This is a genomic window from Tepidibacter sp. Z1-5 (assembly GCF_037844525.1).
In the GTDB taxonomy this organism is placed as follows: Bacteria; Bacillota; Clostridia; order Peptostreptococcales; family Peptostreptococcaceae; genus Tepidibacter_A.
This window is the reverse complement of sequence record NZ_JBBMMD010000035.1, coordinates 1-57,671: the sequence shown is the minus strand read 5'-3', so window position 1 is coordinate 57,671 and position 57,671 is coordinate 1. Positions and strand designations below refer to the sequence as shown.

General features: G+C 30.4%; 46 protein-coding genes, 2 tRNA genes and 2 other annotated features (1 of these 50 running past the window's edge). Of the genes, 43 read left to right on the top strand and 5 right to left on the bottom strand.

Annotated elements, in window-relative coordinates; genetic code table 11:
* From WJW32_RS07580 to WJW32_RS07545, 8 genes are all read left to right on the top strand, one after another.
* Positions 1-594, top strand: partial view of a response regulator transcription factor gene (locus WJW32_RS07580; protein ID WP_340256970.1) — the 3' portion only. Its footprint begins 66 nt before the window's first position; the window shows 594 of its 660 coding nt (coding positions 67-660); its start codon lies beyond the left edge, outside the window; its stop codon occupies positions 592-594.
* A gap of 353 nt (positions 595-947) precedes the next feature.
* Positions 948-1,163 (top strand) — a binding site (T-box leader).
* A gap of 57 nt (positions 1,164-1,220) precedes the next feature.
* Positions 1,221-2,240 carry a phenylalanine--tRNA ligase subunit alpha gene (gene pheS / locus WJW32_RS07575; protein WP_340256968.1) on the top strand — a complete coding sequence of 340 codons (1,020 nt, stop codon included), beginning with the start codon at positions 1,221-1,223 and terminating at the stop codon, positions 2,238-2,240.
* 12 nt (positions 2,241-2,252) lie between these two features.
* Positions 2,253-4,634, top strand: a complete 2,382-nt coding sequence (gene pheT, locus WJW32_RS07570; protein WP_340256966.1) for a phenylalanine--tRNA ligase subunit beta — start codon at positions 2,253-2,255, stop codon at positions 4,632-4,634.
* A gap of 60 nt (positions 4,635-4,694) precedes the next feature.
* Positions 4,695-5,198 (top strand): cell division protein ZapA, encoded by a 504-nt coding sequence (locus tag WJW32_RS07565; RefSeq protein ID WP_340256964.1) that lies wholly within the window; start codon positions 4,695-4,697, stop codon positions 5,196-5,198.
* 91 nt (positions 5,199-5,289) lie between these two features.
* A complete protein-coding gene (locus WJW32_RS07560; RefSeq protein WP_340256962.1) occupies positions 5,290-7,695 on the top strand; it encodes a DUF3656 domain-containing U32 family peptidase in 2,406 nt (801 codons plus the stop codon).
* A gap of 34 nt (positions 7,696-7,729) precedes the next feature.
* Positions 7,730-8,299 (top strand): HD domain-containing protein, encoded by a 570-nt coding sequence (locus tag WJW32_RS07555; protein ID WP_340256960.1) that lies wholly within the window; start codon positions 7,730-7,732, stop codon positions 8,297-8,299.
* A 722-nt stretch (positions 8,300-9,021) separates the two neighbouring features.
* The gene (locus WJW32_RS07550; protein WP_340256958.1) at positions 9,022-9,480 is read left to right on the top strand and encodes an NUDIX hydrolase; all 459 of its coding nucleotides are present in this window, start codon (positions 9,022-9,024) and stop codon (positions 9,478-9,480) included.
* A 69-nt stretch (positions 9,481-9,549) separates the two neighbouring features.
* Positions 9,550-11,619: a YcdB/YcdC domain-containing protein gene (locus tag WJW32_RS07545; protein ID WP_340256956.1), complete on the top strand. Its 2,070-nt coding sequence runs from the start codon at positions 9,550-9,552 to the stop codon at positions 11,617-11,619.
* A gap of 679 nt (positions 11,620-12,298) precedes the next feature.
* Here WJW32_RS07545 and WJW32_RS07540 read toward each other — a convergent pair.
* The gene (locus tag WJW32_RS07540; RefSeq protein WP_340256955.1) at positions 12,299-13,756 is read right to left on the bottom strand and encodes an aminoacyl-histidine dipeptidase; all 1,458 of its coding nucleotides are present in this window, start codon (positions 13,754-13,756) and stop codon (positions 12,299-12,301) included.
* 293 nt (positions 13,757-14,049) lie between these two features.
* On the opposite strand from WJW32_RS07540, the gene WJW32_RS07535 reads away from it, so the two are divergent.
* From WJW32_RS07535 to WJW32_RS07510, 6 genes are all read left to right on the top strand, one after another.
* On the top strand, positions 14,050-14,214 hold the full coding sequence (locus WJW32_RS07535) for a hypothetical protein (RefSeq protein WP_340256953.1): 165 nt from the start codon (positions 14,050-14,052) through the stop codon (positions 14,212-14,214).
* A gap of 19 nt (positions 14,215-14,233) precedes the next feature.
* Positions 14,234-16,606 carry an endonuclease MutS2 gene (locus tag WJW32_RS07530; protein ID WP_340256951.1) on the top strand — a complete coding sequence of 791 codons (2,373 nt, stop codon included), beginning with the start codon at positions 14,234-14,236 and terminating at the stop codon, positions 16,604-16,606.
* Between the two features lie 11 nt (positions 16,607-16,617).
* Entirely contained in the window at positions 16,618-17,073 is a 456-nt protein-coding gene (locus WJW32_RS07525; RefSeq protein WP_340256949.1) for a DUF523 domain-containing protein, read from the top strand.
* Position 17,074: 1 nt separating this feature from the next.
* The gene (locus WJW32_RS07520; protein ID WP_340256948.1) at positions 17,075-18,100 is read left to right on the top strand and encodes an alpha-hydroxy-acid oxidizing protein; all 1,026 of its coding nucleotides are present in this window, start codon (positions 17,075-17,077) and stop codon (positions 18,098-18,100) included.
* Positions 18,101-18,154: 54 nt separating this feature from the next.
* Positions 18,155-18,372 (top strand) — a binding site (T-box leader).
* 83 nt (positions 18,373-18,455) lie between these two features.
* Positions 18,456-20,156: an arginine--tRNA ligase gene (gene argS, locus WJW32_RS07515; protein ID WP_340256946.1), complete on the top strand. Its 1,701-nt coding sequence runs from the start codon at positions 18,456-18,458 to the stop codon at positions 20,154-20,156.
* A 202-nt stretch (positions 20,157-20,358) separates the two neighbouring features.
* Entirely contained in the window at positions 20,359-21,294 is a 936-nt protein-coding gene (locus WJW32_RS07510; RefSeq protein ID WP_340256944.1) for a hypothetical protein, read from the top strand.
* Between the two features lie 269 nt (positions 21,295-21,563).
* Here the strand turns inward: WJW32_RS07510 and WJW32_RS07505 are convergent, their stop codons facing one another.
* Positions 21,564-21,758 (bottom strand): hypothetical protein, encoded by a 195-nt coding sequence (locus WJW32_RS07505; protein ID WP_340256943.1) that lies wholly within the window; start codon positions 21,756-21,758, stop codon positions 21,564-21,566.
* A 189-nt stretch (positions 21,759-21,947) separates the two neighbouring features.
* Positions 21,948-22,532: a zinc dependent phospholipase C family protein gene (locus WJW32_RS07500; protein ID WP_340256941.1), complete on the bottom strand. Its 585-nt coding sequence runs from the start codon at positions 22,530-22,532 to the stop codon at positions 21,948-21,950.
* 177 nt (positions 22,533-22,709) lie between these two features.
* Between WJW32_RS07500 and WJW32_RS07495 the strand changes: the two genes are divergently transcribed.
* Both WJW32_RS07495 and WJW32_RS07490 read left to right on the top strand, forming a co-directional pair.
* On the top strand, positions 22,710-24,467 hold the full coding sequence (locus WJW32_RS07495; protein WP_340256939.1) for a B12-binding domain-containing radical SAM protein: 1,758 nt from the start codon (positions 22,710-22,712) through the stop codon (positions 24,465-24,467).
* Between the two features lie 11 nt (positions 24,468-24,478).
* Complete coding sequence (locus WJW32_RS07490; RefSeq protein ID WP_340256937.1) at positions 24,479-25,612, top strand: tetratricopeptide repeat protein; 1,134 nt, start codon at positions 24,479-24,481, stop codon at positions 25,610-25,612.
* On the opposite strand, the gene WJW32_RS07485 is transcribed toward WJW32_RS07490, so the two are convergent.
* Entirely contained in the window at positions 25,613-26,857 is a 1,245-nt protein-coding gene (locus WJW32_RS07485) for an NAD(P)-dependent oxidoreductase (protein WP_340256935.1), read from the bottom strand. It lies immediately after the preceding gene.
* Positions 26,858-27,113: 256 nt separating this feature from the next.
* On the opposite strand from WJW32_RS07485, the gene WJW32_RS07480 reads away from it, so the two are divergent.
* The 25 genes from WJW32_RS07480 to WJW32_RS07360 all read left to right on the top strand — a co-directional run bounded on the left by WJW32_RS07480 (position 27,114) and on the right by WJW32_RS07360 (position 51,549).
* Entirely contained in the window at positions 27,114-28,010 is an 897-nt protein-coding gene (locus WJW32_RS07480; RefSeq protein ID WP_340256933.1) for a bifunctional enoyl-CoA hydratase/phosphate acetyltransferase, read from the top strand.
* Between the two features lie 650 nt (positions 28,011-28,660).
* Positions 28,661-30,571, top strand: coding sequence for an anaerobic carbon-monoxide dehydrogenase catalytic subunit (cooS, locus tag WJW32_RS07475; RefSeq protein WP_340256931.1), 1,911 nt, complete (start codon positions 28,661-28,663; stop codon positions 30,569-30,571).
* A 27-nt stretch (positions 30,572-30,598) separates the two neighbouring features.
* On the top strand, positions 30,599-31,372 hold the full coding sequence (locus WJW32_RS07470) for an ATP-binding protein (RefSeq protein ID WP_340256929.1): 774 nt from the start codon (positions 30,599-30,601) through the stop codon (positions 31,370-31,372).
* A gap of 1 nt (position 31,373) precedes the next feature.
* Positions 31,374-33,050 (top strand): formate--tetrahydrofolate ligase, encoded by a 1,677-nt coding sequence (locus WJW32_RS07465; RefSeq protein WP_340256927.1) that lies wholly within the window; start codon positions 31,374-31,376, stop codon positions 33,048-33,050.
* Positions 33,051-33,070: 20 nt separating this feature from the next.
* Complete coding sequence (locus tag WJW32_RS07460) at positions 33,071-33,703, top strand: cyclodeaminase/cyclohydrolase family protein (RefSeq protein WP_340256925.1); 633 nt, start codon at positions 33,071-33,073, stop codon at positions 33,701-33,703.
* A 33-nt stretch (positions 33,704-33,736) separates the two neighbouring features.
* Positions 33,737-34,591 (top strand): bifunctional 5,10-methylenetetrahydrofolate dehydrogenase/5,10-methenyltetrahydrofolate cyclohydrolase, encoded by an 855-nt coding sequence (locus WJW32_RS07455; protein ID WP_340257339.1) that lies wholly within the window; start codon positions 33,737-33,739, stop codon positions 34,589-34,591.
* Positions 34,592-34,611: 20 nt separating this feature from the next.
* Positions 34,612-35,280 carry a methylenetetrahydrofolate reductase C-terminal domain-containing protein gene (locus tag WJW32_RS07450; RefSeq protein ID WP_340256924.1) on the top strand — a complete coding sequence of 223 codons (669 nt, stop codon included), beginning with the start codon at positions 34,612-34,614 and terminating at the stop codon, positions 35,278-35,280.
* A 23-nt stretch (positions 35,281-35,303) separates the two neighbouring features.
* Positions 35,304-36,239: a methylenetetrahydrofolate reductase gene (locus WJW32_RS07445; RefSeq protein WP_340256922.1), complete on the top strand. Its 936-nt coding sequence runs from the start codon at positions 35,304-35,306 to the stop codon at positions 36,237-36,239.
* Between the two features lie 134 nt (positions 36,240-36,373).
* Positions 36,374-37,768 (top strand): dihydrolipoyl dehydrogenase, encoded by a 1,395-nt coding sequence (lpdA, locus tag WJW32_RS07440; RefSeq protein ID WP_340256920.1) that lies wholly within the window; start codon positions 36,374-36,376, stop codon positions 37,766-37,768.
* A 56-nt stretch (positions 37,769-37,824) separates the two neighbouring features.
* Complete coding sequence (locus WJW32_RS07435) at positions 37,825-38,592, top strand: ATP-binding protein (protein ID WP_340256919.1); 768 nt, start codon at positions 37,825-37,827, stop codon at positions 38,590-38,592.
* Between the two features lie 27 nt (positions 38,593-38,619).
* Entirely contained in the window at positions 38,620-39,564 is a 945-nt protein-coding gene (gene acsD / locus WJW32_RS07430; protein ID WP_340256917.1) for an acetyl-CoA decarbonylase/synthase complex subunit delta, read from the top strand.
* Between the two features lie 29 nt (positions 39,565-39,593).
* Positions 39,594-40,964 (top strand): acetyl-CoA decarbonylase/synthase complex subunit gamma, encoded by a 1,371-nt coding sequence (gene acsC, locus WJW32_RS07425; RefSeq protein ID WP_340256916.1) that lies wholly within the window; start codon positions 39,594-39,596, stop codon positions 40,962-40,964.
* A 55-nt stretch (positions 40,965-41,019) separates the two neighbouring features.
* Positions 41,020-41,805, top strand: a complete 786-nt coding sequence (gene acsE, locus WJW32_RS07420) for a carbon monoxide dehydrogenase/acetyl-CoA synthase methytransferase subunit (RefSeq protein ID WP_340256915.1) — start codon at positions 41,020-41,022, stop codon at positions 41,803-41,805.
* 35 nt (positions 41,806-41,840) lie between these two features.
* Entirely contained in the window at positions 41,841-43,970 is a 2,130-nt protein-coding gene (gene acsB, locus WJW32_RS07415) for an acetyl-CoA decarbonylase/synthase complex subunit alpha/beta (protein ID WP_340256913.1), read from the top strand.
* A gap of 13 nt (positions 43,971-43,983) precedes the next feature.
* Positions 43,984-44,358: a glycine cleavage system protein GcvH gene (gcvH, locus tag WJW32_RS07410; protein ID WP_340256912.1), complete on the top strand. Its 375-nt coding sequence runs from the start codon at positions 43,984-43,986 to the stop codon at positions 44,356-44,358.
* A gap of 59 nt (positions 44,359-44,417) precedes the next feature.
* Entirely contained in the window at positions 44,418-46,349 is a 1,932-nt protein-coding gene (gene acsV, locus WJW32_RS07405; RefSeq protein WP_340256911.1) for a corrinoid activation/regeneration protein AcsV, read from the top strand.
* Position 46,350: 1 nt separating this feature from the next.
* A complete protein-coding gene (locus WJW32_RS07400; RefSeq protein ID WP_340256909.1) occupies positions 46,351-47,217 on the top strand; it encodes a radical SAM protein in 867 nt (288 codons plus the stop codon).
* Positions 47,214-48,170, top strand: a complete 957-nt coding sequence (locus WJW32_RS07395) for a radical SAM protein (protein ID WP_340256907.1) — start codon at positions 47,214-47,216, stop codon at positions 48,168-48,170. Before WJW32_RS07400 ends, WJW32_RS07395 begins: the two co-directional genes overlap by 4 nt.
* Positions 48,171-48,983, top strand: coding sequence for a lipoate--protein ligase family protein (locus WJW32_RS07390; protein WP_340256906.1), 813 nt, complete (start codon positions 48,171-48,173; stop codon positions 48,981-48,983).
* Positions 48,984-49,125: 142 nt separating this feature from the next.
* Positions 49,126-49,314, top strand: coding sequence for a CooT family nickel-binding protein (locus WJW32_RS07385; protein ID WP_340256905.1), 189 nt, complete (start codon positions 49,126-49,128; stop codon positions 49,312-49,314).
* Between the two features lie 23 nt (positions 49,315-49,337).
* On the top strand, positions 49,338-49,754 hold the full coding sequence (locus WJW32_RS07380) for a DUF3842 family protein (RefSeq protein WP_340256903.1): 417 nt from the start codon (positions 49,338-49,340) through the stop codon (positions 49,752-49,754).
* Positions 49,755-49,765: 11 nt separating this feature from the next.
* Entirely contained in the window at positions 49,766-50,056 is a 291-nt protein-coding gene (locus WJW32_RS07375) for a hypothetical protein (protein ID WP_340256902.1), read from the top strand.
* A 72-nt stretch (positions 50,057-50,128) separates the two neighbouring features.
* Positions 50,129-50,202: transfer RNA gene (locus tag WJW32_RS07370), tRNA-Gly, on the top strand.
* 3 nt (positions 50,203-50,205) lie between these two features.
* Positions 50,206-50,296: transfer RNA gene (locus WJW32_RS07365), tRNA-Ser, on the top strand.
* Positions 50,297-50,478: 182 nt separating this feature from the next.
* Complete coding sequence (locus WJW32_RS07360) at positions 50,479-51,549, top strand: sensor domain-containing diguanylate cyclase (protein WP_340256900.1); 1,071 nt, start codon at positions 50,479-50,481, stop codon at positions 51,547-51,549.
* A 50-nt stretch (positions 51,550-51,599) separates the two neighbouring features.
* Here WJW32_RS07360 and WJW32_RS07355 read toward each other — a convergent pair whose 3' ends face one another.
* On the bottom strand, positions 51,600-52,505 hold the full coding sequence (locus tag WJW32_RS07355) for a ribonuclease H-like domain-containing protein (protein ID WP_340256898.1): 906 nt from the start codon (positions 52,503-52,505) through the stop codon (positions 51,600-51,602).
* Positions 52,506-52,626: 121 nt separating this feature from the next.
* On the opposite strand from WJW32_RS07355, the gene WJW32_RS07350 reads away from it, so the two are divergent.
* Both WJW32_RS07350 and WJW32_RS07345 read left to right on the top strand, forming a co-directional pair.
* The gene (locus WJW32_RS07350; protein ID WP_340256897.1) at positions 52,627-54,648 is read left to right on the top strand and encodes an ATP-dependent helicase; all 2,022 of its coding nucleotides are present in this window, start codon (positions 52,627-52,629) and stop codon (positions 54,646-54,648) included.
* Positions 54,649-55,373: 725 nt separating this feature from the next.
* Positions 55,374-57,671: S-layer homology domain-containing protein (locus WJW32_RS07345; RefSeq protein WP_340256896.1), on the top strand; the 2,298-nt coding region annotated here is incomplete at its 3' end.

The following is a 57,671-nucleotide window of genomic DNA, read 5'->3' as shown; positions in this document are numbered from 1 at the left end:
ATGGTAGGTTATGATACTAAGCAGGTTTATGATGGAAAACAGGCTTTAGAATATGTAGAAAAAGAAAACTTTGATTTAATAGTTCTAGATGTTATGCTTCCTGAGATAGATGGTTTTAGTGTAATGGAAAGAATTAGACATACTAATGTTCCTGTTATATTTCTAACTGCTAAAAATTCAATTTCTGATAGAGTAAAAGGATTAAAAATAGGGGCAGATGATTATATTGTAAAACCGTTTGAATGTATAGAACTTTTAGCTAGAATTGAATCTGTATTAAGACGTTATGGTAAAAAGAACAATTATGTATTGTTGAAGGATTTGGAGATATTTTTAGATGATAGAGTAGTAAAGAAGAGTGGTAAGGTTATTGACTTGGCTTGTAAAGAGTTTGAATTATTGAAGCTTTTGATTGTAAATAAAGGAATGTCTTTAACTAGAGAAATAATTTTAGAAAGGGTCTGGGGATTCGATTATTTAGGAGAAACAAGAACTGTTGATATGCATATTCAGAAGATAAGAAAGAAACTAGATTTATTTGATGAAATAAAAACTATATATAAAATTGGATATAGGTTAGAAAATATAGACTAAACGTCTTAAAGATAACTTTTAGATTTGTTTTTGTTTTAAAGTGAGATGAAATGCAATTTTATAAATAAAAAGAAAATCAAAAAATATGGCTATGAAAATGTTAGAGAATGCTTTTAGATATTTTGCTAAGGAACTTAGGTTTTGTCGTTGAATAATGCGTTAAGAAATTTGTGTGTCTGACCGTAGGGAGTTCGCAAATTTTAGTATTATTCATAAGACGAAGGCTTAGTTCCTTCAAAATAGCTATTGTATGAACGGTATTTTCATAGCCGTATTTTGCATTGAAAATACAAATTAAAAACTTATTGTAAATTATCTGAATATATGATATAATGCAACATAAAGTTTAATACATAAAAGCTGTGAAAGAGAGAGTATTTTGAAGCATCTTAGATCAGAGAGGAATATAAAGCTGAAATTATTCCCTAAGATATCAAGAGAAGTTCACTCTGGAGCTTTAAAACTGAAATAACAGTAGGTTTTAACGTTGGGCGCGTTAAGTCTTTCGAGTGGTCTATTTAATAGACTATTAGGGTGGTACCGCGGAATATAAGTCTTTCGTCCCTTTCTAGGGATTAGAGGCTTTTTTTTATATCTAAATATTATTGTAGGAAAGGGTGAATTAAGTGAAAGATCAATTAATTAACATAAAAGACAGTGCCCTAGCACAGATCAATGAATGTGTTAAAATGGACGAAATTGAAAGCTTAAGAGTTAAGTACTTAGGTAAAAAGGGCGAGATAACTGACATATTAAAAGGAATGGGTAAGTTATCAGCAGAGGAAAGACCTGTTATAGGTAAGGTTGCAAATGAGGTAAGAGCTGAGATTGAAGAAGCTATAGTTTCTAAAAAAGAAGGAATAAAGACTATAGAAAAAAATGCAAAATTACAAGAAGAGGTTTTAGATGTTACTATGCCTGGTAAAGAGTTTAAGGTAGGAAAGAAACACCCTATAACTCAAATAATAGATGAGGTTAAGTATATATTTACAGGAATGGGATTTAAGGTTGCTCAGGGACCTGAGATTGAGACTGTATTTAATAACTTTGATGCACTTAATGCTCCTAAGAATCATCCATCAAGAGATACTAGTGATACTTTCTATATAGATGATAATTTACTTCTTAGAACTCAAACATCTCCAGTTCAAATAAGAACTATGAAATCAACTGAACCACCTATTAAGATAATAGCACCTGGAAGATGTTTTAGATTTGATGCACCAGATGCTACTCATTCTCCTATGTTCCATCAAATAGAGGGACTTGTAATAGGTGAGCATGTTACAATGGCAGAACTTAAAGGAGCTCTTAATGAATTTGTTAGACAATTATTTGGAGAGAGTACTAAGACTAAGTTTAGACCTCATAACTTCCCATTTACAGAGCCGAGTGCAGAGGTTGATGTAACTTGCTTTAAGTGTAAGGGAGAGGGCTGTTCAGTATGTAAAGGTGAAGGTTGGATAGAAATACTTGGAGCTGGAATGGTTCATCCAAATGTACTTAGAAACTGTGGAATAGATCCAGAAAAATACAGTGGATTTGCTTTTGGTATGGGAGTAGATAGAATAGCGATGCTTAAGTATGAAATAGATGATATAAGATTATTATTTGAAAACGATATGAGATTTTTAAATCAATTTTAAGGGAGTGTTGATATGTTAGTACCTGTTAAATGGCTTAGAGACTATGTTGATATAGATATGAATACGCAAGAATTTGCTGATAAAATGACTATGACTGGATCAAAGGTTGAAAAGGTTGAGTATTTTGGATCAGATATAGAAAAGGTTGCAGTTGGTAAAATATTAGAAATAACTCAGCATCCAAATGCTGACAAATTAATAGTTACAAAGGTTGATATTGGATCAGAAATTATTCAAATAGTAACTGGAGCAAAAAATGTAAAAGAGGGAGATATAATTCCTGTTGCATTAGTTGGAGCAAAGCTTCCAGGTGGAATAAAAATCAAAAAAGGAAAATTAAGAGGAGAGTTATCTCAAGGGATGATGTGCTCAAGTGAAGAACTTGGAATTCCTTTTAGTATGATTGAAGAAAGCAAAAGAGATGGAATATATGTATTAGATGAAGAGTATGAACTAGGAGCAGACGTTAAAGAAATACTTGGAATAAATGATGCTTTAATAGAATTCGAGATAACTTCAAATAGACCAGATTGCTTATCTATTTTAGGTATTGCAAGAGAGGCAGCTGTTACAATAGGAAAAGAACTTAAATATCCTAATATAGATGTTAAAGAGTCAGATGATGTAGCTGAGTTTAATATAAAAATAGAAGAAGAAGATTTATGCAAAAGATACTCTACTAGAATTATAAAAGATGTTAAGATAGAGGCGTCTCCATACTGGATGCAAAGAAGACTTATAGAAGCAGGTGTTAGACCTATCAATAACATAGTTGATATTACTAATTATGTTATGTTAGAGCTTGGACAACCACTTCATGCTTTTGATTTAGATAAATTAGAAAGTGACACTATACTTGTAAGACGTGCTAATGATGAAGAAAAATTCACGACTTTAGATGATGTTGAAAGAACACTAGATAGTAATATGCTTTTAATAACTAATGGAGAAAAGCCTGTTGCAATAGCTGGAGTTATGGGTGGAGCAAATTCAGAGGTTAGTGATGATACTAAAACTATACTTCTTGAAAGTGCTAACTTTGATGCTGACAGTATAAGAAGAACTTCTAAGAAGCTTAACTTAAGAACTGAAGCATCTGCAAAGTTTGAAAAAGGAATAGATGTTAACCTAGTGGAAACTGCTATTAATAGAGCAGCACAATTAATAGAAGAGTTAAATGCAGGAACTGTATTAAAAGGAATAGTAGAAAAGTATAACACTCCTGTAAAAGAACAAAAGATAACTGTTAGACCTCAAAGAATAAACAAATTATTAGGAGAGAATATTCCTCTTAACCAGTTTATAGAGATACTTGAGAGTTTAGAGTTTAAGTGTGAATTAGTTGAAGATAAGGTTGAACTTACAGTTCCTAGCTTCAGACTTGATATGAAAGAAGAAGCTGATGTGTTAGAAGAAGTAGCAAGAATATTTGGATATGAGAATATACCATCTAAGATGCTATATGGAGATAACACTATGGGACTTCAAACTATAGAGCAATTATTTGAAGAAGGTATAAAGAATAGTTTAGTTTCTATGGGTCTTAATGAAATATTAACGTATTCATTTGTAAGTCCAAAAGGTGTAGATAAGATAAATATTTCAAAGGATTCTATAAAGAGAAACTTCATAAAGATTAAAAACCCTCTAGGTGAAGAAACTAGCGTTATGAGAACTACATTATTACCTAATATGCTAGATGTTGCAGCTAGAAATAATTCAAGAAAAGTTGAAGAATTTGCAGCATTTGAAATAGGAAATACTTTCATGCCTATGGATGAAATAATGCCTGTTGAGAAAAAAGCTATATGTATGTCTATGTACAAAGATGGAATAGATTTCTTTGATATGAAGGGGATAGTTGAAGAATTATTCAAGAATATAGGATTTGATAAATATGAAATACTTCCTGAGAAAAATCATACTACATTCCATCCAGGAAGATGTGCTAATGTAGTTTATAATGATAATATAGTTGGAGTATTTGGAGAATTACATCCTGATGTATTAGAAAACTACGATATAAATAAAAGAGTATACGCTGCTGAGTTTGATTTTGAATTGTTATTAACTTATAGAAATGATGAAAAGTTATATAGACCACTTCCTAAGTACCCTGCTATGACAAGAGATATAGCACTTCTTATTAAAGATGAAGTATATGTTAAGGAAATAGAGGATATAATTACTAAAAATTCTAAAGGGTTAGTAGAAAGTTTTAAGTTGTTTGACGTATATAAGGGAGAGCAAATTGAAGAAGGACATAAATCTGTTGCATACTCTTTAACATACAGAAGTAAGGATAAAACGCTTACAGATGAAGAGGTAAATAAAGTTCACGAAAATATACTTAAAGAACTTAGCGATCAAATAAATGCTAATTTAAGATTGTAAAATCCTTAAAAAAAACTTACAATAGTAAGTAAAGAGAAAACTCTAAGGGGCTGAGTTAAAGTGAACAAAGTTACCGTAAGAATAAATGGTCAAGAATACAACATGGTTGGTAAAGAGCCAAAAGAATATTTGTTAAAAGTTGCTAGCTATGTAGATGATAAAATGCAGGAGGTAGTCGAGGCTAATCCTAGCTTGAGTACAGCGATGGCAGCAGTTTTGACAACATTAAATATAGCGGATGAACTTTTCAAATGCTCATACGAGTTAGATGAAGTTAACACTAAATACAAAAAACCTCTTCAGGATTTAGAAAATGCAAACACAACTTTGATAGAACTTCAAAATAACATAAGTAAAAGAGATAAAGAAATAGAAGAACTAGAAAAAGAACTAGAAAAATATAAAGAGGAATTAACTTCAGTTAAACAAGAGTATGAACAAAGAAAAAATAGCTTCAAAGAACAAGAAGAAAGACTTGCAGAAGCTGAAGAAATAGCAAATAGTTTTCAAAATAGGCTGTATGATATGCAGATGAAAATAGTTGAATTAGAAGAAAAAGAATAAAGAATAATACCTCCAGGAAAAATAAGCCTGGAGGTTTTATTCTGTAAAATAAAGTGAAACGAAATTAAATTATAATGTAGGAGTTGGTAATTTGAGTAATATAGAACTGTTAGCACCTGTTGGAAGTTTTGACGCCTTAAGAGCCGCTGTATCAAATGGAGCTAATGCGGTATATCTTGGAGGTAAAAGTTTTGGAGCAAGAGCATCGGCTAATAATTTTGATACAGAGGAAATGAAACAGGCTGTTGAGCATGCACATATAAGAGATGTTAAGGTATATGTAACTGTAAACACACTTGTGAAGGAAAGTGAAATAAACTATTTTTTAAAATATATAAACTTTCTATACAATATAGACGTAGATGCACTTATACTTCAAGATATAGGGATGACAAAATTAGTTAAAGAACATTTCCCTGATTTTGAAATACATGCAAGTACTCAAATGGTTGCGCATTCACTTGAAGATGTGAAATATTTAGAAAAATTAGGATTTAAAAGGGTTGTGCTTGCAAGAGAACTTGAAATAGGTGAGATAGAATATATATCTAAAAACACTTCTGTTGATATAGAAGTATTCGTACATGGTGCCTTATGCGTATGTTACTCAGGACAATGCCTTATGAGCAGTATGATAGGTGGTAGATCTGGAAATAGAGGAAGATGTGCTCAACCTTGTAGAAAGGTATACGACTTAATAGATAAGAGCTCGAATTCAAAAGTGAAATTAGATGACCAGTATTTGTTAAGTCCTAGAGATTTAAATACGATAGAGGAACTTGATAAAATAATAGATACAGGAGTTTTATCTTTAAAAATAGAAGGAAGAATGAAAAGAGCTGAGTATGTAGCCACAGTAGTTGGAGCTTATAGAGAAACATTGGACTATTACATGACTAATAAAAAATTAGAAGTTAAAAAAGATACATTAAACGACTTGTACAGTATATTCAATAGAAAGTTCACTAAAGGATATATACTTGAAAAAAGCGGAAAAGAAATAATGAACCCTGAAAAGCCTAATAATACAGGACTTTATATAGGTAAGGTTGTAGATGTAGATAAAAGAAGAAACAAGATAACATTAAAACTTGAAAACACACTTAAAAAAGGTGATGGACTAAGTATTGGTGGAGGAAATGTAGGAAGAATACTTAAAAACAACGACATATTAAGTGAGGCTTATGAAGGCGATACAATACAACTTGATTTTAATATACCGATACAAATAGGACAAGAAGTATACAAGACGCTAGATAGTGAACTTCTAGATAGAGCTAGAAGAACTTATGAAAATGAAGTTGAAATTAAAAAAATTCCTATAAAAGGAAAGATAATATTAAAGCTAGATGAATACCCATCTCTTTTAATAAAAGATAATGATGATAATAAGGTTAAAGTTGTAGGAACTAAAAAAGTAGAAAAAGCCATAAAGGTAGCTCTATCGGATGAAAAAATAGAAACTCAATTATCAAAGCTTGGAAATACACCTTATGAATTAGAATCTTTACTAATAGAAAAAGATGAAAATATAAGTATACCTGTTAGCCTTCTTAATGAAATAAGAAGAGATGCTGTTGAAAAATTAAATGTTAAAAGAAAGAATTTAAACAAAAGAAAATTATTAAAAATAGAAGTAGAAGATAAAGAAAAATTAGATAAAAACGTAAGAGATACTAAAGTAAATGTAAAGATAAGAAAAATGTCTCAGCTTAGAAAAATCGTAGATTTAGATATTGATAATATATACTATGAAGATATAGACACATTAAAAGATGCTATGAATTTATGTAAAGAACACAATAAAAATATAGTTTACTGCCCTTCTAGAATACTTAGAAATAATCAATACAATATATTAGATGAAGCAATTGACATGGGAATTGATGAATTCTTAGTATCTAATATAGGTATGATAAATAAATTATCTGACTATAATATGCATGCAGACTACTACTTAAATGTATTCAATAGCGAAACTATAGAACAACTTCAAAATAACAATATAAAATCTATATGTCTATCAGCAGAGTTGAACTTACACGAGATAAAGCAGGTTTTAAACCATGTTGACATAGAAGCTGAAGCAATAGTTTATTCTAGAATACCTTTAATGATAAGTGAATACTGTCCTATGGGAGTTTTGACTAGAGACTGCAATAAGGACAAAAGATGTGGAACTTGTAATCAATCTAAGTATTTATTAAAAGATGAAAAAGGACAAGAATTCCCTGTATCTCAAGATAAATTCTGTAGATCTATAATATATAATTCTAAGATTCTATGCATGATTGATCATTTAGAAGACATGTATAATTCAGGGGTTAGTACATTTAGACTAGAGTTTACATTTGAAGAAGAAAACTTTATAAGAGAAATAGTCAAAGCGTATATAGATATAATAGACAATGATTTTGAAGTTCAAGATAGTGAAATGCATGAAAAACTAATAAATGAGGGAATTACTAAAGGACATTACCTAAGAGGTGTCGAATAAAGTATAAAAATATACTAAAGGGGATGTTGGGTAAATGATATCAAGAGAAAAAGCAGTAGAAATACTAAATAAACATTTAAGCACAGAACACTTAGTTAAACACTCTTATGCTGTTGAGGTAGTTATGAGAGAACTTGCTAAGAAAATTGATCCAGAAAATGAAGAAAAATGGGCAATAACTGGACTTTTACACGATCTTGATGCAGATTTATTAGATTACAAAAATGGAGAGGGAAAGCTTCATGGACCAAAAGCTGTAGAACTATTAAAAGAAGAAGGCTTTGGAGATGAGCAAATGTATCATGCTATATGTGCGCACAATAAAGATTGTGGAGTGAAAATAGAGAATAAAATGGACCAAGCAATATATGCAGCAGATCCTATAACTGGATTTATAACTGCTATAACACTTGTGTATCCTGATAAAAAGATAAATAGTGTAAAAGTAAAATCTATAACAAAGAGAATGAAGGAAACAAGATTTGCAGCAGGAGCTGATAGAGAGGCTATGAAATCTATAGAGAAGCTTGGAATTCCATTTGCAGAGTTTGCAGAGTTATCTCTTAATGCTATGAAGGAAATATCAGATGATTTAGGATTATAAAGATAAAGTTAATCAAAAAATAATTTTAAAAGTATATTAGTACTTTAGCGAAAACTGAGGCTCATTGAAATACCGCTATTTAGTCAACATTTTAATAAAACTAAAGATTGTGTCTTATTAAATATCCTAAAACTTCATAAACTCCCTTGAGGTCAAACAATGAAGTTTTTTAACAGATATTTAAACACCACAATCTAAGTTTTATAGTAAAATGTTAACTAAAAAATAGCTAACATTTCAACGAGCCTCAGTTTTAATATGGTTATTTAAAGGATTGTGTAGAATTAAGAAAAAATATTTTGTAAATAAAGATTTCTTTATCGCGAGGAAATTATACGATTTTTAATTATGCATAGCATTTATGAAAAAAGCTTACTTAGCAACTATTTTAAATAATAGAGATAATTAGAACTAAATGTGATATTTGTTATGCGATAGCATTAAGTGAATTTTATTCTATAATAAGAATTAGAACCAAAAATATGTCTATGAAAATGTTAGCGAATGCTTTAGATATTTTGACTAATATGACTTGGTTTTTGTTGTTGAATAATCCGTAAAGAAATTTCTGTGTTTGACCGTAGGGAGTTCGGAAATTTTAGAATTATTCATAAGACAAAAGCTTAGTTATATTCAAAATATCGTTGTATGAGCGGTATTTTTATAGACATATTTTGATGATACATAAAACTAAATATTTTTTTATAAAGGAAGGTATAATTATGAAAAATTCTACTATGTGTTATATAAAAAAAGACAACAAGACACTTATGCTTCATAGGACTAAGAAAGAGAATGATATACATGAGGGTAAGTGGATAGGTCTTGGAGGGAAAATGGAACAAGGGGAAACTCCTGAGGAATGTATAATAAGAGAGGTTAAAGAGGAAAGTGGACTTGATATATTAAAGCCTAAACTGAAGGGAATACTTACTTTTCCAAAATTTAAAGATGATGAAGATTGGTATGTATTCTTATTTACAGCACATGATTTTAGTGGAGAAATACTAGATTGTAATGAAGGAGATTTAAAGTGGGTAGATGATGATAAAATACAAGATCTTAATCTTTGGGATGGAGATAGATTGTTTTTAAAGTGGATGGAAGAATATGAATTTTTCTCAGGAAAAATAATATATGAAAATAAAGAATTAATAGACTATAGTGTAATAAACTATTAAAAAATAATGAAACTTTTTATAAAAAAAATCGTCTAATTATAGAAAGAATATAAAAGGAGATGATTTAAATTGAAAAAAGGAATAGCTGTTATTATGTCTTTGCTAATGATGATAATTGCATTTTTACCATATATAAGCGTGGCTCAACAAAATGATGGGTTGGAAAAAGCTATATTAACTGCTAAGAGCAAATTTAATATAGGTGATGAGTTTAAAAAATTTGAATACTATAAGAGCAACAATGGTAAAACTATTTGGAATTTAAATTGGAGTACAGAAGACAAACTTAGTAGAAGAATATCTATTTCAATAGATACAGATGGAAATATTACAAGATATAGTAAGCATGACTCAAACGACAATTACGAAACTAACATAAATGTTATAGGAAAAGACGAAGCTAAAAAAATATCAGACAACTTTATAAAAAATGTAGCTTCAAACTTTATAAGTGAGCTAAAATATATAGATGAAAATAATGGTACTATACAAAGTGATTCTTATTATTTTAACTACGTTAGACTAGTTAATGAAGTTCCTTTTTATGATAATGGAGTTAGAATTGTTGTAAATAAGCAGACTAAAGAAGTGACTGATTTCAATTTGAATTATGATTATAATATTAAATTCAAAGATGCTGATAAAGTAATAGGTTTAGATAAAGCTAAACAAAAATACATTGAGGAATTAGGACTTAAATTAGTATATAGAAAAGGTTATGATAAAGATTCAAAGCCATATCTTGTGTATACTACTAAGTATGCAAATTGTTATGCTATAGATGCATTAACTGGTAAGAAGGAGAAAATAGATTCAAATATTGGTTACCTTGATACGGGAGCTGTAAGTGAAAAAAATAATGTAAATAAAAAAGATGCTAGATTATCAGAAGAAGAGATACAGGCTGTAAATGAAGTTTCTAATTTAATAACAAAAGAAGATGCAGATAAAATAGCTAGAGAATCTAAATTTATAAAAATATCTTCTGATTATGAACTTAAAAAATATAGTTTGAATAAAAGTTATTTAGATAATTCTAAGTATACATGGTATTTAAATTATATTTCAAATGATAAAAAATCAAGAAGCGTGCATGTTTCAATAGATGCATCTACAGGAGATATAAAAGGATTCAATAAATATTTACCATATGAGGCAGATCGTGAAGCAAAATACGATAAAGATTATGCTAAAAAAGAAGCTGGGAAATTTCTAAGTGAGTTTTATAATGATAAAAAAGATTCTTTAAAATACGATGATAGCTATGATGAGTTTTACGATATTCAAGAAAATACTAAACCAAAATATTACAACTTCAAATTCAATAGAATAGTAAATGGTATAGAATATGAAAATAACTATATAACAATTGGATACGATGCTGTGCAAGGAAGTTTAAATTCACTTGATATAGTATGGGATGATATTGAATTAAAAAAAACAAATGTTATAGATATGAATAAAGCTTACGATATTTTATTTGATAAAATAGGAATAAACCTTGAATATAAAGCAGACTATAACTATGAAAATAATACAGACCAAGAATACACTAAATTGGTTTATACTTTGGATAATAGTGTACCTCACAACATAGATGCTATTAATGGAAATATAATATATAATGATAAAACAAAGTATGAAAAAGTTGAAAATATAGAATACAAGGATATAAATGGACATTATGCACAAAGTCAAATACAAAAGCTTAGAGAGTTCGGAATAAAATTTGATGGTGAGTTTTTTAAGCCTGATGAAAAAATAATTCAAAGTGACTTTTTAAAATTATATATGAAAACTATAAACTCTTATTATGGTGAAGTTGAATCTGTAGATAATATATATGCATATCTTATAAGACAAGGAATAATAAGCGAAAAAGATATAAATCCAGACAAAATTATGACTAAAAAAGAGGCACTAAAAATTATTATAAATGGTCTAAACTATGAGTCTGTAGCTAATATAAAAGGAATATTTGATTGTCCGTTTGAAGATGTAGATGAAGATTTTAAAGGATATGCATCTATTGGATATGGACTTAATATAGTATCTGGATACAATGGAAAACTAAATCCGAATGAAGAACTTACAAGAGCTAATGCAGCTATTATGATATATAACTATTTGAATAAGTAAAAAATATTACAGTGGTTAAGAGAAAAATGACGCTCATTGAAATACCGCTACTTGAGTTAATATTTTTATAAAACTAATAGATTGCGCCTTATTAAATTTCCTAAAACTTCTTAAACTCCTTTACAGTCAGACAAAGAAGTTTTTTAACGGGATATTTAAACGTCGCAATCTAAGTTCTATTGAAAAATATTAACAAAAAAGTAGCTAACATTTAAATGAGCGTCATTTTTAGATTTAGAGGTCTAGACTTTGAGTAGATTCATAAATGAGTTGTAGATAGAGTTTGAAATAAATATATAAGAAAACAATACTACAATTGATTATACTAATTTTTTTGTTTTATTAAAGGGGATAAAATTGTATTCGATAATAGACACAAAGAATTAAAAAATATGTCTATGTAAATGTTAATGAATGCTTTTAGATATTTTGCTTAGAAATTCAGCCTTTTTCGTTGAATAATACGTTAAAAAGTTTCGTTGTCTGCCCGTAGGAAGTTTAGAAACTTTAGGATTGTTCATAAGACAAAGGCTGCATTTCTTCAAAATATCTAACGTATGAGTGGTATTTACATAGATGTATTTTGGATAACTCACATATAAAATCAAAGAACGTATACATAAAAAAGAAGCTGTCTTAAAATGATTTTGAAATCATTTTAAGACAGCTTTTTTTAAAATTATTTTATATTCTTTAATATATCTAATAAGTATTCGTAAGTTCTTTGAGTTGAAGCTATGTCTAAATGTTCTTCTGGAGTGTGAACATCAAACATATCAGGACCTAGAGATATAGCATCAACATGAGGCATTTTCTCAAGTAAAAGACCACACTCAAGACCAGCATGAATAGCTATAACTTTAGCTTCTTTATTGTACTTGTTCTTATGAACATTTTGGCAGATTTCTCTAAGTTTAGAATCGGCCTTGTAAGACCATTCTGGATAATCAGAGTCAGCTAAAAATTCACAATTAAGTAAATTAGCAATACATTTCATTTCGTTAAGTATATTGTACTTTAAGCTCTTAACAGAACTTCTAACAGCACTTTCAAATGTAATCTCATTATCGTGAGTTATAACTACACCAAGATTTGTAGAACTTTCTACAAGATTTTCAATATCCATACTCATAGTTTTGATTCCGTTTGGAATTAAAACTAAAGAAGATATTAGTTTGATCATAGTTTCTTTTGAGAATACTTTTGCTACTTTATCTTCGTGTTTTTTAACTTCAATAGATATACCAGGATCTGAAGTTGCAAGTTCGCTTTTGAATATATTATTTAAGTTTTCTATTGTTTCACAAAGTATTTTCTCGTTTTTAGAATCTGTAAGTATTATAGCTTCGCATTCACGAGGTATTGCATTCATTTTTGCTCCTCCGTGAACGTTAGCTATAGAGTAGTTCATCTCATCATTTAACTTAGAAAGAATTCTTCCCATTATTTTATTAGAGTTTCCTCTTTGTTTTATTACGTCCATTCCAGAATGGCCGCCTTTTAATCCTGTTATATCGATTTTGTACGCAGTTAAATTAGTATCTGCATCTTCCCAAACAATAGGAAGAACTTGTCTTGTTCTAACTCCACCAGCACAACTAACTAGAAGGTATCCTTCTTCTTCAGAATCAAGATTTAAAAGGTATTCTCCTTTTAAGTGAGATGGATCTAGGTTTATAGCTCCTCCCATTCCCGTTTCTTCTTCTGAAGTTATTAACACTTCAAGTGCAGGATGTTCTAAATCGTTTGCCTCAAGTATAGCTAAAGCATAAGCTACAGCTATTCCATTGTCAGCTCCAAGAGTAGTGTTATCTGCATATATATAATTATCAACTATTTTTAACTTTAGGGCATCTTTTTCAAAGTCATGATCAGTTCCTTTGTTTTTCTCGCATACCATATCCATATGTCCTTGAAGGATTACACAAGGAGCATTTTCATATCCTTTAGTGGCAGGTTTTTTGATTATAACATTTAAAGCCTCATCTTGAATTACTTCTAAATCATGCTTTTTAGCAAAATTCACTAAGTAGTCACTTATAGCTTTTTCATTTCCTGAACCTCTAGGGATTTCAGACATTTCTGCGAAATATCTAAAAACTGCTTCGGGCTTTAGGTTCTTTAAAACATTGCTCATAAAATCAACTCCCAATCGAAATTTTTTTAATATTTGACAATAATCTTAATGTATGTAAAAAATAAATAAAAACGTATATTAAAGTATATAAATTAATTTATATGTACATATAAATTAATTTTATTATAACATATAAAAAATGGTATTCGTTAAATACTAATCTAAAAAATAGATTTATTATTAGAGAAATATGTTAAAAATACAGTGATTTCAAAAAAAAATTTTTAACCTTACATATAATAGGTTTTATTGATAAAATATAAGTTAGGATTGAATTTAAGGGGGGATAATATATGATGGATATTCAAAGTTCTATGGGAGTGTTCTTTATGATTATATATATGATATTTATGTTGGGATTTTTCGGGCTTAGTGTTTATTGTCTATTACTATTTATAAAGCTTGCAAGAAGAGGTATAAAGGCTTTAGATATATATATAGGAAAAAATGATATTTAGTTAAATTTAAGGAGGAAGTATGAATCAGAAATCGTTAAGAGTTTTAGAATATTTTAAAATAATAGATATGTTAAAAGAAAGGGTATCTTCTTCTCTTGGAAAAAGATATGTAGATGAATTAGTTCCATCTACTAATCTTGAGGAAGTTATTCAAATGCAAAAGGAAACTAGTGAGGCACAGTCAATAATAATTAAAAGAGGGTCTGTTCCTCTTGGTGGAATACATGATGTAGAGATGCTTGCTAAAAAAACAAAGATAGGTTCATCTCTTGATATGGGACAACTTTTAATGGTTGGAGATACTTTAAGAGGTGCTAGGATTTTAAAAAACAGCATAGGCAAGTCGGAGGATGAGTCTTACCCTATAATACAGGCTTTAACTGATAGTCTTCATACTTTTAAGGATATAGAGGACAAAATATTAAATTCTATAATAAGTGAAATAGAGATGTCTGATAATGCAAGTCACACTCTTAAAAGCTTAAGACGTGGTATTGTTCAAAAGAATCAATCTATAAGATCGAAGCTTAACTCTATAATATCTTCAACTTCTTATCAAAAGTATTTACAGGATGCAATAATTACTGTAAGAGGAGATCGATTCGTAGTACCTGTAAAGCAGGAGTATAGATCAATTGTTGCTGGGATTATACATGATCAATCTTCATCTGGAGCTACTTTGTTTATAGAGCCTATGTCTATAGTAAATATGAATAATGAATTAAGAGAGCTTAAACTTAAAGAAAGAGAAGAGATGGAGAGAATACTTAGTGAACTTTCAAGTTTAATTGGAGAAGTGGCAGATGAAGTCATATCTAATGGAAAGATACTTGGAAAGGTAGACTTTATATTCGCTAAGGGGAAATTATCTTTTTCAATGAAGGCTATAGAGCCTAAAATAATTGATGAAAAGAACCTTAATATAAAAAATGGTAGACATCCTCTTCTTGATCCAAAGGATGTTGTACCTAGCAATATATGGATTGGAAAAGAATTTAGTACATTAGTTGTAACAGGACCTAATACTGGAGGTAAGACGGTAACTCTTAAAACTGTCGGTTTATTCGCTTTGATGACTCAAAGTGGTCTTCACATACCAGCAGATTATGGAAGTCATATGTGTATATTTGATAACATATTTGCAGATATAGGAGATGAGCAAAGTATTGAGCAGAGCTTATCAACATTTTCGTCTCATATGACTAATATTGTTGATATATTAAGGGATGTAACTACTAATTCCCTTGTATTGTTTGATGAACTTGGAGCTGGTACTGACCCTGTTGAGGGAGCTGCGCTTGCCATGGCAATACTAAATGATTTATACGATCTTAAAGCTATTACAATAGCTACAACTCACTATAGTGAACTTAAGCATTATGCACTTACTAAAAAAGGTGTTGAGAATGCTGCAGTAGAATTTAATATTAAAACTTTAAGTCCTACGTATAAACTACTAATTGGAGTACCTGGTAAATCAAATGCATTTGAAATATCTAGAAGGCTTGGACTTGGGGATTATATAATACAAAAGGCTAAGAACTTTATAGACAGTGAAAATATAGAATTTGAAGACCTACTTCAAAATATAGAACAAAATAGAATAGATACACTAAAAGAAAAAGAAGAAGCAAATAGACTTAAAGAAGAAGTTAGGAAGCTAAAAGAAGAGCTTCTTGTAAAGACTGAGAGATTAACTGTTCAAAGAGATAAGATAATTAATGAAGCGAAGAGAGAAGCTTTAAAGATTATGAGGGATTCTAAAGAAGAAGCTGATATGATAATTAAAGAAATCAGAGATCTTCAAAAACAAGGCGTTAATAAAGATAAAAACAGAGAGATAGAGAACTTACGAAGAGAAATGAATGAATCTATGAAACATCTTCACTCTAATGTTAAGGATATGATAGTACCTAAGGTTGCTAAAAAAGCTATTAAGAACTTAAAGGCTGGAGATGATGTAAAGGTAGTGACACTTAATCAACAAGGAAGTGTATTATCTGTTGATAATGACAAAAAAGAAGCTTTAGTTCAAATAGGTATTATGAAGATGAACTTACCTTTTGCATCTTTAGAGCAAATAAAGGTTAATAAGAAGGATGTTCTAAAATCGGGTGCAGGTAAAATACTTAAGAAAAAGAGCTTTAATATAAAACAAGAAATTGACTTAAGAGGTATGAATCTTGAGGAAGCCATGGAAGAGGTTGATAAATATTTAGATGATGCTTATCTAGCGGGGATACCAAAGGCTACTATAATACACGGAATAGGAACGGGAGTATTAAAAGCTGGAATGAAGGAAATGTTAAAAAAACATAGACACATAAAGAGCTATAGAGATGGAGTATATGGTGAAGGTGGAGCGGGAGTTACTATAGTTGAATTTAAATAGGAGATGGTAGTATGATTTTGGTTTCTGCTTGCTTAATTGGTGTTGATTGTAAGTACAATGGTGGAAATAATAAAAATGATGGGCTTATGGACTATTTAAAAGATAAAACTGTGATTCCTGTATGTCCTGAACAACTAGGGGGGCTTTGTACCCCTAGGATTCCAGCTGAGATAGTTGGAGGAAATGCTGATGATGTAATAGATGGAAAAGCTAAAGTTATTAACAAAGAAAATCAAGATGTAACTGAGGAATTTTTAAAGGGGGCATATGAGACTTTAAAAATATGTAGAACTTTAGGTGTAAAAAATGCTATATTAAAGGAAAAAAGCCCTTCTTGTGGAATTAATCAAGTATATGATGGAAGTTTTAAATCGAAGATTATAGATGGATATGGAATAACCGCTGCTCTTTTAATAAAGAGCGGTGTAGATTTAAAATCAGAAACATACTTTGAAGGGGGAGAGTAAAATGGACTTAAATGAAGTAAAAAAACTAGCAAGAGAGAGAATGAAAGGCTATTGCGGTCTTTGTAGAGAATGTGATGGAAACTCATGTTCAGGAAAGGTTCCTGGAATGGGAGGAACTAAGACTGGAAGTGCATTTAAGAGAAACTATGAGACTTTAAACAATGTTAAAATAAACTTAAGAACAATACATGATGCAAAAAATCCAAATATGAGTACTGAAATATTTGGTAGAAAAATAGATATACCTTTATTAGCAGCTCCTGTTACAGGAAGTTCTATTAATATGGGTGGATTTTTAACTGAGGATCAGTATAGTGACGATGTAGTTATTGGAAGTATAAATGCAGGAACTTTTGCTATGACTGGAGATAGTGGTAATCCTCAATTTTTCATAGATGGTTTAAATTCTATAAAAAAAGTTGATGGATTTGGAATACCTATAATAAAACCTAGAGATAATGAGAAAATAATAGAAAATATAAGAAAAGCGGAAGAGGTAGGTGCTTTAGCAGTAGGAGTAGATATAGACGGTGCAGGACTGATAACTATGGCACTTCATGGACAACCAGTGGGACCTAAAACAGTAGAAGAATTAAAAGAACTGGTATCATCAACTAAACTTCCTTTTATATTAAAAGGTATAATGACTGCTGACGAAGCTGAGTTAGCTGTTGAAGTAGGAGCTGCTGCTATAGTTGTTTCTAATCATGGCGGAAGAATATTAGATCATACTTTAGGAGTTGCAGAGGTTCTGCCTGAAATATCTAAAAAAGTAAAGGGTAAAATAACTATACTTGCAGATGGGTCTGTAAGACAAGGTGTAGATATATTAAAATATATAGCTCTTGGAGCAGATGCGGTTTTAGCAGCTAGACCTATAATATGGGGGTCGTATGGAGGAAGACAAGAAGGAGTAGAATTAGTTATAAACAATTTCAAAAATGAATTGAAACAAGCTATGATACTTACAGGATGTAATGACATAAAATCGATAAATGAAACAAAAATAGTGAATTTAAATAAATAAAAGTACTTGACTTTATTAAAAAGTTCTGTTATCATACATTATAAAACTGAAATTACAAATTCTATGATAGGAAAAGTAGATATGATGATTGTTTTAGCGAGCTAGTGGTTGGTGAAAGTCTAGCAACATAATCTTATTGAAACGCATCCTTGAGAATGTTTTCTGAAATAAAGTAGGGAAATACGGGTTGTTTACGTTAAAAACATATGAGTGGATATATATAGTATATATCAATAAGAGTGGTAACACGGGATATAACTCTCGTCTCTTTTTTTTAAAGAGATGGGAGTTTTTTGTATTGTATGAATATTCAAAATTATAGCATGATGTGAATTATATATAGGAGGAATGTAGAATGAAGGATTTTAAATTAGAGGTAGCTGATATCATATCGGCACAAGTTTCAGATTTAAGCTTAGAAGAAATTATTTCTTTAATAGAAATACCGCCAAATAAAGATATGGGGGATTATGCTTTTCCATGTTTTAAACTAGCTAAAGTTTTTAGAAAAGCTCCTAATATGATAGCAAATGAGCTTTGTGAAAAGATGGAAAAAACTAATTTAATACAAAGAGTAGAGACAGCAGGGGCTTATATAAACTTCTTTATAGACAAATCTTCTTTAGCTAAGTCAGTAGTTACAGAAGTTTTAGAGAAAAAAGAGGATTATGGTAAGTCTGACATAGGAAAAGGTAAAAAGGTTATAGTTGAGTTCTCATCTCCTAATATAGCTAAGCCTTTTCATATAGGTCATATTAGAACAACTGTAATAGGTAATGCTCTTTACAAGGCGTATAAGACATTAGGATTTGATACTATAAGAATAAATCACTTAGGGGACTATGGAACACAATTTGGTAAGCTTATCGTTGCATTTAAAAAATGGGGAGATGAGGAAGAAGTAAAACAAGCTCCTATTAAGACTTTACTTAAATTATATGTTCAATTCCACGATGAAGCTGAGAAAGATCCGGCAATGGATGACGAAGCTAGAATGTGGTTTAAAAAACTTGAAGATGGGGAAGAAGAAGCGGTTAAATTATGGAAGTGGTTTAGAAAAGTGAGTTTGGAAGAATTCAACAGAGTTTATGATCTGTTAGGAATAGAGTTCGACTCATATGCAGGTGAGAGTTTCTATTCTGATAAAATGCCTAGAATGATAGATATAATGAATGAAAAAGGATTATTAAAAGAATCTAAAGGAGCTAATATAGTAGATCTTGAAGATTATAACATGCCTCCAGCACTTATAACTAAGAGCGATGGATCAACTCTTTACTTAACTAGAGATATAGCAGCTGCAACTTATAGAAAAGAAACATATGATTTTTATAAGAATATATATGTAGTTGGATCTCAACAAATACTTCACTTTAACCAATGGATGAAGGTTGTAGAGCTTATGGGATTTGATTGGGCTAAAGATTGTGTTCACGTTCCATTTGGAATGGTAAGTCTTGAAGAAGGAACTATGTCTACAAGAAAAGGAAGAGTAGTTTTCTTAGAGGATGTTTTAAATAAAGCCATAGATACAACTAAAGAAATAATAAAAAAGAAGAATCCGAATCTTGAAAATATAGATACTGTAGCTAAGCAAATAGGAGTAGGAGCTGTAGTATTCCAAGAATTATCAAATAACAGAATAAAGGATTACACATTCTCTTGGGATAGAACTTTAAACTTTGATGGAGAAACTGGACCTTATGTTCAATATACTCACACTAGAGCTTGTTCTGTTCTTAGAAAGGCAAATGAGGAAGTCAGTGCTGATGTTGATTTTTCTGTATTATCAGATGACGACAGTGTTAATGTAATAAAGGAAATCGGAAACTTCCCGAAGGCTATACAAGATGTAATCAAAAACAACGAGCCTCATATAATAGCTAGATATGTAGTTGACTTAGCACAAGCATTTAATAAGTTCTACCATGACAATGCGATAATAGTAGAAGATGAAAAAGTTAGAAAAGCAAGACTTGCTCTTGTTTTAGCTACAAAGCAAACTATAAAGAACGCACTATCACTACTTGGAGTAGAAGCTCCTGAAAGAATGTAATTTGTCGAAAAATAAAGCTTTACATCTAAAATTATATTATTATATAATAAACATATAAAAAATATAGAATAGTGGCGATTGATTACAATCAATGCTACTACCCCCCCTATGTAGCAGCTTAATAGCTGCTATTTTTTTTGGAATTTGGGAAAGATATTAATATAATAAAACTTTGATTTGATTAAGATTTAGGAGGGTTTATATGGAAAATAGAATAAAAAATTCTTATATATATTCTTTTGTAAATAATAAGAAGTATTTAAACGATTTTATTAAAATAGTTACAAAGTGTTTGATAGATGATAAAACTACAAAAACTGTATATATAGATTATCACAGGTTTAGAGAAGAACTTGTATTTTATAAGTACTATGGGGAACGAAATGATGACTATATATATGATATAACGTATGTACTTCCTATAATACTTTCAAATATAAATTTAGAAAGATCACAAGCTGAAGTTATAAAGAATGTATCGTATTACTGTAAATTACATAAGGAAGATGTGAAAAACTATGATTACATTATTGTTAGTATATCGTATAACTTTTTAATACATACTCTTATAAAGGATAAGAATAAAGATTTTAAAGAATTACTTCAAAATATAAAAGAACATGTAATAGGGTTTGCACTTGATAAAGATATAGATAAAAAGGATATTATAAAATTTGAGAGAAGCAGAATAAAATTTATACAAAAAATAGACAAATGTATAGATGAGAAAATAGAAGAATTAAGAGAAGAAAGTATAATTGATGGATTTTTTAGGATTATATATCAAGTATATGTAAAGGACATTGATGAAAATAATCAAAGTCTTTTAAGTCTTAAAAATTCTATACTCGGTATTTTGGCTTTTGAATTTGATAGTCTGAATATATCAGATTTAAATTTTATAAAATCGTTAGCTGATTATATAATAAGACTTAGAAAATATGAGATACATAAAAAAGAATATACTCAAAATACGCATCCAAGAGAATTGATAGATTTAAATATTGGGGAGTCACTGTACAATCCTATATTGAACAATATAACTGTTATAGATAAGAATATTAAAGATGATAGGCTTCATATAAAAGTAAACTCAAAATCTGGTGAATATGAATTTGAGTTTAAGAAGGTTAATTAATTTAAATTAGTGCTTAAATGAAAAATGAAGTACATTGAAATAACGCTATTTAGTTAATATTTTAATAAAACTAAAGATTATGGCTTATTGAATATCCTAAAAATTCTAAACTCACTACGCTCAGACAACGAATTTTTTTACGGATATTCAAACACCATAATCTAAGTTTTATAGTAAAATGTTTATTCAAAATATCGTTACAAGTGCGGTATTTTCGTAGACATATTTTTGACAACTCGAATACTAACGATGTAAGTATGAATCAATTTTTATTTTTCTAAGAACTTTAAAAAATCATCTTCGCTTGTTTCAGCTAAAAAGCAAAGTTCTTTAACCATACTATTTCTTAAATTAATAAAATCATCTATTTTAGTGTTTTCAAATGTATATTCTAAAGACTTGACTATTAAAAGTAGATCTCTCTTTGAAATTTGATCTATAGATATTTTATCGAATGATTCCATAATAATGAGCTCCTTTCACAACTAAAAGTATTATTATTATTTAATTTTCTATAAAATAGTTTAAAAACCTTCAAAAAATGCAAAAATAATGATGAATAGTGATATTTAAGAAGAAAGAATATAGAACCATATAAAGTCCTATACTATTATACAATAAAGTGAAAGTATAATAACATAGGACTTATTGATTTAAATTGTAATTTTATTAAATGATTCTATTAATGAGTTCTCAACTATTATAATACCAACTGCACTTGATATATTTATAGAACTTGCAACATCATTTTTAAAACCCATTTCATTTTCAGTATAAGAATGGTGAAGTTCTTCTATAAAACTTTTTATATTATCTTTGTCGATTCTTTCTATATATGGAGATTTGACTTTGTTAAGACCTTCAAAGTTTACAAAATGCTTATGTAGGTCTTTTTCATATTTCAAATGTTCAAATAGCTTGTCATGATAATACTCTCGATTGTGATGAGGAAGACAGAAAAAATCAGATAAAAAATGGCTGATAACTCCTAGTTTAGTAGAAAATCTATTTATAGATATGGGGTTTTCTCTAAGTCCGTTATCTATCAATTTTAATATTTCATTCAAAACAAAATCAAAACTTTGATTCTTATAATGTTTTTTCATAGCAAGTCTAGGGGCTACATCTGGTTTCATAGCTCCGTATGATAGCAGTTTAAGATTCAAATCTATATCTAAGTGATTCTTTATATTATAATGTATATGGTTGGCTATAACATTGTGACTTTGAACTAACAAAAGTACCACCTTCTTTTAATTGTGTCTTAATTCTATTGTAAACTAGATGATAACAAATTTCAAATGTAAATGATATATTTACTTTATTTAACAAAATGAGTCTATGTGTATCATTAGACGAATTTTTTCTTTTATGTTAATATATAATGATGTATCATTGTGAAAGGGCGGATTATATTGAAAATACTTTTAACTACTCTTAATTCCAAATTTATTCATACAAATTTAGCTATTAGATATCTAAATAGCTTCTGTAAAGAGTTAGCTGATATTACTGTTGCTGAGTACACTATAAACAACAGTATAGATTATATATTAAAGGAAATTTATAAGCAAAAATCAGATATAGTAGTATTTTCTACATATATATGGAATGTAGATGATACTATAAAAATCTGTAAGAACCTAAAAAAAGTGAGTCCTCATATTAAGATATTACTTGGAGGGCCAGAAGTTTCTTATGATTTTGAAGAATTCATGAAAAAACATGATTGCATAGACTATATAATATATGGAGAAGGAGAACTTACTTTTAGAGAATTCATAGAGTATTCCCTGGGAAAAAAGGATGTTGAGAATATAGATGGTCTTATTTATAGAAATAACGATTCTATAATGGTTAATAAACCAAGACAGCTAATACATGATCTTAACATAATACCCAGTCCATATGAAAATATAGATAAAAAGGAATATGAAAATAGAATCGTATATTACGAAACGTCAAGGGGATGTCCTTTTAATTGTCAATATTGCTTATCATCTACTATAAAGGGGCTTAGATTCTTTGATATAGATAGAGTTAAAATAGAGCTTAAGAAATTGATAGATGCGAATGTTAGACAGGTTAAATTTGTAGATAGAACATTTAATGCAAGAAAAGAATATGCACTTGATATAATGAAATTTATTATGGAAAATGACAATGGGTTTACGAATTTTCATTTTGAGGTAACAGCTCATTTAATAGATGATGATATGTTGGATTTTCTATCAAAGTGCAGTCCTGGACTGTTTCAGTTTGAAATAGGAGTGCAATCTACAAATGAAAAGACTTTAAAAGAGGTAGGAAGAACTCAGAATTTTGAAAGGTTATCTTATGTTGTCAATAAGGTTTCGAGCTTTAAAAATATTCATCAGCATTTAGATTTAATAGCAGGTCTTCCGTATGAAAATTATGAGAGTTTTAGAAATTCATTTAATACGGTATTTAATCTTGATATAGAACAATTACAGCTTGGATTTTTAAAGATGCTAAAGGGTTCTGGTATTAGAAAAAATTCTAAAAAGCACGATTATATATTTAAAGATTATACTCCGTATGAGGTGTTAGGAAATAAGTATATGAGCTATGATGAAATACTAAAGATAAAAGATATAGAAGAAGTTTTGGAGATTTATTATAATTCGAATAATTTCAAGCTATCTATGCATTATATAATAAAAAAATATTACAGTGAAGATGCATTTAAATTATTTGAAGAGTTATCTTCTTATTGGGAAGATAAGGGTTACTTTAAAATGTCACAAGGAAAGAATCAACTATATAAGATATTGTTTGATTTTTATACTGATGTTATAAAGGAAGATGTAGAGATATTTAAGGATGTACTTAAATACGACTATATTTCGCTTGGTAGGGTATCGTCTTTACCTAATATGTTTGACAAAATAGAAATAGATGGTTTTAAGAATAGATGCCATATGTTTTTAAAGAATGAAGAAAATATTATGAAGTATATTCCAAAGTTTGAAAATACTCCAGCTAAAAACATAATTAAATATGTTCACTTTGAACCTTTTAATTATGATGTATTAAAGCTTAAAGAGAATATACGTGAAAAGCTTGATAAAAACTTAAATACTATATTATTCGCTTATGACGTAGATAAAAAGGTATTTGAGAAAAGTAATTCATATAAGATTGTTATTTAGGAGGTATATATATGAAGTTTAATATAGAAAAACATTTATTACTTAAGACTGAGAACTTGGCTTTTTTAAGTATAAAAGAAGATGCGAAACTTCCTCTTAAGGGATATAGTATTCCAAAGGGAGGAATAGAGGCTCCTATACTTAATGAAGAACTAGTTAAAGGAATAAAAGATAGAACAGCAGAAGAAGCTCTAACTTTATCGTCTTTAGCTAATGGGATGATATACATAATAGGTATTGATTCGAACTTTAGATATAATGAAGAATATAAGAAGTTCTTATATTCATTTGATGAAAGAATAGAAGAGTATATAGGTTATATGGGAGTTAAAAAAGCTAATGAAAAAGAGCTAACAGATGCATTGATTTACTTTAAGGCTCTTATAACTTTGAATAAAGATAATATAAATGGTCTTTATAATTATGCTTTAGTGTGTCAAGATATAGCTAAGATTCATGAAAAAAACAAGGAAGAAGAATTGATGAACGACTTTCTTCTTGAAGCTTTAGATAAATTAGAGACTATAGTTGATATAGAGTCTAATTTTGGTCTTGCTTATTATCAGCTTGGATACCATTACTATAATCAAAAACAGTATATAAAAACTAAGATTACTTGGGAGCAAGCTTTGAAATGTGAACTAGATGAAAATAGCGTTATGGAAATAAAAAGTGAGCTAAAAAAGATTGAGGATAAGGTTGATTATGAAGAAGGCTATAATTTAGTATTACAAGGGAATGCAGAGGAAGGTCTTGAAAAACTACTTCCATTAAAGGATGAATATCCTGATTGGTGGAATTTATTATTCTTTATAGGTCTTGCTTATAGACAATTAGGAAATATAAATGAGTCTATACAACACTTTGAAAAAATATTAATTCTTAATCCTACACAGATGGATACTATAGTGGAGATAGGACTTTGCTATGCTGCTATTGGTAACTTAGAAAAATCAATAGAAGAGTTTAAGAAAGCGTTAGAGATAAAAGAAGATCCTGAAGTTATGTGTAATTTGGGAATGGCATATCTTGAAACAGGAAATTTAAATGAAGCTACATTTTATATAGAAAAGGCATTTGCTTTAAATCCTCAGGATGAAGTTACAATAGCTTGCCTTAATGAACTAAAAAAATACGAGAAGTAATTACTTCTCGTATTTTTTCATTATATACTCATCTATAGTCATGGCAACCTTTTTTGATACATTAACAGCTTCAACAACAGTTTTAGCTCCTGTAACAACATCACCAGATGCAAAAACACCATCTCTAGTAGTTCTTCCTAAAGAATCAGTGATTACAAGACCGTATTTATTAAGAGTTATACCTTTTGAAGTAGAGACTATATTAGATTTTGGACCTTGGCTTACAGCAACTATAATAGAATCTGCCTCGAATATATCTTCAGATCCTTCGATTGTAACGACATTTATTCGACCTGATTCGTCCTCTATTTTCTTAGTTCTTATATACTTAACACCCTCATCTACAAACTCTAAAGGAGTTTTAAAAGTTTCAAACTTGACGCCATCTATTTTGGCATACTCTATTTCGTAATTAGTAGCTGACATATCGCATATATCTTTTCTGTACATTACATATACATCTTTACAACCGCGTCTAATAGCAGTTCTTGCAACATCCATAGCTACATTACCAGCTCCTATTACACATACCTTTTCACCTAAATCGTAAACACCTGGGTTTTTTAAATAATCAATAGCATAATGAACATGTCCAAGGCTTTCACCTTTTATATTTAACGTATTTGGATTCCATACACCTGTACCTATAAATATAGCATCATATCCATCTCTTTCAAGGGTATTTAGGTGTATAACAGGACCTATTAAAGTATTTGGGCGTATTTTAACACCTAGTTCAAGTAATTTATCCTTAAGCTTATCCAAAATTATTTTAGGAAGTCTAAACTCTGGAATGCCATATCTTAAGACTCCTCCTATTTTATCGTGTGCTTCAAACATAGTAATGTCATAACCCTTTAGAGATAACATAAAAGCTATAGTAATACCAGCTGGTCCGGAACCAATTATAGCTATTCTTTTGTTTAATCTTTCATTTTTTTCAAGAGAAGAACTGTTTAGGTAGTAATTAGAAATATAATTTTCTATAGAACTTATTTGGACTGGACTGCCCTTTATACCAAGAACACAATTACCTTCACATTGATTTTCGTGTGGACACACTAGAGAACAAATAACAGAAAGGGGATTGTTGTTAAACAATATTTCTCCAGCTTTTTTAATGTCACTATTCAAAAGTAATTGTATAACCTCTGGAATAGATGTATTTACAGGACAACCTTGCTTACATCTTGGATTTTTACACTGAAGACATCTTTTTGCTTCTTCTATAATATGATTTCCCATAGATATCAACTCCTATTAAAATGATTAAAAAATTAGCTTCATGCTAATGCATAGCTTATATCGTCAACGAGTCCTAATGGGCTTCGCTCCTAAAAATATATTATATCATATAGGAAGATCAAGTTAAATTCAATATTTGTATCATGTACTTGTTTAGAGTAAAAACTCCATCTAGATAAAAAAGGGAAAACGATTGGAATGTAGAACTATAAATAATATATAAAAAAAAGACAGTATAGGGAGGAATTGAAGTATCGTGATAAAAAAATTAAATCAAGTAATAAGCAAGGTTAAAAGTATACAAACTATGAAACTAGCAGTTGCAGCTGCTCAAGATGAAGAAGTTTTAAAAGCTATATTTGATGCTAGAAAAGAAGGGATTATAGAACCTATATTAGTAGGGGACACTGAAAAAATAAAAGAAATATCTAAAGAGTTAAATGAGGACATAACTGGAATAGAATTAATAGAAGCTAAGGAACTAAAAGAAAGTGCTGAAATTGCTGTAAAGCTTGTGTCTAGCAAAAAAGCAGACTTTGTTATGAAAGGACTAATAGACACATCTATACTTTTAAAAGAAGTTTTAAATAAAGAATATGGACTTAGAACAGAAAGTCTTTTGAGTCATGTGATGGTATATGAAGTTCCTAGTTACCATAAGTTGTTAATTCTTACTGATGGAGGAATGAACATTAGTCCGAATCTAGAACAAAAATACAAGATAATGAATAATGCTATAAAAGTTGCAAAATCATTAGAACTTGAAATTATAAAAGGAGCGTGTATTGCTGCAAAAGAAAAAGTAAGTGATAAAATGATAGCAACAGTCGATGCGCATGAACTATCTAAGAAGGAATATGGAAATGACATTATAGTTGAGGGGCCTCTTGCATTTGACTTATCTATATCAAAAGAAGCTGCTAGAATAAAGAACTTTAAGAGCGAAGTGGCAGGAGATGTCGATATAATGTTGTTTCCGACAATTGAGGTTGGAAACGGAATAGGTAAAGCATTGACGTATATGGCTGGAGCTAAATCTGCAGGTATAATAATGGGAGCTAAAGCACCGGTTGTATTAGTATCAAGAGCAGATACGCATGAATCAAAATTATATTCAATAGCAATAGGTGCCTTAATAGCAAACAATAAATAGTTATAGGTAATAAATAATAAACAGTATACATACTATATATAAGATTTGTAAATCTATCCAAAGATTATTTATGAAACTTAATTCAGATGGAGTAAAAACTCAATCTGAATTAAGTTTTGCTTTATAATAAAAAATCATTTTTTTAGAAAATTATATAAACTGCGATAAAAGATAAACAATATCTAAAAAAATCGACAAAAAAATAACGTTGTATTTGATATTAAAATTAACTTTAATACTAAAATTATAAATAAAAATAGACGTTGCAAAAATACACAATACTATATTTGTATATTTATTGAAAAAATACAAAAAACATTGCAAAAATATACAACAAATATTGTAAAATATGTTATAATCAAATTAAGAAATACAAAATGTTGGAATGAAGAAATGTATTTTGAGGGATAGAGAAATATATTTTTTGAATGCACTTGTCTTAAAATTAACGAACTTAAAGAAAATAACTGATTTTACTAAATGAAATTAGTTATTTTCTTTAAAATCTAATCATAGTATTTTAACTTTCATAAAATTTAAATAATAATGAATAATTATCTGAAGATAACCAAAAAAAGTCATGAAGACTATTTTTGTTGTTATATAAATTTGAAATTTCAAGAGTTTACCAGTTAAAAGGGGGAAGAAATATGGATGAAAAGTTATTGTCAATTGATAATGCCACTAATGAGTTAATAAAAAAAGCTAAGACAGATGGAGTAGAGACTATCTGGGATAGAAAAGAAAACATGAAACCATGTCCTATGGGGGAAAAAGGGATATGTTGTAGAATTTGTGCTATGGGACCTTGTAGAATAACTCCAAAAACACCTAGAGGTCTTTGTGGAGCAACTGCAGATGTTATTGTATCAAGAAACTTTGCAAGAATGGTAGCAGGGGGAGCAGCAGCACATTCAGATCATGGTAGAGATATAGCTCATGTTCTACATATGGCTAGTAAAGATGGTAATTATAAGGTTAGAGATGAAGCTAAATTAATGAAGTTAGCTAAAAGATGGGGAATAGAAACAGAGGAAAGAGATATATACGATATAGCACATGAGGTTGCAGGATTTGCACTTAATGAATTTGGAAAACCTTTTGGAAACTTAGAATTTCCTCCATCATTACCACCACAAAGAAGAAAAGTTTGGGAAGATTTAAATATAGTTCCAAGAGCTATAGATAGAGAAGTTGTAACTATTATGCATTCAACTCATGTTGGTTGTACAGCAGATGCAGATAGTATGTTAAACATTTCAACAAGAACAGCTCTTTCTGATGGATGGGGAGGTTCTTACATAGCAACAGAACTTAGTGATATATTATTTGGAACTCCAATACCAAGAGAAACGGAAGCAAACCTTGGTGTTTTAGAAGAAAATCAAGTAAACATAGTACTTCATGGACATGAACCTTCATTATCAGAAATGATAGTACTTGCAGCAGAGGATCCAGAACTTGTAGCTTTAGCTAAGGAAGTTGGAGCTGATGGAATTAACTTAGCTGGTATGTGCTGTACAGCAAATGAGGTTACAATGAGACATGGAGTTAAAATAGCTGGAAACTTTGCTCAACAAGAGCTTGCAATATTAACTGGAGCAGTAGAAGCGGTAATAGTTGACGTTCAATGTATATTCCCGGCTTTAGCACCTCTTGCAGATTGTTATCATACAAAATTCATAACTACATCTCCAAAAGCTAGAATTACAGGTGCAACTCATTTGGAATTTGATGAAGAAAAAGCATTTGATTCAGCAAAATCAATAGTTAAAGAAGCTATACTAAACTTTAAAAATAGAGATAAGAAAAAGGTTTTCATACCTCAAACTAAAAATCATGCAACAGTAGGATATAGTGTTGACGCTATAATCAATCAATTAGATAAGGTTGTAAACTCTCATATAGATCCAGCGGGAACTGTTAAGCCTCTTGCTGATTGTATAACATCTGGAGTGTTAAGAGGAGCTGCAGGAGTAGTTGGATGTAATAATCCTAAGGTTAAGCATGATTATGGACATATTGAACTTATAAAAGAACTTATCAAGAATGATATAATAGTTGTTGTTACAGGATGTTCAGCACAAGCTTGTGCTAAGGCAGGGCTTTTAAGTAAGGATGCTAGAAAATTAGCTGGTCAAGGACTTGCAACTGTATGTGAACTTGTTGATATACCACCTGTACTTCACATGGGATCTTGTGTTGATATAAGCCGTATATTAGAGCTTGTAGGAGAGGTCGCTAAATTCTTAAATGTAGATATACCTCAATTACCAGTTGTTGGAGCAGCTCCTGAGTGGATGTCAGAAAAGGCAGTATCTATAGGAACATACGTTGTTGCATCAGGAATCGATACATGGCTTGGAGTAGTACCACCTGTAACAGGAGGACCAAGAGTTTTAGAAATACTTACAAATGAAATGGAAAACACTCTTGGAGCTAAATTCTTTGTAGAGCCAGACCCTGTAAAAGCAGCGGGACAAATAATAGAAAGAATAGAACAAAAACGTAAGGCTTTAGAAGAAATGTTCGAAAATAAAGGAGAATTAGCGAAAGCTTAAAAATAAAGTGAAAAAAGGTGATAAAACATGAAAATAGCTATAACAGGAAAAGGTGGAGTTGGAAAAACAACATTCTCAGCAATGCTTTCTAGAATATATGCAGACGAAGGTTATCGCGTTTTATCAGTTGATGCAGACCCTGATGCCAATTTAGCATTGGCATTGGGATTTCCTCAAAAACTAATAGATGAAATAGTACCTATATCAGAAATGAAGAATTTAGTAGAAGAAAGAACTAGTGCAGAAGCTGGAACGTTTGCTAAAATGTTCAAACTAAATCCAAAAGTTGATGATATACCAGATAGGTATTGCAAGGAGTACAATGGAGTAGGGGTACTTAGTATGGGAACTGTTGATACCGGAGGATCAGGTTGTGTTTGTCCTGAACATGTATTACTTAAAAGACTTACTTCTCATTTGATTCTTCAAAATAAAGATGTAGTTGTAATGGATATGGAAGCAGGCATTGAACATTTGGCAAGAGGAACAGCTCAAGGCGTAGATGCTTTTATAGTAGTAGTTGAACCTGGGGAAAGAAGTCTTCAGACTTATAGAAAAGTTAGAAAGCTAGCTGAAGATATAGGAGTACGTAAGGTTTGGGTAGTTGCAAACAAGATAAGAAATGAAAAAGACGAATATTTTATATTAGATAATGTTAAAAAAGAAGAATTTTTAGGGTTTATATATTATAATGAAGATGTAATAAATTCAGATAGGTCAAATTTATCTCCTTATGATAGCAGTGAAAAAACTAGAGAGGAGATAAAGTACATAAAACAAAAAATACAAGGGGGAATTTAAAATGGGTTTTAAGTCTGATATTGAAATAGCTCAAGAAGCTAAGCCGCAAGATATAAGGGAGATTGCTAAAAAGCTTAATTTGACAGAAGATGATATCGAACTATATGGAAAATATAAAGCTAAAGTTGATTATAACTTATTAAAAAGAGAAACTGGCAAAAAATCAAAATTAATATTAACTACAGCAATAAATCCAACACCAGCTGGAGAAGGAAAAACAACTACAACTATAGGTGTTGCAGATGGACTTGCTAAACTTAATAAAAATGTTTTAGTTGCCCTAAGAGAACCATCACTTGGACCTGTATTTGGAGTTAAAGGAGGAGCAGCTGGTGGAGGTTATGCACAAGTTGTTCCAATGGAAGATATAAACCTACATTTTACTGGAGATTTTCATGCTATAGGTGCTGCGAATAACTTACTTGCAGCTATGATAGATAACCATATATATCAAGGAAATAAGCTTGATATTGATCCAAGAAGAGTAACTTGGAGAAGATGTGTTGATATGAATGATAGACAGTTAAGATTTGTAGTTGATGGACTTGGTGGAAAGGCTAATGGAATGCCTAGAGAAGATGGATTTGATATAACTGTTGCATCTGAAATTATGGCTGCATTTTGTCTTGCAAATAATATATCAGATTTAAAAGAAAGATTGTCTAGAATAATAATAGGTTATAGCAGAGCTGGAGAGCCTGTTACTGCTGGAGATATAAATGCACATGGTGCAATGGCAGCACTTTTAAAAGATGCTTTAAAACCAAACCTTGTACAAACGCTTGAAGGAACGCCAGCATTCGTTCACGGAGGACCATTTGCAAATATAGCTCATGGTTGTAACTCTGTAATAGCTACTAAGATGGCTATGCACTTTGCAGACTATGTAATAACAGAGGCAGGATTTGGAGCTGACCTTGGAGCTGAAAAATTCTTAGATATTAAATGTAGAATGGCTGATTTAAAGCCAGATGCAGTTATAATAGTTGCAACTGTTAGAGCTCTTAAATACAATGGTGGAGTAGCTAAGAATGATTTAAATGAAGAAAATTTAGAGGCATTAGAAAAAGGACTTCCAAACTTGTTAAAGCATGTTGAAAACATTACTAAGGTATATAAATTACCTGCAGTAGTTGCTATAAATAGATTCCCACTTGATACAGAAGCTGAACTTAATTTAGTTAAAACAAAATGTGAAGAATTAGGTGTTAATGTTGCTCTATCAGAAGTATGGGCAAAAGGTGGAGAAGGCGGAATTGAAGTAGCTAAAGAAGTACTTAGATTAATAGAAGAAGAAGAAAATGACTTTACTTTTGCATATGAGTCTGATATGCCAATTAAAGATAAGATAAGAGCTATAGCTCAAAAAGTATATGGAGCTGATGATGTAGACTTTACTCCAGCTGCAACTAAGGAAATAGAAAATCTTGAAAAACTTGGATTTAAAGAAATGCCTATATGTATGGCTAAAACTCAGTATTCATTAACTGATGATCAAACTAAACTTGGAAGACCTACAGGATTCAATATAACTGTAAGACAAGTAACTGTTTCAGCAGGAGCTGGATTTATAGTAGCTTTAACTGGTCAAATAATGAAAATGCCAGGACTTCCAAAAGTTCCAGCAGCAGAAAGAATAGATGTAGATGAAAATGGAACAATAGCAGGATTATTCTAAGAATAATAGGAGGAACTAATATGAAATTAATAGAGAAAAACTCTATCGAATTCGTTGAAGTTCTTGCTTCTAAAGCAGCTGTCCCTGGAGGTGGAGGGGCAGCAGCTTTGGTAGGAGCTATAGGAATGGCTCTTGGAAGCATGGTTTGCAACTTGACGATAGGAAAGAAAAAGTATGCAGAATACGAAGAAATAGTTAAGGAATCATTAGAAAAAGCTACTAAAATCCAAGATGAGTTGCTAAGAATGGTAGATGAAGATGCTGAAAACTTCCTACCTTTATCAAAGGCATATGGAATAAAAGCTACTACAGAAGAAGAAAAAGAAGAAAAAGATAAAGTAATGGAAGAAGCTTTAAAAACAGCATGTTCAGTTCCTATAGAAATAGTAAGAACATGTTATAAAGCGATAAAACTTCATGAAGATTTAGTTGGTAAAACTTCAATGCTTGCTATAAGTGACATAGGAGTTGGAGTGCAGTGCTTAAGAGCGGCACTTATAAGTGGAAAATTAAATGTAGCTATAAATATAAACTCTATAAAAGATCAAGAATATGTAAACAAAGTTAAAGAAGAGACAGATAGATTAGTTTGTGAAGGAACTAAGATAGCTGATGAAGTTTACAAAAAAGTTGAACAAGAATTATGTAAATAGAAGGGGGAGTTTTAAATGGCAGATGCAGTAGTTATGGATAGTATTATAAAAGGAAAACCTGTTGCTGATAAAATATCAGAGAATTTAATAAAAGAAGTAGAAGAGTTAAAAGCTAAAGGAATAAATCCTAAGCTTTCAATAGTTAGAGTGGGTGCAAAAGGCGGAGACTTAGCATACGAAAGAGGAGCACTTAAAAGATGTGAAACAGTAGGTATATTAACAGAAGTTAAGGAACTTGCTGAAGATATAACTCAAGAAGATTACATAAATGAATTAAAAAAAGTAAATGAAGACAATTCAACTCATGGAATATTATGCTTTAGACCTCTTCCAAAGCATATAGATGAATCTCAAATAAAATATGTTATATCTCCTGAAAAAGATGTAGACTGCTTTAGCCCTGTAAATGCAGCAAAAGTTATGGAAGGAGATAAAACAGGATATCCACCATGTACACCTACTGCAGTAGTAGAAATATTAAAGCACTATGGAGTAGAACTTTCTGGTAAGAAGGTAGCGGTACTTGGAAGATCTATGGTTGTTGGAAAACCAGCTGCTATGCTTTTATTAAATGAAAATGCTACAGTTACTATATGTCATTCAAGAACTAAAGATTTAGCAACTGTTACAAGCGAAGCTGATGTATTAGTAGCTGCTGTTGGAAGAGCTAAAATGGTTAAAGAAAATTTTGTAAAAGAAGGCGCAGTAGTTATAGATGTTGGTATAAATGTTGATGAAAATGGAAAATTATGTGGAGATGTTGATACAGCTGCTGTTAAGGATAAAGTATCTATGATAACACCAGTTCCTGCAGGTGTTGGATCTGTTACAACTTCTGTACTTGCTAAACATATAGTTAAAGCTTGTAAAATGCAAAATAACGCATAAAACAAGAGGGGGGAATAGAGATGATAATTTCAGAAAAAAAACCTTTAGAGGAAGTATTAGAGTATATAAAGGATGCTCAAAAGGTAATAGTTACAGGATGTTCACTATGTGCAACAACTTGTAAGGTCGGCGGAGAAGAAGAAATTGAAGAAATGAAAAATATATTACAAGAAAATGGAAAAGAAGTTTTAGGGGTAAAGCTTTTAGATCCATCATGTAATCTATTGAAAGTAAAAAAAGATTTAAAATCTTTAAAAGAAGAATTAAAAGAAGCTGATGCTATAATTTCTCTAGCTTGTGGAGATGGAACTCAAACAATAGCTAAAAATGTTAAAATTCCAGTATATCCAGGAAATAATACTATGTTTATTGGAGAAGTTGAAAGAGTTGGTCAATTCTCTGAATCTTGTAAGGCTTGTGGAGAATGTGAGCTTGGATGGACTGGAGGTATCTGTCCAGTTACTATGTGTGCTAAAGGATTATTAAATGGTGCATGTGGTGGAGCTAAGGATGGAAAATGTGAGGTTGATCCAGAGAATGATTGTGCATGGATAAAAATATATGAGAGATTAAAAGAATTGGATCAATTAGACAATTTAACTAATATAAGACCTGCTAAAGATTATAAAAAATGTGCAAATCCAAGACATATAAACTTAAAGAAAAAAGAAGAATTAGCGAAAGCTTAGAAGGTTTAAAAGGGGGATTTGAGATGAGCTTATTAAGAACAGCTTTAGAAAATGGAGAATTTGGTGTTACAGCTGAAATGGCTCCACCTAAAGGTATTGATTTTAAACACTTAATAGAGTGTGCAAATATGATAAAGGGAAGAGTTCACGGAGTAAATGTAACAGATTTTCAATCAGCAGTTATGAGAACAACATCTCTTGCTACTTGTAAGGTTTTAAAAGATGAGGGACTTGAGCCTGTTCTTCAAATGACAGGAAGAGATAGAAATAGAATAGCTATACAGGGAGAATTATTATCTGCTGGGTTATTTGAAATTGATAATATGCTAGCTTTAACAGGAGACCATACAGTAGTAGGGGACCATCCAGGAGCAAAGCCTGTTTATGATTTAGATTCAGTAGGAATACTTCAAACAGCTGAAACTCTAATGGGTGGAGTTGATATGGTTGGAAATGAATTAAAAGGTAAACCAGAATTTTACCTAGGAGCTTGTGTAACTCCAAGATATGCTCCTCTTGAAGTACAAATACTTAAAATGGAGAAAAAGATAAAAGCAGGAGCTAAATTCTTCCAAACTCAAGGTGTATTTGATATAGAAACTATGAGAGTATTTAGAGAAAAAACTAAACATTTAGATTGCAAAGTATTAGCTGGAATAATACCTCTAAAAAATGTTGGAATGGCTAGATTTATGAATGCTAATGTTCCTGGAATATATGTACCGGAAGAAGTTATAGAAAGAATAAAGGCTTCTGCAAATAATGTAGAAATACCAGATGGAGCAACAGAGAAAGAAGTAAAAAAAATAAAGGCAAATGCTAGAGTTCAAGAGGGAATTAAAATTGCTGGTGAGTTCATAAAACAATTAAGAGAAGAAAACTTATGTGATGGGGTTCACATAATGGCAATTGGAGCAGAAGAAAATGTACCAGCGATACTAGACGCTGCTGACTTATAGAATTACTCAATAAAAATTATTATACAGTCATATGTTGTTTTGATACAAAAACAGTAGGATGGCTTTATTTATACATATTTATGCATGAAAATGCACAAATAATGAATAAAAATACAGAAATTGGGGGATTTTAGATGAAAATAGCAGTAATAGGTGGAGGACCAGGGGGATATGTAGCGGCTATTAAAGCATCTATGATGGGTGCTGATGTTACATTAATAGAAAAGAGAAGCGTAGGCGGAACTTGTTTAAATGTTGGATGCATACCTACTAAGGCATTGCTTGCGTGTTCAGAGATGTTGATGAATGTAAGAGAGTCTAAAAGCTATGGTATTAATATAGATGGTACTATTGATGCGGATTTTGAATCTATGATGGATAGAAAAGATAAAATCGTAGATCAACTTGTAAAAGGGATAGAATTTTTATTTGACAAAAAAGGTGTAAAACTTGTGAATGGATTTGGAAAATTGATAAGCAAGAATGAAATCGAGGTTTCTAAAGCGGATGGATCAAAGGAAGTAATAGAAGCGGATAAAATAATACTTGCAACAGGGTCAGTTCCTATAGTGCCTCCTATGTTTCCATACGATGGGGAAAAAGTTATAACTAGTGATGAGGCATTGAATTTAAAAGAACTTCCGAAATCTATGTTGATAGTTGGAGGGGGAGTAATTGGATGTGAGTTTGGTCAATTCTTTAGAACTTTAGGAACTGAAGTCTCAATTGTTGAAATGAATGATCAAGTTCTTCCTTTTGAAGATAAAGATGTCGCTAAACAGTTGCAAAGAAGCTTTAAAAAGGATAAAATTAAACTATTAACAGGTAAAAAAATACAAAACTGTAACGTTAAGGATGAAAAGGTCGTAGCAAATCTTGATAATGGGAAATCTGTAGAAGCCGATATTATGTTAGTTTCTGTTGGTAGAAAACCTTACCTTGAAAATTTAGGAATAGAAGATCTTGGAATTGAAGTAGAAAGAGGAAGAATAGTAGTAGATGAAAAGATGCAAACCAATGTAGATGGGATTTATGCAATTGGTGATATAGTAAATAGTCCGTTCCTTGCTCATGTAGCTTCAAAGGAAGGTATGATAGCTGTTGAGAATGCTCTTGGAAAAGATAAGAAGATAAATTATACAGCTATTCCAAGATGTGTATATACAGAGCCTGAGGTTGCGGGAGTAGGACTTACTGAAAAGCAATTAGAGCAACAAGGTATAAATTACAAGATTGGTAAATTTGAGTTTAGAGGACTTGGAAAAGCTCAAGCAATAGGAAAATTCCAAGGATTTATAAAGATATTAGCAGATAGTGAAGATAAGATAGTAGGAGCTTCTATTGTAGGTCCTCATGCGACAGATTTGCTAACAGAGCTTACTTTAGCTGTTAACTTAGGCCTTACTGTAGAGCAAGTTGGAGATGTTATTCATCCTCATCCTACTTTATCAGAGGGATTGATGGAAGCTTTACATGATGTACATGGAGAATGTGTACATTCAGTTACAAAAGCAAAAGCTGACGCTTAGTAAAGATAGAGCTTTATTAAAAGCTCTGTCTATCATATGAGTTAGGGGGAATAGTTATGGGATATACAATAGCTGTAGCAGGAAAAGGTGGAACTGGAAAAACTAGCTTGACAGGGCTTTTAATAGACAATTTAGTAAGACAAGGACAAAATCCAATACTTGTTGTTGACGCAGATGCAAATGCAAATATAAATGAGGTATTAGGAGTAGAGGTAGGAAGTACTATAGGGGAGATAAGAGAAGAAGTAAGTCAAAGAGAAATATCGGGAAATGGATTCCCAGGTGGTATGACTAAGGCTCAATATTTAAAGTATAGATTAAATACTTCTATAACAGAAGGAAATGGATACGATCTTTTGGTTATGGGGAGACCAGAAGGTCAAGGATGCTACTGTTATGTTAATGGAGTTTTAAGAGAACAAACAGATTCATTATCTGATAGTTATAAATATTTAGTTATAGATAATGAAGCTGGGATGGAGCATTTAAGTAGAAAAACAACTAAGCATATAGATACTTTATTTCTTGTAAGTGATTGTTCAAGAAGAAGTATTCAAGCAGTTGGAAGAATTAAAGAGCTTGTAAAAGAGCTTGATTTAAAAGTTAGCAATATATATTTAATAGTTAATAAAGCTGTGGATGGACAATTACATGAAGGTGTAAAAGAGGAAATTAAAATTCAAGGCTTGAATTTAATAGGTGTAGTTCCGATGGATGAGATGATATATGAGTATGATTCAAGTGGAATACCACTAGTTAAGTTACCAGAAGACAATAAGTCTAAATTAGCTATTAAAGAAATATTATCTAAAATAGAAATTTAAAAAGTAGTTATTAAGGGGGCGATTTTTGTGGCATTTAAGATGTCTGTTCAAAAATATGCAGGAAAAATTTCTGAAGTTGAAATTGGAACTGGAGAAAAAGCTTTAAAATTAGGTGGAGAAAATGTAATGCCATTTTACAGCTTTGATGGAGATTGTGGAAACACACCTAAGATGGGAATAGAGATGTTAGATGTATTCCCAGAAAACTGGATAGAGCCATTAAAAGATTTATACAAAGATGTAGCTAACAATCCAGTAGAGTGGGCTAAGTTTGTAGAAAAAGAAATGCAACCTGATTTCATATGTTTGAAGTTTGTAGGAGCTGATCCAAATGGATTAGATAAATCTGCTGAAGAGTGTGCACAAATAGCAAAAGATATAGTAGAAAGTATTGAGTTACCTTTAGTTATTTCAGGATGCAATAATTTTGAAAAAGATGCTAAGGTATTTGAAAAAGTAGCAGCAGCAGTTGATGGAAAGAATTGTTTATTCTTAGCAGCAGTTGAAGAAAACTATAAGGCAGTAGGAGCAGCAGCTGGACTTGCTTATCCTCATAAGGTAGGAGCTGAATCTTCTGTTGATATAAACTTAGCTAAACAATTAAACGTATTGTTGAATCAACTTGGAGTTAAAGAAGAAAATATAGTTATGAATGTAGGTTGTTCAGCAGTAGGATATGGATATGAGTATGTTGCTACAACTTTGGATAGAATTAGACTTGCAGCATTTGGCCAAAATGATAAAACACTTCAAATGCCTATAATGGCACCTGTTTCTTCTGAAGCTTGGTCAGTTAAAGAGTCTGTTGCTGATGTTGAAGATGTCCCAGAGTGGGGATGCAAAGAAGAAAGAGGAATAACTATGGAAGTATCAACTGCATCTAGTATGATAGTAGGTGGAGCGAATGCAGTTATACTTCGTCATCCTAAATCTTTAGAAACTATGAAAAAATTTGTATGTGAATTAGCATAATAAATAGAGGTGTTAAGGGGGAAAGAAAAATGGCTTTAAAAGGATTAGATATATTTAAGTTATCTCCAAAGAAAAACTGTAAGGATTGTGGATTTCCAACATGTATGGCATTTTCTATGAAGGTTGCAGCAGGAGCAGCTGAAATATCAAAATGTCCTCATATGAGTGAAGAAGCATTAAATAAGCTTTCAGAAGCTACTGCACCACCTATGAAAACTTTAACTATAGGTAATGGTGACAATGAGTATAAACTAGGTGGAGAAACAGTGCTTTTCAGACATGAAAAGAGCTTAGTTAATAGAAATAGATTTGCAGTATTATTCTCTGACTCTATGGATGATCAAACTGTAAATAATAAAATAGAGAACATTAAAAAGGTTGACTACATAAGAATCGGAGAAGAAATGAAGATTGAAATAGCTGCTTTAAAATACAGTGGCAATAAAGAAAATTATATTAAATTAATAAATACAGTTAAGGATAGTGAAATAAAAGTAGCTTACATGTTAATTTGTGAAGATGTAGATGTATTAAAAGAAGCTCTTGAAATAGTTAAGGGAGAAAATCCTATAGTTTATGGAGCTAACAAAGAAAACTACAAGGAAATGGTAGAACTTGTTAAAGCTGATAAATTAGCATTAGGTGTTAAAGCTAAAAATCTTGAAGAATTATATAGCTTAGTAGAAGATATTCACAAATTAGGATACAAAGAGTTGATATTAGATCCTACTAGTAAGAATCTTAAGGAAGCTTTTACTAATGCAGTTCAAATAAGAAGAATTGCTTTAAAAGAGGGAGATAGAGCATTTGGATATCCTTCAGTTATATTTGCAAATGATATTGCAAAAGATGATAAGTATATGGAGGTTGCTATATCTTCTTTATTCACAGTTAAGTATGGATCTATAATAGTTCTTGATGATATAGATTATTCTAGAGCACTTCCATTATTTGCTCTAAGACAAAATATATATACAGATCCTCAAAGACCTATGAGAGTTGAACCTAAGATTTACCCTATAAATAATCCAGATGAAAATTCTCCAGTTCTTGTAACTGTTGACTTTGCTCTTACTTATTTTATTATAGCTGGAGAAATAGAAAGATCTAAAGTTCCAATGTGGCTTGCAATACCAGATGCAGGAGGATACTCTGTTTTAACAGCTTGGGCTGCTGGTAAATTCGGAGGAAGTAGCATATCAAACTTTATTAAAGAAAGTGGAGTAGCAGAACAAACTAAATGCAGAAAACTTATAATACCTGGAAAAGTAGCTGTTTTAAAAGGTGATATTGAAGATAATTTACCTGGATGGGATGTTGTTATAGGAACTAATGAAGCTATGGAACTTCCTAAATTCTTAAGAGATTTTAATGAAGAATTAAGAACTGCTAAAGCTTAATTGAAAATAGGAAGGATTTAATCCTTCCTTCATTATAAAAAGGGGGTAATTGTTAATGGAAAGATTTATGATAATAGGAGAGAGAATCCACTGTATTTCGCCAAGTATAAGAAAAGCATTAGAAGAAAAAAATCCTGAGCCAATTTTAAAAAGAGCTAAAGAACAAATTGATGCAGGGGCTCATTACATAGATTTTAACATAGGACCAGCTGAAAGAAATGGAGAAGAGTTAATGACTTGGGGAGTTAAATTAATTCAAGAAAACTTCAACAATATACCAATGGCTCTTGATACAGCTAATAAAAAAGCTATTGAGGCAGGTCTTAAGGTTTACAATAGAGAAAATGGAAAGCCTATCATAAACTCTGCTGATGCAGGACCAAGATTTGATCTTATAGATTTAGCTGCTGAGTATGATGCTATGGTAATAGGACTTTGTGCTAAAGAAGGTATTCCAAGAGATAATGATGAGCGTATGGCTTACTGTACTCAAATATTAGAAAGAGGTATGGAACTTGGAATGGATCCGGAAGATATACTATTTGACCCTCTTTGTCTTGTAATAAAGGGAATGCAAGACAAACAAATGGAAGTTTTGGAAGCAATAAGAATGATGACTGAAATGGGACTTAGAACTACAGGAGGTCTTTCTAATATATCAAATGGAGCTCCAAAAGATATAAGACCTATACTTGATTCAGCATTCTTATCAATGGCTATGGCTAATGGATTTAGCTCAGCTATAATAAATCCATGTGATAAAGAACTTATGAAGGCAATAAAATCATGTGATGTTATAAAAGGAAATATACTATACGCTGATTCTTATTTAGAATTATAGGAGATTTAAAATAAATTATTTAGGGGGATAGAAACATGAGCTTATTCAAAACTATATTCACAGGATCTAATCAAGCATTAGACGCGGCTACTGATTTTTTAAATAAAAGTATAGAAGAAAATGGACTTAATCATAAAGTTGCTTTTCCTGACACTGCATATTCACTTCCTATTATATATGCTGCTACTGGACTTAAAATGGAAAGTCTTGCTGATCTTCAAAAGGCATTGGGAGTTGTTAAAAGTTTAATAGGAGAAGAAAAAGAAAACTTAGAAAATGGACTTAATGCAGGTCTTGGAACAGCTGTTGCAGCTGAGGTTATAGAGGCTATTAAATATTCTACTATGGATGCTCCTTATGAAGCGCCATGTGCTGGACATATAAGTGACCCTATAATTCGTTCTCTAGGAGTTCCTCTAGTTACAGGAGATATACCTGGAGTTGCAGTTGTATTAGGAGAATGTCCCGATGCTGAAACAGCAGCAAAGGTTATAAAAGATTATCAATCTAAGGGACTTTTAACATTCTTAGTTGGTAAGGTTATAGATCAAGCTATAGAGGCAGACGTTAAGATGGGCCTTGATTTAAGGGTAATACCTTTAGGATATGATGTTACATCTGTAATACATGTTGTGTCTGTAGCTGTTAGAGCTGCTCTTATATTCGGAGGATTAGAGCCAGGAAATCTAGAAGGATTATTAGACTATACGCTTAATAGAGTTCCAGCGTTTGTAAATGCATTTGGACCTTTAAGTGAGCTTATTGTATCTTGTGGAGCTGGAGCTATAGCTTTAGGATTCCCTGTTATAACAGATCAAGATGTGTTTGAAGTTCCAACTAGACTGTTAACTCAAAAAGACTATGATAAATTCGTAGCTACATCACTTGAGGCTAGAGGAATAAAGATAAAAATAACTGAAATTCCTATACCAGTATCTTTTGCAGCTGCATTTGAAGGCGAAAGAATTAGAAAAGGTGATATGTTTGCAGAATTTGGTGGAGGAAAAACTGAATCTTGGGAATTGGTAATGAAAAGAGAACTTTCAGAAGTAGAAGATCACAAGATTGAACTAATAGGACCGGATATAGATGTAATAACAGAGGTTCCAGGAAAATTACCTTTAGCAGTATTCGTAGAAGTTGCTGGTAAGAATATGCAAGACGATTTTGAACCTGTACTTGAAAGACGTATTCACTATTTTATGAATTACATTGAAGGTGTAATGCATGTAGGTCAAAGAGATATAACTTGGATAAGAATAGGTAAAGAAGCCAATGATAAAGGATTTAGATTAAATCACATAGGAGAAGTTTTATATGCTAAGATGCATGATGAGTTTGGATCTGTTGTTGATAAGTGTCAAATAACTATAGTAACTGATCCTGAAAAAGTATCTGAGCTTAAAGGAAAGTATGCTGTAGGTAAATATGAAGCAAGAGATTCAAGACTTGCATCATTAACAGATGAGAGTGTAAATGAGTTTTATTCTTGTAACTTATGTCAGTCATTTGCACCAGCACATGTATGTATAGTAACTCCAGAAAGACAAGGTCTTTGCGGAGCTGTAAGCTGGTTAGATGGTAAAGCTACTAAAGAATTAGACCCTACAGGACCTTGTCAACCAGTACCAAAAGATGGTATTGAAGACGAAAAATTGGGAGTTTGGAGTGCTGTTAATGAAACTGTGGCTCAAATTTCTCAAGGAGCAGTAGAAAGAGTAACTCTTTACAGTATAATGGAAGATCCTATGACTTCTTGTGGATGTTTTGAATGTATCTGTGGAATAATGCCAGAAGCTAATGGACTTGTAATAGTTAATAGAGAGCATGCAGGAATAACACCTCTTGGAATGACATTTGGAGAACTTGCATCTATGACAGGAGGAGGAGTTCAAACTCCAGGATTTATGGGTCATGGTAGACAATTTATTTCATCTAAGAAGTTTGTAGCAGCTGAAGAAGGAACTAGAAGAATTGTTTGGATGCCAAAAGAATTAAAAGAATATGTAAGTGAAAAATTAAATGCTACTGTTCAAGAATTATATGGAATAGAAAACTTTACAGATATGATATGTGATGAGACTATAGCTACTGAGTCTGAGGATGTATTGGCATTCTTAGAAGAAAAAGGTCATCCAGCATTACAAATGGAAGAAGTTATGTAAAGGGGGTATAAGAATGAATTATCCATCTACTTTAAAATATACTAAAAATCATACTTGGGTAAAAATAGAAGGTGATGAAGCTTATATAGGAATCACTGATTATGCTCAAGATCAATTAGGAGAAATCTTATTTGTTGAAATGCCAGAAATAGAAGATGAAATAGAAAAAGGAGAAGAATTCGGAGTAGTGGAATCTTCAAAGGTAGCATCTGATCTATTAGCACCTATATCTGGTGAAGTTTTAGAAGTTAATGAAAAATTAGATGATGAGCCTGAATATATAAATGAAAATTCATATGATGCATGGATTATAAAAATAAAAATAAAAGATATGTCTGAGGTAGATGAATTATTAGATTCTAATGATTATGAGACTGCTTTAGCATAAATAAAAAAATAAACTTCCCTAGGGCTTTCCTGGGGAAGTGTTTTTTGGAGGGATATAAAGTGATAAAGGTAAAATTTATGCCAGAGAATATAGAAGTTATCTGTGAATATAAAGATAATTTACTTGAGGTAGCTAGAAAAGCAAATATTTTTATAGATGCACCTTGTAACGGAAATGTATCCTGCGGAAAATGTAAAGTGAAAATTACAAAAGGAAGAGTAGATACTAAAAAAACTACTCATATAACGGATGAAGAGGTTAATAATGGATATGTACTAGCATGTAATAGTAAAGTTATAGAAGATATACAAGTAGAAGTACCTGGTAAATTGTCATCTTCTATGAATAAAATGAAAATAGAAGATTCTTCTAGTGATGTATACAAAAAGTTACTTGAAAACTGTAAAAAATTAATATCTGAAAATCATATGGAATTTAAATCATATGTTAGAAAAGATTATGTGGATATAGAATTACCAAATCTTGATGATAATATATCTGATTTCGATAGAATAAAAAGACATTTAAGACATAATTTTGGATATGAGAAGGTATCTTGCAAGATAGAAACTATAAGAAAGGTTCCGAATGTATTGAGAGAAGGAAACTTTAAAGTTACAATAACTCATATACCAAAAAAAGATAATACTACTAATATAGTGAATATAGAGTCAGGTAATACAACTGATAAATTTTATGGAGTTGCACTTGATATAGGAACTACATCGGTTGCAGCTTGTATAGTAGATCTTTATGAAGGTAAAATAGTAGCTAAAGCTTCTTCAGGAAATGCTCAAATAAAGTATGGAGCAGACGTTATAAATAGGATTATATACTCGACTAAGAAGGATGGTCTTGAAAAATTAAATAAAGCTATTATACATGAAACTATAAACCCTATATTGAAAAGTATGTATGAAGAGTTAGGTATTGACAAAAATGATATTACAGCCCTTGTAGCTGGTGGAAATACAACAATGACGCATTTACTATTGAATGTATATCCTGATTATTTGAGAATGGAACCGTATATACCCGCATTTTCAAAATCACCTTATATACAAGCTAAAGAACTTGAAATCGAAATTAATAGTGATGCATATATATATATAACTCCCTGTGTTGCAAGTTATGTAGGTGGTGACATTACAGCAGGTGTATTATCATCAGGAATTTGGTCATCTGATGATAATGTTTTATTTATAGATTTGGGAACTAATGGAGAAATCGTATTTGGAAATAAAGATTATTTGATGACATGTGCTTGTTCTGCTGGACCTGCATTTGAGGGTGGAGAGATAAGTTGCGGAATGAGAGCGTCTAGTGGCGCTATTGAGAAAATTAGAATAGATAAAGATACATTAAAGCCAACTCTTAGTATAATATCAAATGATAAACCACAGGGAATATGTGGTTCTGGAATAATAGATTTAATAGCTGAAATGCTTATAAATAATATTATTGATAGAAGAGGAAAACTAAACGAAAATATAAATTCTAATAGAATAAGATTTGATGAAAATGATATAGGAGAATATGTACTTGCGTTTAAAGAAGATTACAATATAGAACGTGATATAACTATAACTGAGGTAGATATAGATAGTTTTATAAGGGCAAAGGGAGCAGTGTACTCTGGAATAATGACATTAGTTGAAAGTTTAGGTATGGATTTTGATATGATAGACAGGGTATTAATAGCTGGAGGTATAGGAAGTAGCTTAAATATAGAAAAATCTATATTAATAGGGATGCTCCCAGATGTAGATAAAAATAAGTATTCATATATCGGAAATAGTTCTTTAATGGGATGTTATCTTGCTTTAACTAGTGAAGATGCAAGGTGTAAGCTTGAGGAATGCTCGGATTCTATGACTTATGTAGAACTTAGTGTATACCCAAGCTACATGGATGAGTTTATATCAGCTTGCTTTTTACCACACACTAATATAGAAAAATTTCCTAGTGTAAAACAAATATTGGGGTGTTAGTATGAAGTTTGAAGATAAGATGATTAAAGCTCTTAAAATTAAAGAAAATAATTTTGGAAAAAATATTATATTTTCATATCCCAATAAGACATTGGCGGTTACAACTACAGGAAATGAATGCAGTCTAAAGTGCGCTCACTGCAATGGACATTATCTTAAGAATATGACTAATATAAATGAAGTGGATGAAAAGATAAAGCATAGAAATATTGATAGCTTTTTGATAAGTGGAGGATGCTCCTTTGATGGGGAAGTACCTATTATAAATCATTTAGAAGGTATCAAGGATCTAAAAAATAAGGGATATAAAATTAATGCCCATCTAGGGCTTATGGATGAATCTGATGTAAAAAAGATATCGGATTATATAGATGTAGCTTCGTTTGATATTTTATTAAATAATGAAACTATAAAGAATGTATACAAAATAGATAGGAAAAAAGAAGACTATATAAAAGCATACGAGATATTAAAAAAATATACGAGGGTAGTTCCTCATATTTGCATAGGTATGGACTCGGGTCAAATAAAAGGAGAATACGATGCTTTAGAATATTTAAAAACTCAAAATCCAAGTTGTATAACATTTATAGTTTTAATTCCAACTAAGGGAACTGAATTTGAAAATATTGAACCACCTAAAATAGAAGATGTAATAGATATTATATGTGAAGCTAGAATAAAATTCCCTAATATACATATAAACTTAGGATGTATGAGGCCTAGGGGAACATATAGAAAACAATTAGATAAAATGGCGGTATTAAGTGGAATAAACAATATAGTAATGCCCTCTAAAGAAGCTATAAAGGAAGCGATAAATATAAACTGTAATATACAAAAAAATGAGAGGTGTTGTGTATTATGATAAATCTATCCTATGGAAGTGCTATTGAAATTGGATTAGTTAATGCTACTATGGATATTAATCCTACTACGGCTTATATAATGATTGGAAATGGATGTGATAATAAGTGTGCTTTTTGTTCTCAATCAATAGAGAGTACATCTAGAAAGGATAAACTTTCAAGGGTGCTTTGGCCAAAGTTTAGTAATGATGATATACGTGCGTCGTTACTGAATTATAATGGAGAAAATATAAAACGAATTTGTGTTCAAGCTATGGGAACAAATGAAGCATTAGAAGAGTCAAAAAAGTTTATAAAATATATAAAACCAGGTCTTGAATTTCCAATATCATTATCCGCAAAGGTTGAGACTGAAGAAGAAATAAAAAATTTATTTGATATTGGTGTAGATAAGGTTGGTCTTGCAATAGATGCTGCTAATAAAGAGTTATATGAAGAGATAAAAGGAAATAATTTTTGTGAAAAAGTTGAATTTATAAAAGAAATGGGAAATAAATATAAGGGAAAAGTAAGTACTCATATTATAGTAGGACTAGGAGAAAGCCATGAGGATATATTTGACTTATATGAGGATTTAATGAATAGTAATGTAACTATAAGCTTATTTGCATTTACGCCTATAAAAGGAACTAAGCTTGAAAATGAAAAACAGCCTAGCATACAGGATTATAGAAAAGTTCAAGTTATGACATACTTAATAAAGTGCGGACATAAAAAAGAAGATTTTAAGTTCGTAAGTAGAGAATTGAAAGAAATATATAATATAAAGTCAGAAGAAAATGATGATATAAAAAGAGGAATACCTTTTTTAATATCTGGATGCAAAGACTGTAATAGACCGTATTATAATGAAAGACCTGGAGGAACTATATATAATTACTCGAGAGCGTTAACAGGTGAAGAATGCATAAAAGCTATATCAGAAATTGGAATTAACATAGAGGTGATATAAGTGCAAAAGTGGAGAGTAATAAGAAATTCAACATATGATGGATGTATGAATATGGCTATAGATGAAGCTATTATGAAAGCATATAAAGAAGAAAAGGTAGACCCTACTATCAGATTTTATACTTGGAAGCCGGCTTGTATTAGCATAGGGTATTTTCAGAAGATGGAAGAAGAAATAGATATAGATATGTGTAAAAGATTAGGAATTGATTTTGTCAGAAGAACAACAGGAGGAAGGGCAGTTTTACATGATAACGAGCTTACATATAGTATAGTCGTAGATGAAAAAAATCCATTGATGAATGGAGGCATAATGCAAACGTATAGGTATATAAGTGAAGGGCTTGTAAATGGGCTCAAGATGAGCGGAATTGATATAGATCCATTAACACGAGCTGATAAAGATATAAAAAGTGATAAAAGCTCTGTTTGCTTTAATTCTAAATCTCATTATGAAATAAGTATAAATAATAAAAAGGTAGTCGGCAGTGCTCAAACTAGAAAAGAAGGTATAATTCTTCAACATGGATCTATAGTTCTTGATTTTGATGTAGACAAATTGATTTCTACTATAAAAATAGATGAGTCAAAGAGAGAAAAGTTAAAAAGGATAACACTAAAAAAGGCTAGTGGAGTAGAAAATGAAATAGGAAAAAAAGTAGATATAAATATTTTGCAGGAAAATATTATTAAAGGATTAGAGGAACATTTTAATATAGAAATATATCAAGATGAGTTATCGGTCTATGAAATAAAACTTGCAAAAGAGTTATATGAAAAATACTCAAATGATGATTGGAATAAAAAGAGATAATATTGATAAAACAAAGTCAACATGATATACTTTAATAAGAAGATAATGGAATGCAATATAGAAATCATGAAGATTTCTTTAAGGCTTTTTGAAGAAAGCTTTAGGGGAGTCTTTTTGTCTATTAATAAGGAGGAATTATAAAATGTGTGAATCAACAGCTTATTTATGTAAAGAAGATGGTCTTGAAAAGATAATGGAAAATGTAGTGTATATGAAGCCAGAAAATGGAAAGGTATACTTGTCAGATTTGCTTGGAGATCAAAAAATTGTAGATGGAGAAGTTAAAGAAATTAGACTTATAGATCATAAAATAATTATAGAAGAAAAGTAAATAATAAACTTGGGGGATAAAATATGATTATAGCTGTAGTTGACGGAATGGGTGGAGGAATAGGATCTCAAATAGTGAGCAGTTTAAGAGATGAATTACCTTCTTATATAGAAATATATGCACTTGGAACTAACTCTATAGCAACTTCATCTATGATGAAAAGTCATGCTAACAAAGGGGCTACAGGTGAAAATGCTATATGTGTATCTTGTAAAAAAGCAAACGTTATAATAGGTCCAATGTCTATAGTTATTCCGAATTCTATGATGGGTGAGGTTACTTGTAGGATGAGTGAGGCTATATCAGATTCAGAAGCATTAAAAATATTATTACCTTTAATACCAGAAGATTTTGAACTTGTAGGACTTGAAAATAAACCTTTAATTCTTTTAATAAAGGATGCTGTAAAACTTATAAAAAAAGAATTTAATGTAAAATAGGGGGAATAAATATGAATAAATTTGAAAAGAGATATCATCATAGCCATGAACATGATCACGATTACGATACTTGCCATCACAGTATCCATTCTCATGATGATGAAGATAAGGAAGAAAAAACTTTAAGAGTTCTTTTGGCTCATTGGGTTAAGCATAATAAATCTCATGAGGAAAGTTTTAAAGAGTGGGCTGATAAATCAAAACAAATGGGTAAAGATGAAGTGGCTAAGAATATACAAAAGGCCATAGAATATATGGAAAAAGCTAATGAAATGTTAGTAGAAGCTAAAAAAAATATGTAAATTTAATATCATATTAACCATTGACAAGCTTTGGTTAATATGATATTATTATTTTAGTCGAGAGAACAATATGCGGGTGTAACTCAGTGGTAGAGTTCTGGCCTTCCAAGCCAGCTGCGAGGGTTCGACTCCCTTCACCCGCTCCATATGGAGAAGTACTCAAGTGGCTAAAGAGGCTCCCCTGCTAAGGGAGTAGGTCTTTTACGGGACGCGAGGGTTCGAATCCCTCCTTCTCCGCCAGTAGAAAAACAACTTATATTAGTATAGGTTGTTTTTTTGTTTATATAATGAATTGTCGGAAGAATACAAAAATGTAATAATATCCAAAAATGTTTAATCATACAAAAATTGAGTATAGCATAGTATATAAGAAATATCTTTAATTTAAAGTTGAATTTATTAATCTTAAATTGGAGGACGAAATGTTGAATATGAATAGATTTAAAAATAGTATAGAGAATGAAAAGATTAAGATGTTGAATGATGAATTGAGAATAGAAAATGTTAATTTAAATAAAGAACTTCAAGAGTTCAAAGCTATAAATTGGATATTAAGTCAAGTTATAAAAGCATCTGGAACTATTGATTCTTTTGAAGGATTGATGAAAAATATTACAGATATACTTATGGGAGTGTTGGGAGTAGATACTTGTAGTATATGGATAAAGAGCGATAATATCAATAGGTATACATCTTATTCTAGAAGTATATACAATAGTAATGAATATGAGATAGATATTTGCAGTTACTTTCCAGATGATATTTTAAAAATAAAAGAAACTAAAACTTTGGATATAAAAAAGGAAAACTTTATTTTTTGTAAAGGTGAAAATGTTAATTCTGTATTAATATCTCCTTTAGAGGATTTTAGAGCTAATATGAGAATGGGAGTTATAATAGTAGAACATAGAAATAAAAATTTCTTTAGTGAAAATACTAAACGTTTCTTCGATATACTCTCTACACAGCTGAGTATAGCGGCTGTTAATTCTAAGTTGTTTGAAAGAATAAATGAAATAACAAATAAAGATACGCTTACAATGTGTTATAATAGAAAATATTTCGATAAAATTATCTCGGAAAACTTATGTGAACGAGAGTATACACTAGCTGTATTTGATTTAGATAATTTTAAGATAGTAAATGATTTATTTGGGCATAAAAAAGGTGACGATGTATTAGTACAGATAAGTGAATTGGCACAAAAAATAATTGAAGATAATGAAGGTTATTTAATACGTATAGGTGGAGATGAGTTTGTCATCATACTTTATAAGTCGATGGAGGAATCTGTTGAAATACTAGAAAAATTAAGAAAAAGTGTACCGAATCTTAATGCAATAAGAGACATGGGTCTAAACATAAGCATGACTATAGGTGTTGCATGCTCAGACTTAATAGATGGTGTTGATAAAATATTCAATCTTGCTGATATGGCGCTTATAGAGGGGAAGAAGAACTGCAAAAACAAAATTTATATAGCTTCGATTTGAAAAAAATGTATCTCGAGATATAGAGATACATTTTTTTGTAATGCGAATTTTTAAAAAATATTTCTAAACAAGTAAGAGGCTACAGATAGTATATTGTTTTCTAAAACATTTGAATCTATTTTTAATGGAACTATTTTGTCTTGTTTAAAATATATAATTTTATTGTTATTTGATGATATAGCATATGATACATTTAATTCTACTGTAATTGTTTGATTAGATCCTATTATAGAATACTCATCTTCATATATTTGTATGTTAATGGGGATTATATCTTTGGATATATATTCTATATAGATTAAATCACCTTTGAATTTGTATTTTGATAGTTTTAATTTTAAATTTGAATGCATATAGTCTATATCTATATATTTTTCATTGGAATCAATTATATCTTTTATTTTAAATAATTTAGCAAGGTAATATATATCTTCGTAATTATGAAGAAGTATCTTTTTCTTTAGAGATTCATTTTTAGTTGATTCAAATTCTTTGTACATGTCAACACTTTCTTTTCCTGAGATAGTATCTTCTCTTTGTATATCCAATAAACTCTCTACTGTTTTTAATTTACAATTCTCAAGATTTAATTTTTTCTGATATGGTCTTACTATTTTGAGTATATCAATGTCTTTATCTTTATTTATAAAGAAATCTAAGTTATTTTTCTCAAACCTTTTATTTAAAAAAGGAATATCAAATCTATGGCCGTTAAAGGTTATGTGATTATCAAATGTTTTAAATACTTCTTTAAAATAAAATAAAAGTTCCTTTTCATCATTGGTATTGTGTGCGAAAAATTGTTTTATTATAGTTTGATTATTTTTTATATACAATATACCTATTAAAATTACTTGGTTGTACTTAGAACTAAGACCTGTGGTTTCTATGTCAAATACACAAGAGTTTTCGGGTATATCTATTATTTCATCTATTTTATGGGTTATAACTTCCATTTAAATCACCTCACGTAGTTTTGCTTTTGTTAAATATGACTATAATAATAATATCATAATACGGATTTTGATGCTTGAATGAGAATTTTAAAAGTTATATTATATAGATTAGGTGATGAATATGAATTGTGAAAGTTTAAATGAAAATCAAAATATAGCTGTAAATCATTTTCAAGGACCTTGTATGGTTATAGCTGGTCCCGGGTCTGGTAAAACTAGGGTTATAAGCTATAGAATAAATAATTTGGTTCAAAATTTAAAGGTTAGGCCTGAAAATATACTAGCCATTAGTTTTACTAAGGCTTCTTCTATTGAAATGAAGGAAAGAAGTATTAGGCTTTCTGTCAATAGTTTAATAAATAGGGTTAATTTTGGGACCTTTCATTCTGTATTTTTTAAAATTCTTAGGGGGTTCAAAGATTATCAACTTGACAATATTTTAAATGAACATCAAAAAGTATATACTATAAAGAATATATTAAAGAGTATGGATGTGGAGAATTATCAGGAAGATGATGTTATAAAAGGTGTTATAAATGAGATATCATTTGTTAAAAATGAATTAATAGATTCTCGTGACTTTGATTCTAGTGTAGTATCTAAGGATGAGTTTTTGAGAATATATTCTATGTATGAAAATTATAAAAGTGACATGAAAAAAATAGATTTTGATGATATGTTAATACATACTTATAATCTTTTAAAGGATGATGATTATATACTTGATTTAGTTAGAAAAAAGTATAGATATATATTAGTAGATGAGTTCCAGGATATAAATAAGGTTCAGTTCGAAGTTTTAAAGATGATATCAAAGCCTAATAACAATATATTTGTTGTTGGAGATGAGGATCAAAGTATCTACGGTTTTAGAGGTGCAAGACCTGATTTTTTATTAGAATTCAAAAACTATTTTGCAAACTCTAAGTATATAGTTCTTGATTTGAACTATAGATCTACTGATGTGATAATAAAAACCTCGAATAAGCTTATTAAAAATAATAATAATAGGTATGATAAGGTTATAAAGTCTGTTAAAGGAAAAGGTGATGGTATATTATTTCTATCTCCAGAGGATTCTGAAGATGAGGCTAGAAAGATAGGAACTTTAATTATTGAAAATATTAATAATAACAATATGAGTTACAGTGATTTTAGTGTTATATATAGAACAAATATACAGTCGCGTGCCCTCGTGGATGTGTTCATGGATATGAATATACCGTTTGTAATAAGGGATACTGTTGTTAGTATATATGATCACTGGGTGAGTAAGGATATCATAAGTTATTTGAGCGTAGCTTTATATAGAAGTTTAAAGGATGAATTATCTAGGATTATAAATAAGCCTTTTAGGTATATATCTAAAGAGAGTATAAAAATAGCCATGGCAGATGGGGATTTTCTAACCAATATAAAGACTAAAGCAAATCTAAATAAGTGGCAGATAAAGACTATAGAAGATTTAGAACTAGACCTTGATTATATAAGTCGTATATCTGCAAAAGATGCTATATCTTATATAAGAACAAGTCTTGAATACGATAGATACTTAATAGAGTATTGCCAAAAGAGAAAGATAAAGACTACAGGTCTATTTGAAATTTTAAATGAGTTAGAAGGGGGCGCTTCAAACTACAAGACGATAGATGATTATTTAGATCATATAAGTAATGTTAAAGAAGAGATTTCAAATCAGAAAAAAGACGACGATAAAAATAAGGTGGTTTTAACTACTATTCACTCTGCTAAAGGTTTGGAGTTTAAGAATATATTTGTGATAGGAGTTATTGAAGGGGTTATACCTCATGATAAATCTATTGAAGGTAAGAATGATGTTGAAGAAGAGAGAAGGCTTTTTTATGTGGCTATGACAAGGGCCATGGACAAGCTTCATATATCTAGTCCTCAATATAAATATGGTAAAAAAGCTTGTGTATCGAGATTTGTAGAAGAAATCAATGAACCATCTGATGAGGAATTGGACTATATAAAAAAAGGAGATATAATAAACCATAAAAAGTTCAAAAGAGGAAAAGTTATAAATAAGAGTGGCAATACTATAGAAATAGAATTTAAGGATGATATAAAAATATTGAACTATAGGGTATGTCTTAGAAATAAATTAATAGAGAAGATATAAATTTTATCAAAAGAACAATTGAATAGGTTTAATTCCAAAATAAATGGCATTAAAATATCACTAATGTATTAAATATTTTTGAGCAACGGAATTCATTAGAATTCGTTGATGACATGAGATTGAGCGAATTTTAATAAAACTAAGAATTTCATCTTATTGAATATACTAAAAAGTTTTAAACTCCCTAGAAGTCAAACAACGAACTTTCTTAACGGATATTCAAACGCTGTAATTCTAGTTTTATACAGAAATATTTAAATCATTTGCTAACTTTTTAATACCATTTATTTTTTAAGTTTAATGATTAAATTTTAAACACATTTAAATGTATATTATTCTCATATGAACCAAGAATATTTAAAAATTTTATTATTAACACTTTTTTTAAAATAATATAGATTTTAGTTGGGTCAATAAAGATAGTATAAATCAATTGAAATTGATTGTAAATAAGAACTCGAAAGTGGATATTCTAAAAAGTTATATATTAGAATAGTGCAAAATATCTCGTATTCTTAGTATTTAATCAGATAGATAATACAGTAAAAAAGAATTAGCTTATAAAGAATAAAAAAAGCAGGAAAAAGGTAATGGTAGACGCAAATGTTTTTTTAGGAAAATAGTACTAATTTATGAATAAACACAATATTATGTAAATATTTACGCATGTATTACCGAAAATTAATTATATTTTGAAAATATACAAATGAATGTAGGAGGGTTATATGAAATACAAAAAAAGTATTAAAAAAGCCATGGCAACTATGATAACAACATCTATGATAGTTAGTTCTATGGGTATGTCTTTTGCTACAAATTTTGAACAACTTTCAGATGTTGATAATCATTGGGCAGCAAATCAAATTAAATCATTAGTAAATAAAGGAGTTGTAAGTGGTTATAGCGATGGTACATTTAAACCAGATAACTATATTACAAGAGCAGAATTTATATCATTAATAAACAAAGCTTTTAATTTAAAGTTGGTTTATGATGTTAATTACAAAGATGCATCATCTAAAGATTGGTTTTATGAAGACCTAAGAAAAGCAAAAGGATATATATCAGGATATGAAGATAATACTATAAGACCTAATAACAAAATTACAAGACAAGAAGTGGCTGTAATTATGGCTAAAGTACTTAATAAACAATATGATAATAAGGCATATGTATGTGATAACTTTAAAGATTCAAATAAAATTGCAGACTGGAGCAAAAAATCTATAGGTGCATTAGTAGATTCCAAGAATATGAGTGGATATCCTGATGGAACATTTGGGCCAGAAAAATATATAACTAGAGCAGAAGCCGTGACTGTAATTTATAAAAAATTCAAAGGATCGGGATTCTCATCTTTATCTTCAAGCAGTAGCTATAGTTCTAAAGATGATGGAAAATCAAAAAAGAGAGAAGATGTAGTAATAGATGATAAAGGGGATAGATTAAAAAATAAAACAATAGATGGAGATCTTACGATATCATCAGATATAGGAGACGGAGAAGTATATCTTGAAGATGTTACAGTAAAAGGAACTACATATATATATGGAGGCGGAGAAAACAGTATATATATTGAAGATTGTGATTTAGGAAAAGTAGTTGTTGATAAAAAAGATGATAAAGTAAGATTAGTTGCACAAGGAAGCACAACTATAGACACAGTTACATTAAAATCAGGAGCAATACTTGAAGAAGATTTATCAGGAAGTGATAAATTAACTAAAACAGGATTTGATGATGTATATGTTGAAGACAATCATAAAGTTACATTAAAAGGTGACTTTGATGATGTAGATATAGAAGTAGAAGATGCAGATCTTTATTTAGAAGAAGGAGAAATATCTAAAGTATATATAAAAGGTGATGCAGAGGATGCTTATATATATGTAGCTAGTAATACTAAAATTACTACAATAGATGCTGATGAAAGAGCTAGAGTAAATGGAAGTGGATATGTTAAGAAGATAGAAGGATCAAAATCTAATTCTGTAAATAGATCTTCTTCATCAAGTAGTAGTTCTAGCAATAGAGATTATACAGCACCAACAGTAAGTGGAGTAAGTAGTGCAAATGTTAAAGATACAAGTGCAGATGTTAAGCTAAAATCAAATGAATATGGAACGGTATATTATATAGTATTACCAAAAGGAGATACAGAACCAAGTAAAACACAAGTAAAGTATGGTCAAGATAGTAAAAATACTACAGTAACATTAAAAGGAAATAAATCAGTAATATCAGGAGAAGAAGAAGTTTTTAACATTACAGGATTAACAGAAAATACGGCATATAAAGTATATGTTGTAGTTAGTGATAATGCAGGAAATGTATCAACTGTAAAAATAGTAGACTTGACAACAATGGCTAAAGTTGATGGTATTGAGCACAGTGCACAATTAGAATCAGCAAGAGGGGAATTCGATAAGAAAATAGATGAACAAGCAGACGTAGAATTAGGAGTTACATTAAATAGTGCAACAACAGTAAGAGAGGTAAAAGTAGGAGGAGTTTCAATAGGAAATGGAAATTATGAATTTGTAGGAAATAAGCTAATAATAAAAAAAGAATACATGGCAACTAAAGTAGTAGGAGAGGTAGAATTAACAGTAGAGTTTGATAAGGGTACTGCACAAAGATATACAATTATGGTAAAAGATACAACAGCAGAAGTAATAGTAGATGCACAGTTAGAATCAGCAAGAGGGGAATTTGATAAAAAAATAGATGAACAAGCAGACGTAGAAGTAGGAGTTACATTAAATAGTGCAACAACAGTAAGAGATGTAAAATTAGGCGGAGTTTCAATAGGAAATGGAAATTATGAATTTGTAGGAAATAAGCTAATAATAAAAAAAGAATACATGGCAACTAAAGTAGTAGGGGATGTAGAATTAACAGTAGAGTTTGATAAGGGGACTGCACAAAGATATACAATTATGGTAAAAGATACAACAGCAGAAGTAATAGTAGATGCACAGTTAGAATCAGCAAGAGGGGAATTTGATAAAAAAATAGATGAA

Excerpts from the sequence above, each read along its gene's own strand:
- gcvH (WP_340256912.1), top strand. The coding sequence starts at position 43,984 with ATGAATTATCCATCTACTTTAAAATATACTAAAAATCATACTTGGGTA.
- WJW32_RS07385 (WP_340256905.1), top strand. The coding sequence starts at position 49,126 with ATGTGTGAATCAACAGCTTATTTATGTAAAGAAGATGGTCTTGAAAAG.
- WJW32_RS07355 (WP_340256898.1), bottom strand. The coding sequence starts at position 52,505 with ATGGAAGTTATAACCCATAAAATAGATGAAATAATAGATATACCCGAA.
- WJW32_RS07535 (WP_340256953.1), top strand. The coding sequence starts at position 14,050 with ATGATGGATATTCAAAGTTCTATGGGAGTGTTCTTTATGATTATATAT.
- WJW32_RS07520 (WP_340256948.1), top strand. The coding sequence starts at position 17,075 with ATGGACTTAAATGAAGTAAAAAAACTAGCAAGAGAGAGAATGAAAGGC.
- WJW32_RS07485 (WP_340256935.1), bottom strand. The coding sequence starts at position 26,857 with ATGGGAAATCATATTATAGAAGAAGCAAAAAGATGTCTTCAGTGTAAA.
- WJW32_RS07350 (WP_340256897.1), top strand. The coding sequence starts at position 52,627 with ATGAATTGTGAAAGTTTAAATGAAAATCAAAATATAGCTGTAAATCAT.
- WJW32_RS07445 (WP_340256922.1), top strand. The coding sequence starts at position 35,304 with ATGAGCTTATTAAGAACAGCTTTAGAAAATGGAGAATTTGGTGTTACA.
- WJW32_RS07395 (WP_340256907.1), top strand. The coding sequence starts at position 47,214 with ATGATAAATCTATCCTATGGAAGTGCTATTGAAATTGGATTAGTTAAT.
- WJW32_RS07375 (WP_340256902.1), top strand. The coding sequence starts at position 49,766 with ATGAATAAATTTGAAAAGAGATATCATCATAGCCATGAACATGATCAC.
- WJW32_RS07470 (WP_340256929.1), top strand. The coding sequence starts at position 30,599 with ATGAAAATAGCTATAACAGGAAAAGGTGGAGTTGGAAAAACAACATTC.
- argS (WP_340256946.1), top strand. The coding sequence starts at position 18,456 with ATGAAGGATTTTAAATTAGAGGTAGCTGATATCATATCGGCACAAGTT.
- WJW32_RS07525 (WP_340256949.1), top strand. The coding sequence starts at position 16,618 with ATGATTTTGGTTTCTGCTTGCTTAATTGGTGTTGATTGTAAGTACAAT.
- acsB (WP_340256913.1), top strand. The coding sequence starts at position 41,841 with ATGAGCTTATTCAAAACTATATTCACAGGATCTAATCAAGCATTAGAC.
- WJW32_RS07450 (WP_340256924.1), top strand. The coding sequence starts at position 34,612 with ATGATAATTTCAGAAAAAAAACCTTTAGAGGAAGTATTAGAGTATATA.
- WJW32_RS07530 (WP_340256951.1), top strand. The coding sequence starts at position 14,234 with ATGAATCAGAAATCGTTAAGAGTTTTAGAATATTTTAAAATAATAGAT.
- WJW32_RS07360 (WP_340256900.1), top strand. The coding sequence starts at position 50,479 with ATGTTGAATATGAATAGATTTAAAAATAGTATAGAGAATGAAAAGATT.
- WJW32_RS07555 (WP_340256960.1), top strand. The coding sequence starts at position 7,730 with ATGATATCAAGAGAAAAAGCAGTAGAAATACTAAATAAACATTTAAGC.
- WJW32_RS07455 (WP_340257339.1), top strand. The coding sequence starts at position 33,737 with ATGGATAGTATTATAAAAGGAAAACCTGTTGCTGATAAAATATCAGAG.
- WJW32_RS07380 (WP_340256903.1), top strand. The coding sequence starts at position 49,338 with ATGATTATAGCTGTAGTTGACGGAATGGGTGGAGGAATAGGATCTCAA.
- WJW32_RS07460 (WP_340256925.1), top strand. The coding sequence starts at position 33,071 with ATGAAATTAATAGAGAAAAACTCTATCGAATTCGTTGAAGTTCTTGCT.
- WJW32_RS07435 (WP_340256919.1), top strand. The coding sequence starts at position 37,825 with ATGGGATATACAATAGCTGTAGCAGGAAAAGGTGGAACTGGAAAAACT.
- pheT (WP_340256966.1), top strand. The coding sequence starts at position 2,253 with ATGTTAGTACCTGTTAAATGGCTTAGAGACTATGTTGATATAGATATG.
- WJW32_RS07400 (WP_340256909.1), top strand. The coding sequence starts at position 46,351 with ATGAAGTTTGAAGATAAGATGATTAAAGCTCTTAAAATTAAAGAAAAT.
- acsC (WP_340256916.1), top strand. The coding sequence starts at position 39,594 with ATGGCTTTAAAAGGATTAGATATATTTAAGTTATCTCCAAAGAAAAAC.
- WJW32_RS07550 (WP_340256958.1), top strand. The coding sequence starts at position 9,022 with ATGAAAAATTCTACTATGTGTTATATAAAAAAAGACAACAAGACACTT.
- WJW32_RS07505 (WP_340256943.1), bottom strand. The coding sequence starts at position 21,758 with ATGGAATCATTCGATAAAATATCTATAGATCAAATTTCAAAGAGAGAT.
- WJW32_RS07540 (WP_340256955.1), bottom strand. The coding sequence starts at position 13,756 with ATGAGCAATGTTTTAAAGAACCTAAAGCCCGAAGCAGTTTTTAGATAT.
- WJW32_RS07490 (WP_340256937.1), top strand. The coding sequence starts at position 24,479 with ATGAAGTTTAATATAGAAAAACATTTATTACTTAAGACTGAGAACTTG.
- WJW32_RS07465 (WP_340256927.1), top strand. The coding sequence starts at position 31,374 with ATGGGTTTTAAGTCTGATATTGAAATAGCTCAAGAAGCTAAGCCGCAA.
- WJW32_RS07510 (WP_340256944.1), top strand. The coding sequence starts at position 20,359 with ATGGAAAATAGAATAAAAAATTCTTATATATATTCTTTTGTAAATAAT.
- cooS (WP_340256931.1), top strand. The coding sequence starts at position 28,661 with ATGGATGAAAAGTTATTGTCAATTGATAATGCCACTAATGAGTTAATA.
- lpdA (WP_340256920.1), top strand. The coding sequence starts at position 36,374 with ATGAAAATAGCAGTAATAGGTGGAGGACCAGGGGGATATGTAGCGGCT.
- acsE (WP_340256915.1), top strand. The coding sequence starts at position 41,020 with ATGGAAAGATTTATGATAATAGGAGAGAGAATCCACTGTATTTCGCCA.